This window comes from Betaproteobacteria bacterium, assembly GCA_016720925.1.
In the GTDB taxonomy this organism is placed as follows: domain Bacteria; phylum Pseudomonadota; class Gammaproteobacteria; order Burkholderiales; family Usitatibacteraceae; genus UKL13-2.
Genome location: JADKJR010000016.1, coordinates 1 through 57,671 on the forward strand (window position 1 = coordinate 1; position 57,671 = coordinate 57,671).

The window sequence follows — 57,671 nt, forward strand, 5'->3', positions numbered from 1 at the left end:
GTTCGAGACCTACGCCAACCAGCGCATTCGCGGCTCCATGCTCGATGTTGCGCAATAACGACTAGCTGCCACGCGGCGTTCGCAGAAACCAGCGCGCCATCGGGGACCGCCATGTCAAGCTCGAACACCGGCTGCGGGGCACGCGCGACGGAGGTGAAATCGCCCGCAGAAATAAATATCTCCAGAACGCTATCAGGAGCTGTTGCAGGACGCCAAGGGATCCCAGTTGTTCTATTTTGATGATTACAACTCCAGCGCGGACGGTGGAGATTACCTCGACCGCCACGTCACCGGGGACGACGCCGCCAGCGATCCGGTTGAGGTGCTGAACGACAAACGCTTCCGCCTCGAACTGGTGAAACACATCGACGAGCTGCCGCCGCGCGAAAAACAATTGATGGGTCTTTACTACGAGCAGGAACTGAATTTCCGCGAAATCGCCGCGATCATGGGTGTGACCGAATCGCGTATTTGCCAGTTGCACACGCAGGCGGTGACACGGCTGCGTTCCAAACTGAAAGGCTGGTGAGTGCGTGCATGTCGCACGCAACTCCCCTTCCCGAGTCGGCGGATCAGGCGGCCACCATGCACCGAATCTCCCTCCTGCGCGGAACAGATTGTCCCGGTTCCGCGATAGACCGTTTACGCACAGTCAGTCGCACCGCGCCTGACAAACTCAAGCACTGGCGCGCTTCGCCGGAAGAAATTGCCCGAAAACGCCCGCCAGCGCTTGAGTTTTCTGTCGTAAAAATAGCGAACCTGACTTCCGCGTTCGCTCACGCGGGCGGGCGATGTCGCAACGCATTTAATCACCCGGCAGGTGAACCAGCGCGAAGCCATCAACGCCAGTCAACCAACGTTCCTCGATCTGATCGTCGTCGATGACTGCATCGACGACATTGATCAGGAAATCGGCGCACTTAAACAAGCCGGCGTGGCCGCGGGCGCGCGCCAGGTAACGGACGAGGCCGCGTTCCGCGCCGCGCTGGGCGAACGGCTGCCGGACGCCATCCTCGCCGATTGGACGCTGCTGCATTTCACGGGCCGTGACGCGCTCGCCATCGCCCGCGAACGTTGTCCCGGGGTACCGTTTATTTTTGTTTCCGCGACCGCGTCGGACACTGTCGCGCTCGAGGCAATACGCCATGGGGCGATCGACTACATTCAGAAAAATCAACTGCGACTGCTCGCCGGAAACGTTGTTGCGCTGCACGTGACGCAGCGCACGAACGCAACGCGGTGGCACGGAAAAATACCGGCAATTGTTCGAGGGTTCGCGCGATGCCATGGTCGTGATAACGCCACCGAGCTGGAATTTCGTCGGCGCCAACATGGCGGCGCTGCAGATGTTCGGATTCGCCAGCAAGACGGACTTCGCGGCGCTGGGGCCATGGGACATTTCGCCCGAACGCCAGCCGGATGGGCGTCTCTCGGCTGACAAAGCGCAGGAAATGATCGCCACCGCGGTGCGCGAAGGCTCGCATTTTTTTGAATGGCAAAGCCGGAGAATGAATGGAGAGAGTTTCACGACCGATATTCTGCTGACACGGATGCTGGTGGACGGGCAAGTATTGCTTCAATGCACGGTGCGCGACATCTCCGAGCGCAAGAACAGCGAAGCCGCCATGGCCCTCGCCTCAAGGCGCACCGCGGCATTGCTGGATTTGCCCCTTGCGGTCGAGCGGATGAGTGAAGTGGAATTCATGCAGCATGGGCTGGAGCAGGCCGAGCAACTTACCGGTAGCCAGATCGCCTTCATCCATTTCGTCAACGACGACCAGCAAACAATCGAACTGGTGACATGGTCGCGTGCAACACTGGAACACTATTGCCATGCGGCCTTCGACAACCACTATCCCATCAGTCAGGCGGGAATCTGGGCGGACGCCTTGCGGCAGCGCATGCCAGTAGTGTTCAACGACTACGCCAACGCCGCTGGCAAGCATGGGCTGCCGGACGGGCATGCGCGCCTCGAACGCCTGATCAGCGTACCGGTGATCGACGGTGGCCTGGTGAGGATGATCGCAGGCGTAGGCAATAAACTCGAGACTTATTCCGATCATGACGTCGAGACGGTTCGGCTGGTCGCCAACACCGTCTGGCGGATTGTGCGGCAACGGCGCGCGGACGCCGCTCTGAAGGCGAGCGAGGCGCGCTATCGGGCGGTGGACCAGTCGGCCAACGACGCCATGGTCACGATCGACATCACCGGGAATATCGTCGGACATAACCCGGCCACGGCGCGGCTCTTCGGCTACGATGAAGCCGGCTTTCCGGACAGGCATTGACCATGCTGCTGCCGGAGCGCTTTCGGCAACATCACCTTGCGGGGGTACAAAGACGGCTGGCCGACGACAGCCCGCCACTCGGTGCAAAATCCGTCGAAGTCATCGGGCGCCGCAAAGACGGTGGCGAATTTCCGCTGGAACTTTCCGTTGCGCGCTAGACTTCAGGCAAGGACCGGTTTTTCACCGGCATCATGCGGGATATTAGCGAGCGCAAACAGGCGCACGAGGAGTTGCGACTGAGCGAACAACGTCTCACACTGGCACTGAAAGCCGCCGACCGGGGCCTCTACGATCTGAACGTGCAAACCGGTGAGGCGATCGTTAGCCCGGAATACGCCAGCATGCTTGGTTACGACCCCGTCAACTTTCATGAAACCAAAACCGCATGGTTTGAGCGCCTGCATCCTGACGATCGAGATCGTGTTATCCGGACTTATCTGGATTACATCGCCGGAAAAATCCCCCGTTTTCGCGTTGAATTTCGCCAACGAACACACTCAGGCGGCTGGAAGTGGATACTTTCCAAAGGCACGCTCGACGGACGCGACGCCACGGGCCAACCCTTGCGCCTGCTGGGGACGCATACTGACATTACCGCACGCAAACAGGCGGAAGAAACAATCCGGAAGTCGACGGGTTTGCTCCAGTCCGTTGTGGACCACGTGCCTGCCCGCATTTTTTGGAAGGATCTCGATTCGCGCTACCTCGGCTGCAATTGCCGCCTTTGCGAAGGATGCCGGACACTCGAAATCAGGCGATTTGATTGGCGAGACAGATTTTGACATGCAGTGGAAAGACCAGGCCGCGCTGTACCGCGCGGACGACAAAGCTGTATTGGAATCGGGCATCCCCAGGCTGGATTACGAAGAGCCGCAAACAACGCCGGATGGCAAGACGATCTGGCTGCGCACTTCCAAGTTACCGCTTCGCGATGAAAACAATCAGGTGGTCGGGCTACTAGGGGTCTATCAGGACATCACCGAAAGCAAACTGGCGGACGCACAGCTCCGCAAGCTCTCATTGGCGGTTGAACAAAGCCCGGATAGCATCGCCATTACCAACGTCAATGCCCAGATCGAATATGTCAACGATGCGTTCTTGCAAGCAACGGGTTACAGCCGCGCGGAAGTGATCGGCAAAAATCCGCGTGTGCTGCATTCTGGCAAGACCCCGCCCGAGACTTACGTTGCCATGTGGGAAGCGCTTTCAAACGGCCGACCATGGAAAGGGATGTTTTACAACCGCAAGAAAGACGGCACCGAATACATCGAGCTCGCCATCATCACGCCATTGCGTCAATCCGATGGATCGATAAGCCACTACGTCGCGGTGAAGGAAGACATCACTGAAAAGAAACGCGATGGCGAAGAACTCGATCGGCATCGTCACCATCTGGAAGACCTGGTCGCGCAGCGAACGACCGACCTGATCACCGCGCGGCAACAGGCCGAAGCGGCGAATCTGGCCAAGAGTGCCTTCCTCGCGAACATGAGCCACGAAATCCGCACGCCGATGAACGCAATCATCGGCTTGACCAATCTCATGCAGCATGAAGCGGCCACCACTGGACAAATAGAGCGGCTGCGCAAAATTGACGGCGCGGGGCGTCATCTGCTGTCGATCATCAACGATATCCTCGATCTGTCGAAAATCGAGGCCGACCGGCTGCAACTGGAAAATACCGATTTCAACCTCTCGACGATCCTCGACAGTGTCGCCTCGCTCATCGGCGAATCGGCACGGGACAAAGGGCTGCATATTGAAATCGACTTCGATGGCGATGCCATTCCACCGTGGCTGAGCGGAGACCCGACAAGGCTGCGACAGGCTCTGCTCAATTACGCCGCGAACGCGGTCAAGTTCACCGAAGCGGGTTCCATCGCTTTTCGCGCCCGGCTGCTGGAAGAACGCAACGAAGAACTGCTACTGCGATTCGAGGTGGCCGATACCGGCATCGGCATCGCGCCCGACAAGATTGGCCGCCTGTTCAACGCCTTTGAACAAGCGGACACCTCGACGACGCGCAAGTATGGCGGTACCGGGCTTGGGCTTGCGATCACGCGGCGCCTGGCAAATCTGATGGGCGGGGAAAGCGGTGCGGATAGCGTGCCCGGCGCGGGCAGCACCTTCTGGTTCACGGCGCGGCTGAAACGCGGCCTCGGCACCATGCCCGCCATAACGCGATCGACAGGCGCGGGCGATGCCGAAACGCAATTGCGCCGCCTGCACGCCGGCGCGAAAATCCTGCTGGCCGAGGACAACGCGATCAACCGCGAAGTCGCGTCGGCAATGCTGACGCGCGCAGGCTTGAACGTGGAGACGGCGAATGACGGACAGGAGGCGCTGACCAAGGCACGCGCCATGGAATTCGACCTGATATTGATGGACATGCAGATGCCCGGCATGGACGGGCTCGAGGCGACCCGCGCCATTCGCTCCCTCGCAGGCTGGAAGACAAAACCGATCCTGGCGATGACCGCCAACGTCTTCGAGGAGGATCACCTCGCCTGCGAAGAGGCGGGCATGAATGACTTTCTCACCAAGCCGGTCGAACCCGGCGTCCTGTACCAAACCATATTGTTATGGCTGTCGAGTGCGTCGGAGAATTCCGCTCAGGTTGGTGCTGGGCCCACTACATCCAATTCACCCAATACAACCAACGCACCCAATACCCGCGCAGCCGCGTCGTCGTCACTGCCGACGCCGCAAAGCCTGCCCGCGCCACTCGCCAATTTCGGCGGGCTAAATACCAGCCGGGTGCTCGCCGCCCTGGACGGGGATGTCGTTGCCTACGTGAGACTGTTACGGCAATTCGCGGCGAGCCATCGCGACGATGCGCAATTCCTGCGCGGCGAGCTGGCGGCGGGCCGGACCGATACGTCCTGGCAACGGCTGCACGCACTGAAAGGGGCCGCTGGAACATTGGGCGCGACTAGCATTCAGGCCACCGCGGCGGCACTTGAGCAGGCATTGCGCAAACATGATTTGCCGCCACCACGACGCGATGCTTTGCTGGCTACCTTGCAGGCAGAGCACGCCGCGCTGGACAAAGTCCTCGCATCTGTCGCCGCGCTTGCGCAACCGGCCACGGCAACGAATACCGGTAGCGAGTTAGCGGCCGACCCCGCTCGCACGCGAATTGTCCTTGAACAACTCGAACCGCTGCTGGCCACCGACGATACCTCGGCCGGCCCACTATTTGAATCGAATCGCGCACTTCTGCTGGCAACGCTGGGCGCGGAGGCCATGCAACTGGGGCGGCAACTGGCGGACTTCGACTATCCGCGTGCGCTCGCCACGCTGCGTGATCTGAAACCACGCACACTGGAAACTCACGAGGCATGAAAATGGACCAACAACCCGACGCGGATCCCACGAGCGCTGGTCGTGCCGACGCCACCATTCTTGTCGTCGACGACGAGCCGGCAAATCTCGGCGTGCTGAACGCGCTGCTTCAGCCCCACTTCCGTGTGCGCGTCGCACGCTCCGGTGCGGACGCACTGCGGGCAGTCGGCACTTCGCCCAAGCCCGACCTGGTCCTGCTGGATGTCATGATGCCGGAGATGGACGGCCACACCGTGCTGACCAAGCTACGCGAATCGCCCGCCACCCGCGAACTGCCGGTCATTTTTGTCACGGCGATGGATGCCCAGGAAGACGAGCGGCACGGTCTTGAACTCGGCGCGGTCGACTACATCACCAAGCCGATCAGTCCGGCCATCGTCCTCGCCCGCGTACGTACGCAGCTCGAACTGAAGGCGGCTCGCGACGGCCTCGCCGACCAGAATGCCGTACTCGAAGTGCTGGTGACGGAGCGAACCCAGGCACTCAATCACGCACTGGACGATGCCCATGAAAAACATGCCGCCCTGCAAAAATCATATTTCGGCACACTCAGGGCAATCAATGCCATCGCCGAGCTACGCGGCCGCACCATCGGCGAACATTCCCGCCGCGTCGCGGATGTATCGCGGCAGTTGGCACGCGACCTGGGCATGAGTGAAGCGGAAATCCAGGATGTCTTCGTCGCGGCGCTGCTGCACGATATTGGCAAGATTGGCTTTTCCGACGAGTTGCTGCGCAAGCCCGTCACTGCCATGAACGCGGAGGAATTGGCGCTTTACCGGAAGCATCCGGCAATGGGCGCGGGAGCGCTCGGCAAGATTGAAGCCCTAGCGGGAATCGCCGCCATCGTCCGTGATCACCACGAACACTTTGACGGCTCCGGCCATCCCGACGGACGCAGTGGCCTCAACATTCCGATGGGCGCGCGCATCGTCGCCGCCGTCAGCGACTATGACGACCTCCGCAGCGGCGCGCTGACCGCCTCGCCGCTATCGAAAAAGGAAAGCCGCCGCTATCTGCTCGAAGGCCGCGGCCATCGCTACGACCCAACCGTCATCGACCAGCTCGAACCACTGCTGGCGTTCGACGCGGAAGACGAAATCGATGAAATCAAAGTCGGCGCCAAACACCTTCAGGTCGGCATGATGCTGTCGCAGGACGTGATGCACCCCGACGGTTTCCTGCTGCTATCAAAGAGCACCGTCCTGGAACGGCTGCTGATCGACCAATTGACGACCGTGCAAAAGGGCTTGGGCGCCATCTTGGAGATCTACGTGCTTCGGAAGCGGGTCGGGCAATGAGCGTCCGCTGAATTTCATCCGGCCATGCCATCACTCCGCACCAATGAACGCAACGTACCTTGCACGCTCTGCCGGCGGCAGCAAGTCCGCCAGACCCGCGTCGAGCGTGGCGACTTTGCCCTTGCGGCGTTTCGCCAGTTCGATCAAATAGGCGTCGGTCACTTGCCGATGCCCCACCAGGGCGTTGCTGGTGAAGCTGGCCAAGTTATTGACTTGCAAATCGTCGGCCCAAAAAACGTGCCCGGCCAACGCGATCATTTCGCCCAAGGCTTTCACGGCGGCGCGCGGACTGACCGCGGTGGAAATGATTTTGGGATTCGATGAAATGCGCACAAACGCCAACTGCGTCAGCGGGCAGGTTGCCCAGGATTGATGTCCCGCCTTTTCAAACCATGCGTGCGCAACGACGTGATGTACGTGGTTCGGCCAGGCGAGCGCAATCAAAACGTTAGCGTCGAGCAAATGGGGCGCCGAAGAAGGCCGTGACGTGCCGGCAGCCGGTTTGGCCATCAGTCTTCATCCTGCTTCACGTCATTTAGCCCAATCATCGCGGCGCCCTTCGACGATTTGAATACCGGAAAACCGCTTTTACGATTCACTGAACGCTGGCTTTGTGCCTGACTTTGCGCTTCCAAGCCTTTATTCGCCAATTCGGAAATGATATCTCCCAGCGCGACCGAACGTGCCGCCGCCAAGCGCTTGGCCGTGCTGAGTAATTGTGGATCGAGATTCAATGTGGTTCGCATGGCATCCTCCTGGCTACGCATCAGCGCATCATAACATCATGGCATTGCAGATGGCAGGGGGCCACTGATTCATCTACGTCCCGAATGCTCTTTGATAAGCGCAGCGTACCCAGTCCTGAGCCCGTCGAAGGATCAGGGCGAACGGAAATGAGGCTAATATGAGCCTTCCCAAAGCAAAAACCCTAGCACTGGTGAGGCTTTCAAGGCGTTTATGCCTCGGAAACCGCACCAGTGCTAGGGTTTATGCGTTTGCCGCAACCCTCAGGCGCGACCGATGATCCCCGGCGACGGCATCTGCGCGGCGGCGAAACCTTCCGGAAAATAGACGGCATCGCGCCGTGCGTCCGGGCGGACGACATTGAGACGATCGTTGACGCTGCGCAGTTTGATCTGGACGAGACGGCTGGCAAGCTGGTTAAGCTGGCGGGCGTGTTCCGCGTGGTCTGTGAGCTGGTCAAAGGCCTTACTGATGCGAATCGACGACGTACGCGCGAGCCATGATTCGGCGGATTTCAGTTGCGGGTTTTTTGAGGTCTGGCGGGCAACGGCGTTGACGGCATCACGCGTGGCGAAGATGCGGCCCAGCAGGTGTTGTTTGCGGCTGGCGCAATCGCGCACCGTGTCGGCGCGGCCGATGGCGAGCGCATCCAGTTCTTCTTCGAGCAAGCCGATAAATTGTGCCAGCTCGCTGGTCTCGCGATGGAGCAGATCCTCGATCGCGTTTTCGATATCCGGTGGCAGTGTCGCGTTCATGGCGCGTGCTAACGCTTCCCGCGCAATAGCGCTTCGAGATTGCTGGAGATCACCTTGTTGGCGACGACCTCCGCGTCCACCTTGAACGATCCCTCCGCGATCAGCGCCTTGACTTCTTCAACGCGCTTGGCATCGAATGCCCCGTCGCTGGTTGTGTCAACGCCCAATGTGGAAAGGCCGCCCGACAACGTGACCGTGGCCGAGGTTTCACCCTTCAATGGCTGCGCTGGTGTCGCGATGGCTTTGGCCTTGTCGGCTTCAGTCGATGCGGCGCCGCCCGGGGGCGTCCCGCTACGGAAGAGTTCCAAAGGATTGCCGATTTTCACGATTTTTCTCCGCTCAGTTAAACCCTTGATTGCCTTGTCGTCGACTTTTGCTGGGCTGCCCGGCGAGGGAAACCTTAAGTCTTACCCTCATTTTCGACACTTCAAACCAGAACTTTAGGGTTTTCCACTAATAGCGCAATTCTACAACCCGGCCCATTCGGGCGGTACCCGAAACAATTCTGCCGGTTTCGGTCTTGACACGAATGCTTTGGCCATCCAGGGCATGCGCAAGCGCTTCGCCATCGGCGGAAATGGTGAAGCCATCGCCTCTTGCCAACAGCTTGACCTGATCCCCCTGTGAAATCGCCGATGCCGCGCGGAAATGCTCCAGGCGCAATATCTGGCCGGGAAACAATGCGCGCGCCAATACGCGGCCTTCGACTTGTTTTAAATCCGAAACAGGCGTGCCAGGCTCACGCGACAGCTCGCTTTCAAGCAATTCGACATCGTTATCGGCAGGCGTGGACCCAAACATGAGGGATTTCCTTGCCGTCAGGGCAGCGCCAAACACTTTTACCGTGACCGGCAGGAATACCGTCCACGTGGCGCCTTCCCGGCAACGCATGCCGACATTGATCCGGCCCCAGGCACGGGTGCCTGCCGGCAGGAACGGCTCGATCTTGTTGCAGGGTGCCAGTGCCAGGCGTGGGTCTAGCTGGCCAACGGTGATTTCCGCGCGGCCGTGAATACCGGCTGTCTCGCGTTCCAGCAGCATTTGTACGCTGCTTTCCGGCGGCATTTGCGCAACGACCGCCGTTGACGCGTTTGCCGCCGTTGCCCCCGTTGCAAAGACGGCAAAGATGAACAGCCCGCCCGACAGCAAGGCCATCGCAACCATCCGCGCCTGTATTCGTCGTGCGGTAAAGGTTAAGGCCGTTGATATGGATGTGTTCATTGCATTCATTGTGGATTGCTCCGGCCGCGTCGCATTGTTGATGTGGGCAAATGTTACGCGCGCACGCAAGCGGCAAACAGCCGGAATAGGCCGGACATTACCGGTCTTTTCGGCCGTTCGATTTGCCATGCGGTTCGGATAATGAATCCCATACATAGGGTATTTCCGGCTTGCATCACAGGTAATCAGGTCATTGGCATGCGAGCGGGAATGCCGAATACACGTGCAGGCAACGTACCGAACAGGAGATGGCCATGCTGAATCAGTTGGGCGACACCTTGACCTACCACGGCGATGCGCTGAAACTGCGCGCCGAACGCCAGCGGGTACTTGCCGCCAACATCGCCAACGCCGATACACCCAACTACAAGGCAATGGACTTCGATTTCAAGTCCGCCTTGCAGAATGCCACCACCGGGTTCGGCAGTCCCACAAGCGCCGCCGCCGGCGTGTTCAAGACTGACGCGCGCCATCTTTCCACGTCCACCTTGTCACTTCCCGGCGTCAACATGCAGTACCGCACACCCAACCAACTGTCGATCGACGGCAACAGCGTCGAGATGGATACCGAGCGCGCCAGCTTCGCCGACAACGCCGTGCGCTACGAAGCCTCGTTGCGATTCCTGAACGGGCAAATCAAAACGCTGTCGCTGGCCATCCAGGGTCAATAGGCAATCCGTCACGCGTAACAACAAGGAGACCGCCACATGTCGCTATTCAAGGTTTTCAATATCGCCGGCTCTGGCGTTCAGGCCCAGAGTCAGCGGCTCAACGTGGTGGCCTCGAACCTCGCCAACGCTGAAAGCGTGGCCGGACCCGATGGCCAGCCGTACAAGGCACGTCATGTGGTGTTTCAGGCGCAAGCCGTCGGCACGCAGCCGGCCGACAAGCAAACGCCCGGCGTGCGCGTGAGCCAGATCATCGAAGACGATGCCCCGCTGCGCAAGATTTACGACCCGAAGCACCCGCTCGCCGATGAGCAAGGCTACATCTCGATGCCGAATGTGAATCCGGTCGACGAGATGGTCAACATGATGTCCGCGGCACGTTCATATCAAAGCAACATTGAAGTCATGAATACGGCAAAAACGTTGCTGCAGAAAACCCTGCAGCTCGGCAACTAGGGAGCCATCGAATGACCATCGCCATCAACCCAGCCATCAACGCCGCGACAACATCCACCTCCACGTTTGGTGCCGCCACCAGCAATACCATCGGCAAGGACGAGACCGAGGACCGGTTCCTGAAACTGCTCATTGCCCAGATGAAAAATCAGGACCCGCTCAATCCGCTCGACAATGCGCAGGTCACCAGTCAGATGGCGCAGATCAATACCGTGCAGGGCATCTCGCAGCTCAACGCATCGATGCTGTCCATGCTGACTCAATTCCAGGACGCACAGGCAATCACCCTGCCCGGCCGCCAGGTGCTGGTGGAAGGCAACTCGCTGGCACTTGCCAAGTCCGGCGACTTACTATCGGCGAAAGGCGGATTCGATCTGTCGCAGGATGCCGAGCGCGTGACCGTTGACATCAAGGACGACAAAGGCGCCGTGATCACGCAACTCAATCTGGGTCCGCAGACCGCGGGCGCGGGAACATTCAACTGGAGCGGCGCGCTCGAAAAGAGCATGGCCGCCGCGGGCAAGTACACCTTCGACGTCAAAGCTTACAACGGCACGGCGGCGATCCCCGTCACCACATTGATGGCGGCACGCGTCGAAGGCACCGCCAATACACCGCAAGGCGTACGTCTCACACTTGAAGGCCTCGGAAGCCGCTACTACAGCGACATTCGCATGGTTATCTAATTTCAATCACCGGACAAGAAAAGGAAACATCATGGGTTTTCAACAAGGTTTGAGCGGATTGAGCGGCGCCGCACGCAATCTCGAAGTAATCGGCAACAATGTCGCCAACGCCAGCACGGTGGGCTTCAAATCGTCGCGCGCCCAGTTTGCCGACGTCTATGCCAATACTCTCGCGGGAAGCACGATCGGCTCGATCGGCATCGGCACAAGGGTGTCGGGCGTTGCGCAGATGTTCACGCAGGGCAACGTCACCACCACCAACAATCCGCTGGATGTTGCAATAAATGGCGAAGGCTTCTATCGCCTTTCCACCAACGGCACCATTTCCTATTCGCGCAATGGCCAGTTCCAACTCGACAACAACGGCTACATTGTCAGCAATGGCGGCGCGCGACTTACCGGCTTTGCGGCGGACGCCGCCGGCAACATCACCACCGGCACGCCGGTTGACCTGCGCATTTCCAGGACAGACTTGCCGCCGCTCCCCACCAGCACGGCGACGGCCGGCCTGAACCTCGATTCGCGCAAGACCGCGCTAACGGCCGCTGGTTTCAACCTGGCGAACGCTGCAACCTATCACGGCGCCACCTCGCTCTCGACCTACGACAGTCTCGGCAACGCGCATACGCTGTCGCTGTACTTCGTGAAGACGGCCGCCAACACCTACAGCGTATTTGCTGCCAATGACGGCGTGCAGGTCGGTGCGGCGGCGGTGGGCTCGCTCGTATTCCAATCGGATGGCTCGCTCGATACCACCGCTACCACGCTACCGTTCAACCTCAGCGTGCCACTGCCGGCCACCAGCGGCGCCACCACCACGATGACGATCGCGCTGGATTTCACCGGCACCACCCAGTTCGGTACGGCGGTTGGCGTGAATGAGCTGAACCAAAACGGCTATACCGCCGGCAAGCTGGGCGGATTCGGCATCGGTGCCGACGGGGTCATCGTCGGACGCTACTCCAACGGCCAGACGCTTGCCCAGGGACAGATTGCACTTACTTCTTTCAGCAATTCACAGGGACTTGCTCCGCTGGGCAACAACCAGTGGGCCGAGACATCGGCCAGCGGCCTGCCGCTGGTCGGCGCACCGGGCGCGGGCGTGCTTGGCGCACTGCAGGCCGGCGCGGTGGAAGAAGCCAACGTCGACTTGACGCAGGAGCTGGTCAACATGATCACCGCGCAACGCATCTACCAGGCCAATGCGCAGACGATCAAGACCGAGGATTCCCTGATGCAGACGATCGTCAATCTGCGTTGATGAATCTCTGCTTGAATCTCTCCCTGAAAACTTTCCTGCCAACCTGATCGCTCAAAATGGACCGTCTTGCCTACCTCGCTTCCGCCGGCGCCAAGCAGTTGCTGCACCGGCAGGAAACCATCGCCCACAATCTGGCCAACGCCAACACGCCCGGATTCCGCGCCGATCTGGATGCATTTCGCGCGGTGCCGGTGCAAGGCCAGGGGCCGGGTACACGCGTCTTCGTCGCCGAGTCAACGCCCGGCTTTGACAGCACGCCCGGCACACTGCAGGCGACCGGTCGCAATCTGGATGTCGCCATCGAAGGTGAAGGCTTTCTGGTGGTGGAAGCGCGCGATGGCGGCGAGGCGTATACGCGCGCCGGCTCGCTCGACGTCGGCGCCGACAGCACGCTGCGCACCCGTTCCGGCCTGGTGGTGCAAGGTGATGGCGGGCCGATCACCATTCCCGAAAATTCCCGCGTCACAATTGGCCGCGATGGAACCGTCAGCGCGACAGCCGGCGGCGATAACAAAAGTGTCAACGTCGTGGGCCGCATCAAGCTGGTCAATCCGCCCGCGGCAAGTCTGGTCAAGGGTGGTGACGGATTGCTGCGCGCCATCGATGGCAACCCGGCGGCGACGGATAACAACGTCAAGCTGGTCGATAGCACGCTAGAAGGCAGCAACGTCAATCCCATTGACGCACTGGTCGGCATGATCGCCGTCGCCCGCCAGTTCGAAACGCAGATGCGCCTGATGAGCACCGCCGAACAAAATGGGCGCGACGCCAACAAGTTGCTCTCGGCCAACGGCTGATACAAAACATGGCACCGATGAAAGGGCAAACATGATTCGCTCACTGTGGATTTCCAAAACCGGGATGGACGCGCAGCAAACATCGATGGACGTCATCTCGAACAACCTCGCCAACGTCTCGACCAGTGGCTTCAAACGTTCGCGCGCGGTATTCGAGGACCTGCTGTATCAGACCATTCGCCAGCCGGGCGCGGCAACCTCGCAACAAACCCAATTGCCGACCGGCTTGCAGATCGGGACCGGCGTCCGGCCGGTCGCGACCGCGCGTGTTTTTACCCAGGGCAACCTGCAACAGACCGGTAACAATCTCGACGTCGCCATCAACGGCCAGGGTTTTCTGCAAGTACAAATGCCTGACGGCACCACCGGCTACACGCGCGATGGCAGTTTGCGCATGGATCAGCAAGGCCAGGTAGTCACGTCTAACGGCTTTCCGGTGTTGCCCGCCATCACCATTCCACCCGGCACACAAACCGTCACCATCGGTCAGGATGGCACGATTTCCGTCTCGGTCGCGGGCACGGCGGCGCCGACCCAGGTCGGCTCGCTGCAACTGGTGAACTTCGTCAACCCCGCGGGCATGCAAGCCATCGGCCAGAACCTCTACACCGAAACCGCCGCGTCCGGCACGCCGAGTGCCGGCACGCCGGGTACCAATGGCCTTGGATTGCTGAACCAGGGCTATGTCGAGACCTCGAACGTGAACGTCGTCGAAGAACTGGTGTCGATGATTCAAACGCAACGCGCCTACGAAATCAATTCGAAAGCAATCCAGACGTCGGACCAGATGTTGCAGAAACTTTCCCAACTCTAACCGGCAGACGGTGATGCAAATGGATATCGTTGAATCGCTGGCCCGCTCACATGAGCACCTGTCGCGCGCGCATCGTCATGATGTCTTGCGCGAACTTGCACGCATCGCCGGCTTCGTTCTTGTTCTGCTGTTGATGGCCGTATTTGCCGGGTGCTCGCACATCGAACCGCGCGTCAAAATCGTCGAGCCGACATCGGCAAGGCCGGCGCCCGCGGTCTCCACGCCGGCCAACAACGGCGCCATCTTCCAGGCGGCCGGACATCGCCCGCTGTTCGAGGATCCGCGGGCACGGCTCCGTGGCGACATCATCACCATTGCCATCAATGAAAAGAACAGCGCGTCACGCACATCCTCGTCGAACGCCTCGAAGACCAACGATGTCAAAGCCTCCGTGCCCGCCGTGGCGGGACTGCCGGGAAAATTCCTGCAAGGCGCCAACCTGCAAGCGAGTTCCTCGAACGAATTTGCCGGCAAGGGTGACACCGCCAACGGCAACTCATTTGCCGGCACCATTACCGTCACTGTGGTCGATGTGCTGCCCAACGGCAACCTGCAGGTAGCCGGCGAAAAGCAGATCGGCATCAACCACAATCTCGAGTTCATCCGCTTCTCCGGCGTGATCAACCCGGTCACGCTGCAGGCCGGCAATATGGTCGAGTCCACCAAGGTGGCCGACGCGCGACTGGAATACACCGGCAAAGGCTATATCGACGAAGCACAGCGCATGGGCTGGCTGTCGCGCTTCTTCCTCACATTCTTGCCGTTCTGACGGGGTCCCCCATGAAAGAACTTACCTTGCAACGCCTGTTCTTCTTCACCCTGCTGATCGCCTCATTCTGGTGTGGCTCTCTTCAGTCCGCGCGCGCCGAACGCATCAAGGATCTGGCGAACATACAAGGCGTGCGCACCAACCAGTTGATGGGTTATGGACTGGTCGTCGGCCTCGATGGCAGCGGCGATCAAACCACACAGACGCCGTTTACCGTACAAAGCCTGACCAACATGCTTTCGCAACTTGGCGTGCAACTGCCGCCGGGTACCAACCTGCAACTGAAAAATGTCGCGGCCGTGATGGTCACCGCCTCCCTGCCCGCCTTCGCCAAGCCGGGCCAGTCGCTTGATGTGACGGTTTCCTCGCTGGGCAATGCCAAGAGCCTGCGCGGCGGGACACTGCTCTTCACGCCCCTCAAGGGCGCGGACGGGCAGATTTACGCGATGGCGCAGGGCAATGTGATCGTCGGCGGCGCCGGCGCATCGGCCGGAAAAAGCAGCGTGCAGGTCAATCATTTGAGTGCCGGCCGCGTGCCGGCCGGCGCCACGGTTGAGCGCGCGGTAAATTCCCCGTTCGCGCAAAGCGAGCTCATTACACTTGAATTGCAGACCACCGACTTCTCCACTGCCCAGCGGGTGACGGACGCCATCAATGCGGCATTGGGATCAGTGGTCGCGCATGCGATCGATGGCCGCGTGGTGCAAGTAACCGCACCGGCTGCATCGCAGGATCGCGTCGCGTTCATGGCACGACTCGAGAGCATCGATGTGGAACGGGTGATTCCGTCGGCCAAGGTCATCATCAATGCCCGCACCGGCTCGGTGGTGATGAACCAGATGGTGATGCTGGAACGCTGTGCCGTGGCGCACGGCAACCTGTCGATTTCCATTAACTCCACGCCGGTGATCAGCCAGCCCGCGCCGCTCAGCCAGGGGCAAACCGTGGTGTCGGAAAAAGTCGATATCCAGATGAAGCAGGAAGGCAGCAACCTGATGATGATGGAGGGCGGCGCCAAACTGTCCGATGTCGTCAAGGCGCTGAACGCACTCGGCGCGAATCCGCAAGACCTGGTGGCGATTTTGCAGGCAATGAAGGCGTCGGGTTCGTTACGCGCCGAGCTCGAGGTAATCTGATGAGCCTGCCGATCAATCAGATGGCGCTCGATTCCCGCGGGCTCGACAGCCTCAAGCGCACCGCACACGAATCGCCAGACAAGGCGCTGAAAACCGCTGCCACGCAATTCGAAGCGCTGTTCATGAACATGCTTCTGAAGAACATGCGCGACTCGCTTCCCAAGGATGGGCTGATGTCGTCGAGCGCGGGCGACACCTACACCACCATGCTCGATCAGCAACTGTCGCAAAACCTCGCCAGCAAAGGCACCGGACTCGCGGACATGCTGGTGAAGCAACTCAGCCGGAATGTGAAGCCGGCGGCGGGCGCCCATGCGAGTACCGTTTCCGCTTCCGCCCTGGCTTCGCGATCCTCCGCGGCGCGGGTCACCCCCAAAACGACATCGGCATCGGCATCCGCCCCCGCGATTCGACCAAATTCACCACAGGCAATTCAGGTCATGCGCCAGGCTACGGCGGCCACACCCGCGACAGCCACCGCCGCCGCGATGGAAACTGTAAAACCCGCCACGGTCAATTCAACCGAACGCAAACGCGATTTTGTCGTACGCATGTCACAGCATGCGAAAGAAGCGGAACTGAAGACGGGCGTCCCGGCCAAATTCATGATCGGCCAGGCAGCGCTGGAATCCGGCTGGGGCAAGCGCGAAATCAAGGATGGCAGCGGACAATCCGCGTTCAATGTATTTGGCATCAAGGCGACCGGCAACTGGAGCGGGCCGACAGTCGATGTATCCACGACCGAATTCGTCAACGGCGTAGGCAGGAAGGTCGTCGAAAAATTCCGCGCCTACGCCTCCTACGCCGAGGGTTTTGCCGACTACGCAAAGCTCATCGCCGACAATCCGCGCTATGCCAACGTGGTCAGGACCGCGCGCCAGGGTATCGAATTTTTCGCACAAGGTCTGCAACGCGCCGGCTATGCGACCGACCCGGCCTACGCCACCAAGCTGACAAGGGTCATCAATGACGCGGTGCAAATCGACCGGCAAGCCTAAAGTATTCGCCGTTTCTGCCGATTAACTGCCGAATACGACAAAAAGTTATAGCGAACCCGACAGGAACCCGACATGGCAAGTGGAATCTTGAATATTGGCGCCAGCGGCCTGACCGCGGCCTACGCAGCGTTGCAGACCACCGGCCACAATATTGCCAATGTATCCACGCCCGGCTACAAACGCCAGCAAACCAATCAGACATCGACTTTCGGCGCGGGATACATTGGCAACGGTGTCAGCGTCACGAACGTATCGAGGGTCTACAGCGAACTCGCCAGCAGCGAAGCCAATCGCGCCGAGGCGCGTGCCAGCGAGGCTGGCGCACAGGCCGCCTACATTGGCCGGCTCGACAGGCTGCTGGGCGATTCCACGAGCGGTGTCGGTGCGGCGGTCGACAGCTTCTTCAACAGCTTGCAGGCCCTTTCCGCCCAACCGTCGTCCACGGCGCAGCGCACGGCCTTCCTCGACGAGACACGCAATCTGGCGGCAAGATTTTCGGAGGCCATCGACGGGATCAATATTCTCAAGGATACCGCGGCCCGGGACCTGTCGCTGTCACTGAACAATATCAACGAAATGGGCCGCCAGGTGGCCTCGCTGAACTCGGCGATCTCGCTGGCCCTCGCATCCGGCATGTCGCCAAACGATCTGATGGATCAGCGCGATAACCTGATCCGCAATATCGCCGGCGAAATTGGCGTGACCACCATTGAACAAAGCGACGGTTCGGTCAACCTGCTGGTGGGCAACGGACAGCCGCTGGTGGTGGGAGATCGCGTGAGTAAATTGGTGATTGGCGCGGACCCCGCCGATCCGGACAAAGTCGCGCTGATCCTTCAGGGTCCTGCCGGCAACGTAATGGTGGGTAGCGACGGCAGCGCGATGGGCGGCAAGGTCGCGGCCATGATGAACATACACAATCGGGACCTGGCGGGCGCCGAAGCCGAACTGGGCCGCCTGGCGATCGCCATTGCCACGCCCCTGAATCAGCAGCATCAGCGCGGTCTCGACCTGAATGGCAATAGTGGCGGTGACCTGTTCACGCTTCCGGCCGCGGTCAGTTACCCGCTGTCCACCAATACGGGCAACGCGGCGGTGAATATTTCCATCGCTGACGCCTCGCAACTCAAGGCGAGCGACTACCGTCTCGATTTTGACGGCGCCAACTATCAACTCACGCGATTAAGCGACAGCACGCAACAATCCTTTGCCGCCATGCCCGCGACCGTGGACGGGTTCGGCATCAGCATCGCTTCCGGCGCGATGGCGGCCGGCGACAGCTTCACGTTAAAGCCGGTCTCGACACGCGCAGGCGGCATCGCCGCCGCCTTCATGGATCCGCAGCGGGTAGCACTGGCGCTGCCGGTTGCCGCCAATGCCACGCTTGGCAATGCCGGCAACATCGCCGTACAGGGCCTCAGCCTCGATGCAACGCCGAACGCCAATCTCACACAACCCGTCACGCTGACGTTTACCGGGCCGAATACCTTTGATGTCGCCGGCGTTGGCACCGGCAACCAGACCGCGCAAACCTACACGGCCGGGACGCCAATCAGCTTCAACGGCTGGACACTTGACTTTTCCGGCACACCGCGTGCCGGCGACACGGTGACCATCCGTCCCAATACCAATCCGGCGGGTGACAACCGCAATGGCCTGAACCTGGCCGCGTTTGAATCCGGCGGCATCGTCGATGGACGAACTCCGGCGCAGAGCTTCGCCGCCACACTGGCCAACGTAGGCAGCCAGGCGCGTGCAGCCAATCTCGATGCACGCATCCAGGGTGCGGTACGCGATGACGCGGTGGCAGCCGAGCAAAGTTTCTCCGGCGTAAATCTCGACGAAGAAGCCGCCCGGCTGATGCAGTACCAGCAGGCGTATCAGGCAGCCGCCAAGGTGATTGCCACCGCGCAAACGGTATTCGATGCCCTGCTCAGCCTCGGGCGATAGAAAGGTCTCACATGCGCATCTCCACGTCACAGATGTATCAGAACGCTGCATCGACCATCACCACCAAACAGTCGGACCTTGCGCGTATCCAGAATCAGCTCTCCTCCGGCAAACGCATCGCCAGCCTGGCGGACGATCCGGCAGGCGCCGCGAGCGCGGCGGTCCTGCGTTCGGAGCTTGCGGCCAACGGACAGTTCGATCAGAACCGGCAGATCGCGCAGCAGCGTCTGTCCTATGCGGAGAATACGCTCGGCGCCATCGGCGAAAATTTGCAGTCCGCGCGTGAATTGCTGGTCAGCGCCGGCAACGGAGCCTATTCCGACAGCGACCGGAAAATCATTGCCGGCCAATTGCGGGAAGGCCTGGCGACGCTCATCGGACTTGCCAATTCAGCCGATGGACAGGGCAGCTATCTGTTTGGCGGATTCCGGGAAGACACGCCACCGTTTGTCGAGACCGCCGCCACGGTCAGCTACGTCGCTGACGACGGCACACGAATGATCAATGTCTCGCGCAACCGCTCCATTGGGACCGGGTTCAATGGCGCGGACATATTCATGCGCATTCCGAACGGCAATGGTGTGTTTGTCAATTCCGCCAATGCCGGCAACAGCGGTACCGGGACCATCGACGGCGGTCGTGTCACCAATGCGGCGTCGCTGACCGGGAACGACTATGAAATCCGCTTCCAGTCCGGCGCCAGTGGCACCACCTACGATATCTGGGACACGACGAACAACGCTGCCGTCAGCGTCGGCACGCCCTACACCGCACCAGCCTCGATTGCCTTGCCCGGCATGAGCGTCAATATCAATGGCACCCCGGCAAACGGCGACAAGTTCGCCGTGGTGCCAAGCGGCAACCAGGATATTTTCACCACCCTTCGCAATGCGATAACTCTGCTTGATATACCCGCCAACGGCAACAGCACCAAGATCAGCAATGGCCTGAGCACGGCGCTGACCAATATGGATCAGGCGCTCGCGCATATGTCGGATGCGCGCGGCGGTGCCGGCGCGCGCCTCAATGAACTGGATCAGCTCGGCAATATGGGCGCGGTGCGCGACGTCGACCTGAAAAGTACGCTGTCGTCCGTTGAAGACATCGACTACGCCAAGACAATCAGCGACCTCACGGTGGCGCAATCCGGATTGGATGCCGCGTTGGCAAGCTATGCTCGCATCATGAAGTCCTCGCTGTTCGACTATTTGCGCTGATCCCGAATACGGCTCCGAACCTAAAGGCGAGCGGGCATGAGGTCGCCAATAAATTTACCAAACACAAGTACTGGTGCGGCGTTTCGGCCACAAATGGCTGAAACGCCGCACCAGTACTTGTGTTTTCTGTATTGGCGATCGCTACTGGCCCCGGTGTGTACAGAACACACTATGGGACCCGCCAAAGCACACACCGAGGGACACACCAAGCCATCGCACAACCCGGCAAATCCAATCACACGGCGTATTCAAGATGTCGCCCTTTCTGCCGATATTAGAACGTGCGGCAGTGACATATGCGCGCATCGGAATCGGCGGGGCAACCCGCTTGCGATTGCTGACTATTGAACCCGGATGGAAAAATGAATCAAGTTGAAATCCGCCCGAAGGTACTGACCATCGACGACGACGATGGTGGCCGTCTGATGACGGTGCTGAATCTCGAGGAGCGCGGCTTTGCCGTGACCGAAGCAGATTGTGGCGAGCAAGGCATCGCCGCCGTGCAGACCGAACGGCCCGACGTGATCCTGCTCGATGCGATGATGCCGGGAATGGATGGCTTCGAGGTCTGCCGGAGAATTCGCGCGCTGCCCGGCGCCGAACATTTGCCGATCCTGATGCTGACCGGCCTTGACGATGACAATTCCATCTCGCGCGCCTATGACGCCGGCGCGACGGATTTTTTTGTCAAATCCGATCACTGGACGCTGCTGGTGCAACGCATCCGCTATTTGCACCGCGCCAGCCGCATGCGCGACGAACTCGCCGAAAGCCGCAACAAGGAAGCGTGGACACAACGCATCGCGCGCCTCGGTTACTGGGAGTGGGATGTGGCGCGTCGCAGCTTCCTCGCCTCCGAGGAATGCTTTCGCCTGATGGGCAGCCCGAACGCACTTTCATCCCATCCGATCTCGATGTCGGTGTGCGACATTGCAAAACTGTTCCAGTACGTGCAGGCCGATGAACGGCTGCGCGTGGAGGGGATCGTTGCGCGCATCCTGGGTGAAAGTGGATCCACCCAATTTGAATGCCACCTCGTGGGGATGGACGACGCCATTCGCGCCGTGCGCCTCGAAATCGAAGTCGAACGCAGCAACGATGGCGCCATGTCGCGCGTCTACGGCGTGATTCAGGACATTTCCGAACGCAAGCGCAACGAAGACCAGATCCGCGTGCTCGCCAATTACGACAGTCTTACCGGCCTGTCGAATCGCCGCCAGTTCCACGAACAACTGGTGTCAACGATCGAACGTGCGCGGCCGGATCGTTCGCCAGTGGTGCTGCTGTTCCTGGACCTTAACCGCCTGAAACATATCAATGACACGCTCGGTTACGCCGCCGGCGATCATCTGCTGACCGAGATCGCATTGCGCCTCAACCAATCCGTCCGCGATCGCGGCCTGAAAGGCTCCTCCACGGATCTGGTGGCGCGTCTCGCCGGTGACCAGTTCGCGATCATGCTGACCGGGCTCTCCGGCGCCGGCGAAGCAGAAGCTGTCGCCCGCCATGTTCAGAGTGCCCTCTGCAAACCCATTCCCGTCGGCGACCACGAGTGCGTGACCAGCGCCTCAATCGGCATCGCCGCGTACCCGCGTGACGGCGATGATGCCGATACCTTGATGCGCTACGCTGATATTGCCATGAACACGGCCAAGACAAATGGCGTCAATACGCTGCAGGTTTACCGGCCGGGATTAAATGCAACATCCAAGGAAAGGCTATTGCTCGAACAAGCCCTGCACAAGGCGCTCGACCGCAATGAACTCGTCATGTACTACCAGCCCCAAATCGATACCCGTCTGGGCAAGATCATCGGCGCGGAAGCACTGATGCGCTGGCAATGCGACGGCCGCCTCGTACCGCCCGGTGAATTCATCAGCATCGCCGAGGAGATCGGGCTGATCGTTTCATTTGGAGAATGGGCGCTCAATAATGTCATGGGCCGCAATCGTGCCTGGATCGATTCCGGCTTCGAGCCGATGCCGATTGCGGTAAACATCCCGGGCGGCCAATTCGAATGCGCCAATTTTGTCGATCTGGTTCAGGAAATTCTCACGCGTCAGCGAATTGCGCCGGAATACCTGGAACTGGAAATCACCGAGACCTCGGTGATGCGCAATCTGGCCACGACGCTGCCCGTACTGGATGCATTGACCGCCTTGGGCATACGCCTGTCGGTGGACGATTTCGGGACCGGCTATTCCTCGCTTTCCTACCTGCGCCGCCTGCCGATCGATACCCTGAAGATCGACGCCTCCTTTGTCCGTGATTTGCAAAAAGGCTCTGACAGCGAAGCCATCGTGGCGGCCATCATCGCCATGGCGAAGAGCCTTGACCTTCGCGTCATCGCCGAAGGTGTCGAGACCCACGAACAGATGTGCCTGTTGCACGCCTACGGCTGCCACATCATGCAGGGCTATTATTTTTCAAGGCCGGTTCCTGCCGCCGATTTCGCGCGATTCCGCCTGGAGTATGGCGACCAGAAAGTGCTGCCGAAAGCGAACACACCCGGCAGCAGAAAAAATATCAGCCCGCTGCATGCTGCCTTTGGCGGCACGCACTGAAACGCGCCATCATGCGCAGCTTGCCCGCACGACTTGCCGGATGGTGTTTCGGCATGCATCCCTGTACCCACCAATGAAACACTAGCCGGCACGACCGCAAAAATCATGGACACGCTTACCCGCAATACCAGTCCCGCCAACATTGCCCGTGAGGCGATACGTCAGCTGGCGGCTTCGCGGGTCGCACCGACGCCGGAGAATTTTTCGCGGGCATACCGCGAAGCCATGGGTGGCTCGGGCGATACAGGCGGCGACACCGGTGACAGCGCAAGCCACGCGGCAGGTGGCGTCGAACCGGAACAGGTATTGACCCAGTTGGTCGAAGGCATCACCACGCGCCTTCCGGAACTCGGCAGCGCATTGCGGTTGCAGGAACACGTCAAGGGCCGCGCGTGGAAGAATGCCCTGAAGGCCGTCAATGAAACGCTGAGCGAAGCGCTGGCCGAGCCCTCGCGCGAATGGCCACGCATGCTGCAGCACCTGCTCACGCAGCTCGATACCACGCACGCGGACTGGACCCGCGCGCGCAAACTCGGCGCCGTACGGCATGTCCTCACAGCGCCCTCGGCCGATGATCACACCCGCGAAAAACTCGAACGCCTGATGGCCGGGTGGGCGCTAAAACCGGGAGAGCATACCGAACTTGCGGCGTCGTCGGCGTCGCCGTCCACGGCGGCCACCCCGCTTGCCGACAACTCAAATCGTCATATCGAGGCGCACACCGACACTGGCGTATCGGCCGCCGTTGTATCCACCACGGTCACGTCACAACCGTCTTCCGATCAACGCGCCGAAGTAAAAGCATGGCGACTGCTGGCTCAAACGGCATTGGATCTTTATCAACCACCGGATTGCCGCGAAACTAAAGCGATGTCCACCAAAGGTAGCGAATCCTTGGGAACCTCAGGCTCCCTGGGAGCGCGCCTGGCGAAATTCTCCGGCGTGCCAGGTGCCGATTGGCTTCAGGAAATTCAGTCCGCTTCGGTCAGCACCCAGGCGGAAGTGCAGCGCCAGGCTGCCCTGCGCGAGAGACTGGTCAAGCTCCTGCGATTGCTTTGTGAAAACCTTGCCTTGTTTGCCGATGAAGACGCGTGGGTTAGCGGTCAGGTTGAGCGCATCACGCAATTGCTCGCCGCGCCGCTCGACGAACGTTCGCTGTCCGAAACAGAAGACAGCGTGCGACTGGCAGTGCAACGCCAGGCCGAGCTGCAAGCCGATCTCAAGGTCGCCAAGGCGGCCCTGAAGGAAATGCTGGCGTCCCTCATTGATCACTTGGCGAAGGCGGAAACCACGACCGGCGAATTCCATCGCCGCATCGGCGATCGCGCGGAAGCCATCAAGCAAGCCAACGACCTGCCGTCGCTGTCGCGAGTGGTCGCCAGCCTGCTGGACGATGCGGTTGAAATGCGCGAAGGTATTCAGCGCACCCATGGCGAACTGAGCGCCGCGCGCGAAAGCACCCAGAAATACGAAGCGCGCGTGCACGCGCTGGAGAAGGAGCTTGTCGATGTCAGCAGCCTGGTGCGGATCGATCCGTTGACACAGGTCCTGAACCGCCGCGGCCTGGAAGAAGCGTTCGTCGTCGAGCAATCGCGCACCGAGCGCGAGGGTGTTCCATTGGCTGTCGCATTGCTGGATATCGATGATTTCAAGCGGCTGAACGATTCGCTCGGCCATCAGGCAGGCGACATGGCGTTGCAACACGTCGCGAATCTGGTACGCGGCGCGCTGCGGCCCGGCGACACGGTGTCACGCTATGGTGGCGAGGAATTCGTGCTCCTGTTACCAGCCACGTCCGCCGCCGAAGCGGTCACCATCCTGACGCGCACACAGCGCCAATTGACGCGCACTTTTTTCCTCCACAACGACGAAAAAATTCTCATCACGTTCAGCGCAGGTGTCACCGACTATCGCCCCGGCGACAGCCATGAATCCGCCATCCAGCGCGCGGACGCCGCTACCTACGTCGCCAAGAAAGCCGGCAAGAATCGGGTGCATCTTGGGTGAGTGTGTTACTCAATTGGAGCGTTGCGGCACGGGCTGACCAGATGCCAGGTTGAACTCAAGCACTGGCGGGGCTTTTCAGTCATTTTGTGCCAAAAGGTGCGCCAGTGCTTGCGTTTGCCGCCGTGGCGCAGGCCGTTAGCGAAAAAACACCGCGCGAGACCACGGGCTCCAATGCGGGAAATGGAAGATGAACCATTTTTCCCTCTCTGTTCCGCAACTGGCGAAGGCAAACGAAAGGATACTCTGGATAAAACATCGCCCGGCCCGTTGGGCGGGGTACCTAACCAATAAGGTACGCGTCGGTGATGCTCAAGTTTAGATGTGGAATGCCGTTACAAGGGAACGATTGCTTTGTGTCCTTGACTCGGGTCAGAAAGCGGTCACCCGACGGTCGAATTCTCATGTCCGATCGCCCTTTTCACCCTGCCATGCGCTTGATGAACGAGGCCGACCGCAAGCTGCGAATTCAGAATTTCTGGATTGCGGGTGCAAACGTGCCGGGAATGACTGCTTGCCACGTGATGACATGTCGGGAGTTTTCTCAGCGTGGGGGCGCCAGTTCATTTCGCGGCGTATGCGCTATTGCCGGAAATGTAGTCGGCCGCCGGTATTCGCATGACGAACAGCGATATTGCAAAAAAACCGGAGAACCGAGGAGAACAGATGGAAACAAACATTGCGCAAAATCAAAAGCTGTGGCGGGTGATCCTCGCGGCTGGCTCCGGCTGTTGTCGTGCCGCCGACCCTGGCCGCCCAGGGTAGAACCGTCATTTTCTCTTGGTCTCGACGAGATTCTCAATATGGAGATCACCTCGGTCTCGAAGAAACCGCAAACGGTTTTCCCAAGCAGCAGCACAGCTGTGTTCGTCATCACTGCGGATGACATTCGACGTTCAGGGCAACCACCATCGCGGATGCCTTGCGGATGGCGCCCGGCTTGAATGTCGGCCAGATCAGCTCGAATTCCTGGGCGGTTAGTTCGCGCGGGGTAAACGGTCGCTTCACCAACAAACTGCTTGTCCTGATGGATGGGCGCAGCGTGTATGCGCCGACTTTTCCGGTGTGTATTGGGATGTTCAGGATACGATGCTCGCGGACATCGAGCGCACGAAGTTGTTCTGCGGTCCCGGGCCACGCGCTGGGGGCCAACGCGGGCAACGGCGTCATCAACATCATCACCAAGTCTGCCGCGGCAACCGTTGGCGGAAAAATGACGGTCGGCGCGGGCAGTGAAGCGCGTGGATCAGCCTCGATACGTTACGGCGGCGAATTGGGTGACATGGGGCACTGGCGGGCCTATGCCAAGGGCTTCGACCGCGATGGCTCGGTTGTCGAGGCAACCGGTGCTGCCGGTCAAGACACCTGGCGTCAGCAGCGCGCGGGATTCAGGACGGACCTGGCCGCCGGAAATATCGACAAGGTCACACTGCAGGGCGATTACTACACCGGGCGCTCCGGGGACACGTCAATGCTCAATTTCCTGACCCCGCCCTTTAACGTCCTTGCTCAGACATCACAAAAGGTTTCGGGCGGGAATTTGCTCGGGCGCTGGCAACGAGATATTTCGGCCACTGACACCTTCACCGTGCAAACCTATATTGACCATATCGAGCGTGATTGGCCGGCGCACGTGAAAGAGAAGCGCGATACCTTCGATCTTGATTTTCAATATCGGACACGTCGATTTGCGGCCACGATCTGGTTGCCGGCACAGGGTATCGGCTGAACCGCGACACCATCAGAGGCATCATTCACCGGCATCCCGGCAAACACATTGCAACCACGCAGTATTTTCACCACAGTCGTCGAACCCGGTTTTGCTCAGCGCCTTCATGCAGGATGACATCACGCTCTCACCGGAGAAACTGATCCTCACACTGGGCGTGAAGCTGGAGAACAATGACTATACCGGCGTTGAGGTTCCAGCCCAATACCGGCTATTGTGGACGCCAACAGAGGCAAGTACGTTTTGGGGCGCAATATCCAAGGCGTCTCGTACGCCCAGTCGCATCGACCGGGGTGGAGTCGTGAATCAGACGGTGCTTGCGCCGATGTCCGCGCAGAACCCGCTGCCTTTCCCCATACTGTTGCAGGGCACGGGCGTGGTTGACAGCGAATCCCTGGTAGCCTACGAAGCGGGCTGGAAGCATCGCCTGTCGAGGACCTTCAATTTTGATCTGGCCACGTACTACAACGATTACGACAAACTCAGGTCAATCCGTTTCGATGCACCACTTTGCCAGCCTGCCGGGATACCGGTTTCGCCTGCGTGCTTCTTCCCTGTAAGTCAGGCGCTACGTGGTGCAGCCCCTGTCAGTCGCCAACTTGAACAAGGCCCGGAGCCACGGTGTAGAGATCTCGGTTGACTGGCGTCCCCAGCCGAGTATCCGACTTCAGGCCGCATTGTCGCAGTTCGCCATGAAGACCAAGGATAGGACGATGTTTCGAGGGTCGACCTCCCGGGGAACGTGCCCCAACGGCAGGGCTACTTGCATGTCGCGTGGAATCCGCGCCCGGATACCGATATCGATGCCGAGGTACGGCGTCGGACGATTGAGCGAGGTTACATTCGGCCTAGAAATTCCGCGCTACACCGAGCTTGACCTGCGCCTTGCCCTGGCGTCCAGCCAGAATGTTGAAGTGGCCGTGAGTGGCCGCAATTTGCTGAACAAACGACATCCTGAGTTTGCATCGGAACTCCTGGATGTTCCGCGATGCAGATCCAGCGCTCGGTATTCGGACAGATTTACCTGAAATTTTGAACACAATCTAGCTTGCGGGGACCACTGCCGTGGCAATTCGACTTGCGCAGCTGCGCCGGTTCGCCGTGTTCGGCCTGGCCGGTGGTTTGTCGTTGCTGATGTCGCTCACCCTTGCGGATGCAGGGATATCGCGAGAGGACCGGATCAAGGCGGTCCTGGTCTTCAAACTGGTCAAGTTTGTTGAATGGCCGGCGTCGGTCATGCCTGAAAACGCGTCTATTGCCATCTGTGCCTTCGGTGAATCGCCTGTCGGCGCTGCACTGGCTTTGACGGAAGGCCAGACACTGGGGACGCGGCAGGTGAAGTTCCGCAGGATCAATGGTCTGTCATCGACCGATGTCGCAAATTGCCGTGCTTTATCTCCCCGCGGGCGCACGCGAAGTCAGCGGCAATCTGCCGAGCACACTGCGCGGACGTCCGCTGTTAACGGTTAGCGAGGCGACGGATTTTGCAAGGCACGGCGGAGTGATCGGGTTGTTCCGCAACGAGAATAAGTTGTCCTTTGAAATCAACCTGCGCAACGCCAAGGAAGGCAGCCTGAATATCGGCGCCCCTTTGCCGGAGTTGGCGACGATCGTCGGAGTAGCGCGCGTGGAACGCCAATCAATGGTCACCGGACAGCGGATTTCGATCCGGGACAAACTGCGTCGCCTCGTTTGGCGAACGGTGGCAACCGCCCTGTCCGTAGTCGCCTCTGCCATGCTTACATTTCAGACGTGGACTTTCAGCACGACGATGATCAATCGTCTGGCGATGGTCGCCCAGATGACAGGAGCCAACATGACGGCCTCTCTCGAGTTTGGCGATGCGCGGCAGGCCAACAAGCTTCTGGGCGCGCTTCATGAGGAAAAGGATATTTCCACGGTTGCCATCTATTCAGCCGAGCGGAGTTTCTTCGCGGGTTACGGCCAAATTGCCAAGGAAAACGGGCTCGGTTCCGCCGTTGATTCATGGGCGGAGCAAAGAATGGATGAAAATGCGCCTGCCTACCGCTTCAGAATTGATGCCATTGAATATCTGGCGCCGATTCGATTGCATCAGGAAACGGTTGGCTACGTGCATCTTTTCGCCAGCCCGGATCGTTTTTACGTACTGCTTTTCGGCAGTGTGGTCTTGATACTCGTGGTAACCCTGGTGTCCGGATTTCTGGCGCTGTTCTGGGCAGCGCGTCTGCAACGACGCATTGTCGAACCGATCTCGCTGCTGGCGCATTCGATGCAACAAGTGAAGGCAAGTCACGATTTCAGCATTCGTGTGCAGAGCAGGGAGCAGGACGAAATCGGAGAACTGACCACAGGCTTTAACGACATGCTGATTCAACTCGAGGAGCGGGATCACGCTTTGGAGGAACGCAGTCGGCAATTGGCCAGCAGCAACCATGATCTGGAAATGGCGGCGGTGGAGGCAAACGGGCTAAGAGCCACAGCCGAAGCGGCGAACCGCGCCAAATCCCAATTCCTCGCCAACATGAGCCACGAGATCCGCACGCCGATGAACGGGGTGCTGGGCATGACCGAGCTGCTGCTCGGCACCGAACTGAGCGAACGCCAGCGGCGCTCGCCGACACCGCGCGCCAGTCCGGCACCGCCCTGCTCAAGATCATCAACGACATCCTCGACTTCTCCAAGATCGAAGCCGGCAAGCTCGAACTGGAGCATGTCGACTTCGACCTGCGCCGCACCCTCGACGAACTGGTCGGCCTGTTCGCCGAACCGGCCCCAGGCCAAGGGGATCGAACTGATCCTGCACGTGGACGAAACCGTGCCGCCGGCGCTGCGGGGCGATTGCGGGCGGCTGCGGCAGATCCTCACCAACCTCATCACCAACGCCATCAAGTTCACCGAGCAGGGAGAAGTCGTGGTGCGCATCGGCATGGCGCCGCACGAGGGCGAGCGCGTGGTGCTGCGCTTCCAGGTCAGCGACACCGGCATCGGCATCGATGCCGACACCCAGACACGGCTGTTCAGCGCCTTTTCCCAGGCCGACAACAGCACCACGCGCAAATACGGCGGCACCGGCCTGGGGCTCGCCATCAGCAAGGAGCTGGTCGGATTGTTCGGCGGCGAAATCGGCGTGGCCAGCGAACTCGGTCACGGCGCCACGTTCTGGTTCACCGTGCCGTTTGCCACGCAACAGGACGCCACCCCGTACGCCCCGCCGCGGCCGGCCTCGCTGCATCACCTGCGGGTGCTGGTGGTCGACGACAATGCCACCAACCGGGAAATCCTCTGCAGCCAGCTCGCCGGACTGGGCCTGCGCGCCGACAGCGTCGCCGGCGGGCAGGAAGCGCTGCGCGCCCTCCTCGGGGCTGCCGGCCGCGACCCCTATCGCATTGCCATCCTCGACATGCACATGCCGGGCATGGACGGACTGGAACTGGCGCGACTCATCCGTCGCGACCCCGCGATCAAGGATGTCGAGCTGCTGATGCTGAGCTCGGTCGGCCTCGATGTGCCCACGCCGACCCTGCATGCATTGCGCGTGCGCACCTGGCTGACCAAGCCGGTCAGCCGTTCGCAGTTGAGCGACTGCCTGATCGCCTGCACGGCCATTGACGCATCCGTATCCGGCCCGGTTGCCGCCATCTCCCATGCGGGGGCATCGGTGCCCGGCCCGCGTGCCCTGCACGTACTGGTCGCCGAAGACAACCTGGTCAATCAGGCGGTGGCCATCGAGATGCTGGCGGCGCTGGGCTGCACCTGCCGGATCGCCGCGAACGGGCGCGAGGCGCTCGACGCGATGGCGCAGGATGCCTATGACGTGGTGCTGATGGACTGCCAGATGCCGGAGATGGATGGCTTCGAAGCCACCCGGGCGCTGCGCGCGCGGGAGGCCGCCAGCGGCGCGCCGCGCTTGCGGGTGATCGCCTTGACCGCGCACGCCATGGAGGGCGACGAGGCGCAATGTATTGCCGCCGGCATGGATGGCTACCTCGCCAAGCCTTATGGTCAGCAGCAGCTGGGCGGCGATCCGAAGCCATCTCGCGCCGCAATCGGCGAATGCGGCGTCAGCTGCGACCGGCACAGCAGGCGCCGCAACGAACACGACGGCGGCAGCCAATATGGGCGACGAGAACGTCGTCGAGGGGCTGGACCGCCGGGTGCTTGACAGTATTCGCGCGCTGGACAAGTCGGGCGGCAACGCGGTGCTGGCGCGTCTGATCGGGATTTACCAGAAGAGCGCACCACCGCTGGTGCAGGCGATACGGGCGGCGGCGGATGCGGGCGACGTGGCGGCGGTCAGCCGGGCGGCGCATACGCTGCGGCCGAGCAGCCTTTACGTGGGCGCAACCCGGCTGGGAAGCCTGTGCCGGGAGATCGAGGTCGCGGGCAAGGCCACGCCCCCGGCGATGTCGCTCGCCCAGGTCGCCGCGCTGGAGGCTGAGTTTCTCCAGGTTGAGCAGTGGTTGCGGGTGGAATTGGTGGGCGAGAAAGCGTAGCAAAGCCCGCGTACGTCGCGTCGCTGCTTCGTCACCGTTTTCCCTTTATCTGCGAGGACGTCAGTATCCTGACCGGCCCATTCTTACCCGCAGGTGTGTTACGGTGAATTCGTCGCGCTTACGCGTTTTACGTCGCCCGGTTCAGATAAGTGGCGCCCAGTGTTACGCGACGAGCGACCCAGGCGCGGCAGAGTCCGCGGTGGATCGATTTGCACCGCGCCTTCATTGACGTCCGCGGTAGCCACGCAATTGCGCCCATTTCGCTTGGCGGCATAAAGGCCCAGGTCCGCGGCTTTTAGCAGTTCATCCAGTCCTTTCATGGCGGCGGTCCGGGCGGCGACACCAACGCTGATGCTGCCTCGCCATTCACCCATCCCGGCCTGAACGCGAAGTGCCGCGACCTCGCGCCGGATGGATTCCGCCAGTTTCATCGCGCCTTCCAATGGTGTGCCCGCGCAGATGATCAGGAATTCATCGCCCCCCAGACGGCAGACGATATCGTCGGTGCGTACCGCGTGCTGCAATTGCGCGGATAGCGCCCGCAACACCGTATCGCCGGCATCGTGTCCGTGGGTATCGTTTATCACCTTGAAACCATCAGCGTCAATCACCATGCAAGAAAGTGGCGTTCCATTGCGCACACCCGCATCCCATTCGCGCGCAAAGCTGCGCATGGCGTAACGGCGGTTCGGCAGACCGGTGAGCGTGTCGGTATTGGCGAGTTCTTCCAGTTGCTGATTGGCGATTGTCAGCGCCTGTGTACGCTCATCGACCCGCGCTTCCAGCGTCTTGTTCAATTGCACCAAATCGTGATTGCGCTCGGAGACCTGTTGAAACAGGCCATTGAGTGCGTTCAGCAAGGTATCGGTCGCGGCATCCTTGCTTTGCGAGCCGGGCACCTGCGTATCGTCCGGACGGTTACCCGCCTGAATCGATGCGATCTGACGCGCCATGCCCTGGTCCGTTCCCAGGATGTGATAGGCCAACCAGTGTGTGAGAAATTTCAGCAGCGATTTTGCCGCGGTACGATTGCTGGTGCCAGCACCACCATGCAACTGTGTCACTTCATCCAGAAAGCCGCGATGGCTCTGCTTGTGCTGCTCGATATAACACTTATCGAGACCCGACGCCTTCATCAAGGCCTCTTCTTCTGCAAAGTGATATTCAGCGTAGTCAGCCAGTTCCGCAAATATGGCTTCAAGCTCAGCAGGGGAGGCATTTTCCTGCCGCATGACCAGGCTACCGAATCGATTGATGATATCGACCAGGCGATGATGCTGCTCATCGACTTCGGTGAGTCCGGTAACGAAACACGGGTTCCAGACAAACGCTTCCATGAATTTCCGCCTATGAACAGGCTGCGGTGATGGATGAACGACGCGTCCGGAACCCGCTATCCGCGTTCATTGGAATGGTGAAACCGGCGCAACCAACATCGTTATCGACGGGTAGGCAGAAATACTGAGCCCAATGGGGCCGGTGAAGCGAGAGCATGAAAAAAAATAGGCAAACACAAGCACTGGCGGGGATTTCGAGGCATTTTGCCGCCGAAAGGCGCGCCAGTGCTTGTGTTTCGCTACTGGCTACTTCTGTTAACCTCCTCCCCGTTCGCCCTGAGGTATCGAAGGGCTTTCCAGACATAGAGGAATCAATGGCTTGCGTTGAGTGTGCCGATACCTCAGCACGATCGCGCGAGCAATTGGAAGTTTCTTATCGGCGCCGCAGTCTGTAGATACAAGGGTGGGCAAAGCGTAGCGTGCCCGCCCTACACGCGACAAGAAGGTGCAGCGGCCAGACCCTGCCTATTCCACCAGGCCGTGCTTCAGCGCGTAATGCGTCAATTCCGCATTGTTGGTCAGGCCCATTTTTTCGAGGATGCGGGCGCGATAGACGCTCACGGTCTTTGGTGACAATGCCAGCGTCACGGCGATATCGGCAAGCCGTTGTCCGGAGGCCATCAGGCACAGGGTCTGGAATTCGCGGTCCGACAGTTTTGTGTGAGGCAGTTCCTCAGTATCGCGGGCGAGGTTGTCCGCCAGTGACTGGGCGATTTCCGGCGTGATGAATTTTCGACCCGCCATGATCTGCGCGACGGCATCCAGCAACTGCTCGGGCGCGCTGGCCTTGTTCAGGTAACCATAGGCGCCGGCCTTGAGGGCGCGTACCGCATATTGATCTTCCGGATACATCGACAACATCAGCACCTTGAGGCGCGGATTTTCCTCGCGCAACGCCTTCAGGATATCGATGCCGTTCTTGCCGGGCAGGTTGACGTCGAGCAGCAGCACGTCGATTGCCACGGTGCGCATCTTGCCGCGCAACTCGTTGTAATCCTGCGCCTCGCCGACCACCTCGATGCCGTCGCCGTCGGTGAGGATGTCGCGTATGCCGCGCCGCAGAATGGCGTGATCATCGACAATAAATACGCGGATCATGCCTTGCTCCCGGCAAACGTTTCGCGGAACCGCGGCAGCGACAGCAGCAACGTGGTCCCCTGCCCCGGCGCGCTGGAAATATCCAGTGAACCTTGCAGGTTGCGCGCGCGCTCATGCATTCTGGTCAGGCCAAACGCCGGTTTGGCCTCTTCCGACAGGATCAAGCCACTGCCGTTATCGGTGACCTCAAGGTGAATATGATCATTGTCGGCAAACAAATGCACGTCAACCCGCGTCGCACCGGAATGCCGGACGACATTGCTGAGGGCTTCCTGACATATGCGGTAGATGCCGATACTGGCGTTGGAATCGGGCATTTCTTCACGATTGGCATCGAAACGCGTTTCAATCCCGGTGCGTTGCGCAAACTGGGCGCAAAGCCATTCGACGGCGGGAACGATGCCTTGATCGAGAACCGCGGGCCGCAAGTCATCCACCATGCGTTGCGTCGTCATTGTCGCGTTTTCAACAAGCTTGATCGCGCCCGCCAATCGATCCCTGGCCTCGGGCGCCAAAGGTACACGTCGCTGCAGCCACGCAAGTTCAAACTTGAGGGCCGTCATTGAGCTGCCGATTTCTTCGCCAATTTCCGCCGCAACCGCGGCGCGCTCGGTGTCCTTGACGGCTTCAAGGTAGCCGGCCAATTCTCGCAGCCGCGCTTCAGATGATCGCAATGCCGCTTCGGCGGCCGCCCGTTCGCGGCGAACAGCCGCCGCCTCGAGGCTGCGCCGCAACGCCGGTGCGAGCCGCTTGAGGCGGTGCTTGATGACGTAATCGTCGGCGCCGGCGAGCAACGCCTCGACCGCCATCTCCTCGCCGGCATCCCCCGATACCACCAGGAACGGCAGGTCCAGCCCGGTCTCGCGCAGCACCTGCAAGGCGCCAGCGGACGAGAAACGCGGAAGGTTGCGATCGGCGATGACCGCATCCCAAACCCCATCGGAGAGCGCGGCGCGCATTGGCCCGGCCTCCTCGACGCGCAATCCCGACAACACAACGCCGTCGCGGGCAAGGGTCATCAACATCAGTTCGTAATCGGCTTCCGAATCCTCAACAAACAGTACGCGAATTGGCGTTGGCGCGGGAGAAGACGGGGATGCAGTTGAGGATACAGCCATCAATTGACCAAGCACCAAGGATGAGGGAAATGGGGAGTTTTCGTGCCGCTTTTCCCATTATCGCCCAAACACCCGCTACGGATAATGAGGAATCGAGAATAAGCCACGGTTTGCGCCGTCTCCAGGGACGGCCCACCACAGGGACCAACGATCGCCATGACCCCGCACGGCCTGCCCGTCGCATGTACTTCGCCACCATTGATGGTCAGCGAAAGAATTGACCGCGCAAACAACATCTCACGAACGCGACGTTCGCCCGCCCCAACGATCTGCAAACCCCTGAAACGCCTGAAACGCCTTGTCCCGGCGCGGGTTTCGCTAAAGATTCGCCTCCATCTGCCGCAAACACCTTTGACGTACAGGACTTTGGCGATCCCGGTTCTGGCGGCACGCGTGCTGGTGTGCGCGGCCATCACCGGATCGGCACAGGCGGCAACAGACATCCGGACCATCGAACGCTTCATCAGAGCGGGCAGCACTCTCACAAGGACTTCAGCGATGTATTCAATACTTACCGTGGACGATTCCGCATCGATGCGGCAGATGGTCGCCTTTACGTTAAAGAGCGCCGGCTTCAATGTGCTGGAAGCCGCCGACGGCCAGGAGGGCCTGGAGCAGGCCCGCAAGACCAGCGTCAACCTGCTGCTGGTCGACCAGAACATGCCGCGCATGGATGGCATCTCGCTGGTCCGGGCATTGCGCAGCCTGCCGCAGTACAAGACCACGCCCATCCTGATGCTGACCACCGAATCCTCCGACGCTATGAAGGCGGCCGGCCGGGCGGCCGGGGCAACGGGCTGGCTGGTCAAGCCCTTCGATCCCGCGCGCCTGATCGAAGTCGTCAAGAAGGTCATCCGCTAAAACACACGCGCCCGATTCATGCCGCGCGACTAATTCACCAATCAGAAATGGCCCAATCATGAGCAAATCCGGTACTCCCGCCAGTCAGTCATCAGCAGGTGACTTCGACCTGACGCAGTTCTACCAGGTGTTCTTCGAAGAGGCCGCTGAAAACCTCGCATCGATGGAAAACATGCTGCTCGCGATCGATGTCGACGATCCGGTGGAGGAAGACCTGCACGCCATTTTCCGCGCGGCGCACTCCATCAAAGGCGGCGCGGCGACTTTCGGCTTTCAGGATGTCGCGGAACTCACGCACGAACTTGAAACGATGCTCGACCGCGTCCGCAAACACGAAATTCCATTGACCACCGAAATTGTCGACACCCTGCTCGAAGCGGGTGACGTCCTCAAGGCCCAACTCGCCCGGCATCAGGCAGGCGACACCGGCGAGGTGGGCGATATATCAGAACCTGCTGGCGACCGTGCGCAGACTTGCCGTCGGCGCCACCGAAACCGCGAGCTCCGTCGAAGTTGTCATGGCAACCGTTTCGGCAAAGCCTGCCAATGCCTCCAGCATCGCAGCGCCTGGCAACACGGCAAAACCCACTGACGGCACCTACCTCTACGACATGGAGATCGGCCCGCTGGACGATGAGAGCATCTTCGACAGCATCGTCGAATTGTTTTCCGAGATCCCCAATCTCGGCAACATTACGCCACACGAAACGCCGATCACCGCCGCCGACACGCTGGAAGTTACGGCACCCACCAAGTCTGGCAAAGGTACGAAAGGCGCAAAAGCCACCAAGGGAGCCAAGGCGGCCAAGGACACCAAGGCCGCCAAAGTTGAGCCCCTCACCTACTCGCGCCGCTACCGGGTCGTCACCACGACACCGGAAAACGAGTTGTGTGATCTTTTCAGTTTCCATGTGAGCCGCGACCAAGTGCGGTTCACCGTTGTAGTAACGTCCGAAGCGTACGGGGCCCACGCGCAAGATATGCGCGGGGACCGTCCGCCGATGGACACCCCATCCAGCGATCCCGGCTACGGCATTTTTGACGAAGCGGATATACAAGCGGTAACCATTGATACCGCCACGACCACAACCACCGCCACCACACCAATCGAAATCGCCAAACCCGCGCCAAAAGTGCGCGCGGAGCACGCGCCCGCCGCCGGCGCGGATGCCTCGACGTTGCGCGTCTCGGTCGAAAAAGTCGACCAACTCATCAATCTGGTCGGTGAACTCGTGATTACGCAAGCGATGCTATCCAACCGCGGACGCACCATCGACCCGATCATCCACGAAGGCATCCTCTCCGGCTTTGCCGACCTGGAACGCAACACCCGCTCCCTGCAGGACGCCGTGATGTCGATCCGCATGATCCCCATGGCCGTTGTATTCAATCGCTTCCCGCGCATGCTGCGCGACCTGGCCGCCAAACTGGGCAAGGAAATAGACCTGAAGACGACCGGTGAAGCCACCGAACTCGACAAGGGCCTCATCGAAAAAATCACCGACCCGCTCAATCACCTGATCCGCAACTCGGTCGATCACGGCATTGAATCGCCCGAGAAACGCATTGCCGCCGGCAAATCACCACGCGGCACCATTTTCCTGTCCGCGTCGCATCAGGGCGGCAGCATCGTAATTGAAGTTCGCGACGACGGCGCCGGCCTCAATCGCGAAAAAATTCTCGCCAAGGCGAAAAAACAGGGCCTCGCCGTCACCGATGACATGCCCGACAAGGACGTCTGGCAGCTCATCTGGGCACCGGGATTTTCCACCGCCGAACAAGTCACCGACGTTTCCGGCCGTGGCGTTGGCATGGATGTGGTGACCAAAAGCATCAACGCACTCGGCGGCACCGCCGAAGTCGATTCCGCCGAAGGATATGGCACGCGCGTATCGATCCGCCTGCCGCTCACGCTCGCCATCATGGATGGCATGTCGGTTGCCGTGAATGGCGACACTACATCATTCCACTCGCCAACGTCGTCGAGTCACTTCAGGTGGCCGACGGCATGCTGCGCACCGTGGTCGGCCAAGGCCGCGTGGTGGAAGTGCGCACCGATTACTTGCCGGTGGTGGCCCTGCATGAAGTCTTCCGTGCGCCGCCGCCCAAGAAGGACTCGGCCAGCAAGATCCTCGTCATCATCGAATTCGAAGGCGCAAAGACCGCGCTGATGGTCGATCAACTGATTGGCCAGTATCAGGTGGTGGTGAAAAACCTCGAAGCCAATTACCGCAAGGTACCCGGCGTATCCGGCGCCACCATCATGGGGGACGGGCGGGTCGCCCTGATCCTCGATGTCGCCCATGTCGTCATCGCTGGTAGCAGCGCCGGTCCGAACCCAGCGCGCTCCAAACAACTTAGCCACTGATCCGAAGGAGAAACTTGAATGCAACCGCAAACGCAAACACAGCACCAGGCGCAGGTGAGCGCCGCACCTGCCCCGCAGAACAACGAATTCCTGACCTTCAAACTCGGCGCCGAGGAATAGGAACAAATCCGGCCCGCACCCGAATTCGGCGCGGCACTCGATACCGAATACATCACCGGCCTGGGCACGGTGGACAAACGCATGCTGATCCTGATGGACATCGAGAAACTGATGACGGGGCAGGACATGGCGCTGGTGGACGCGTCAATTCATTGACGACTGATGGACTTGCTACAAAATTTTCGAACTTAACTGTGGAGTAAATCATGAACGTGTCAGATATGAAGATTGGTGTGCGGCTCTCAATTGGCTTTGCCGTGACCCTCCTTTTGCTCATCGCGGTCGCTGGCATCAGCTACCAGCGCATCGGGACGCTTGACAGCGAGATAGACCAATTGACTCACGTCCAGTTTCCCAAAACTGTTCAGGCCAATAATGTTATCGACGCGATCAACGCGATCGCGCGCCAGATGCGCAATGCCTACATCTACAGCGGCGCCGAGCAACAAAAATCGCTCGATTCCCTGGGTCCACAGCGGAAAATCATCGACGAAAACCTGGACAAGCTCGACAAGTCCATCACGTCCGACAAGGGCAAGGAAATCCTGAAGAAGGTCAAGGACGCCCGCATCGCCTACCGGGCAGACCAGGACAAGTTCATCGAGTTGCTCAAGGCTGACAAAAAGGCGGAGGTCGTCGCACTGATGCAAGGTAGCCTTCGAAAGAATCAAACTGACTATCTCGGCGCGGTGAACGAGATCATCGATTTTCAGAGCGCGTTGATGGAGACAGAGGGCAAGGACGCCGGCGCCAGTGCCGAATCCGCCCAGCGCTTGATGCTGATTCTAGGCTTGGTTGCAACTATTCTTACTGCCCTGTTCGGCTGGTTCATCACCCGCAGCATTACCGGCCCGATTTCGGATGCAATGGCCGTGGCGGACGCTATCGCCGCAGGTGATTTGAACAAGCGAATCGATATCAAGAGCAGCGATGAGACGGGCAAGCTCCTGCTCTCCATGCAGAAAATGGTCGAGACGCTGAAGGGTTTCTACGCCGCACAGAACGAAATGAAGAAGCAGCATGACGCCGGCACGATCAGCTACCGTATCCCGGCCGATAGCTTTGCCGGCAGTTATCGCGAAATGGCGGTGATGACCAATGAACTGGTCGCGGCGCATATCGCAGTCAAGATGAAAATTGTCGACGTAGTTTCGCGCTATGCGCTGGGCGACCTGTCGCTGGACATGGACAAGCTGCCAGGCGAAAAAGCCAAGATCACGGTTGCGATTGACGGCGTCAAATCGAGCCTGCAATCGGTCAACGGGGAAATCGCAAAACTGGTTGAAGCGGCGGTCCGCGGTGACTTTACCGTGCGCGGTGAAGCCGACAAGTATCAGTACGATTTCCGCAAGATGGTCGATGGGTTGAACCGCCTGATGCAGGTCAGCGACACCGGCCTGAACGAGGTGGTGCGCGTACTCGGTGCATTGGCCAAGGGCGACTTGACTGAAAAAATCACCAACGACTACCAGGGCACGTTCGGGCGCCTGAAGGACGACTCGAACACGACCGTTGATCGGCTCGCCGAGATCGTCAGCCAGATCAAGGAGTCAACCGAATCGATCAATGTCGCCTCGAAGGAAATCGCCTCCGGCAACACCGACCTGTCTTCGCGCACCGAAGAGCAAGCCAGTTCGCTCGAGGAAACCGCGTCGTCCATGGAAGAGTTGACCTCGACGGTGAAACAGAACGCCGAGAACGCCCGGCAAGCCAATCAACTGGCGACTGGTGCCTCGGATGTCGCCGTGCGCGGCGGCGACGTGGTCGGCCAGGTAGTGACCACCATGAGTTCGATCAACGAGAGCTCGAAGAAGATCGTCGACATCATCAGCGTCATCGACGGCATCGCCTTCCAGACCAACATCCTGGCCCTGAACGCGGCGGTCGAAGCCGCCCGGGCCGGCGAGCAGGGCCGCGGCTTTGCGGTGGTCGCCACCGAAGTGCGCAATCTGGCCCAGCGCAGTGCGGCGGCGGCCAAGGAGATCAAGGAGCTCATTGGGGACTCCGTCGAGAAGGTCGGCGCGGGCACCAAGCTGGTCGATGAAGCCGGCAAGACGATGGAAGAGATCGTGAGCTCGGTCAAGCGGGTGACGGACATCATGGCCGAGATCACGGCGGCGAGCCAGGAGCAGAGCTCGGGGATCGAGCAGGTGAACCAGGCGATCACGCAGATGGATGAGGTGACGCAGCAGAACGCGGCGCTGGTGGAACAGGCGGCGGCGGCAGCCGAGAGCATGGAAGAGCAGGCGGGGAATCTGTCGCAGGCGGTGTCGATCTTCAAGCTGACCCAGCAGGCGGGGCGTCCGGCGATGGCAAAAGTATCCGCACCGGCCAAGGTGGCGAATCTGTCGAACCATCGCAAGCCGGCGCAGCTCGCGCATCACGCACCAGCCAAGCCCAAGGCGGCAAAGGCGGCGGGCGGCGGGGACTCGGAATGGAATGAGTTTTAAGGCAGCCAATACATAAACGTACGTCATTCCCGCGTGGGCGGGAATCCAAGTTCGATCAATCCTTGGATTCCCGTCTGCGCGGGAATGACGAACATTCGAGGATAGGGAAATGATCAAGAACTTGGGAAAGAAAGAAAAAACGAATTGCGGCAAAAGCGCAATCGGCGCGCTGGTACTTTCCTCGTTCTTCGTTTGTCCCGCCTGGGCGGGCCGTCCACTCGCAACCGAAGATGCGGGCGTGCTGGGCGACCGCGAATGCGAAATCGAAAGCTACGCCGGTCAGGCCCGGGAGAGCAGCAGCCCCAACGTCAATGCGCTTTGGGTGCAGTACGGCTGCGGTATCGGTCGAAATACCCAATTAGCCTTCGGCGCCGGCACCGAACGATCGGCCGGCGACCTCACCAAAGCCGCGGCGCTGACGGGAAAGACCTTCCTGCGTGAACTCACCGAGGAACAAACCGGTTTTACATTGGCGTACGCACTCTTCGGCGCACAAGAGCCGGGCAACAGCTTCAAGCACGAGGCCACCGAACTTAAGGGTGGCCGTTACCGCCCCTCATTGGATGGCTGTTTCACGCCAATCTGGGCGCGCACTACGCGCATAACTCTGGTCAACACAGCAGCGTTTGGGCATTAGCCGTTGAACGCCCCGGTGCATTCGGGCCGGTGGACCTAATGGCCGAGGTATTCGGCGACGACCGCAGCGCGGCATGGGTGCAGGTCGCCACGCGCTGGACGATTGTCCCCAAGCGCTTTTACGTGGATACCTCGTGGGGGGTGCAGACGGATAGTGCCCGCGCCAAACAAATTACCGTCGGACTCAAGATCGCTATGTGAGCACGGCCCACTTTTTCAATTTCCATTTCCATTATCCGTTTTCTACAAGCCACATCACCTGAACAGCAGCGTGTCAGGACACAAACAAAGTCAGAAAGGTTATAGATCATGACGCAGGCAATGCAGACCCCGGTAGCAGATGTCGCCGCACTACAGTTGGCCGCTGGCCAAATGCAGGCCAATGAGTTCCTCACCTTTACCCTCGGCCACGAAGAGTACGGCGTCGAGATTCTGAAGGTACAGGAAATCCGCAGTCACGAAGCGGTGACGACCATCGCCAACGCGCCGGAGTTCATCAAGGGCGTGGTCAATCTGCGCGGCGTGATCGTGCCGATCGTCGACATGCGCATCAAGTTCCAACTGGAAAGTGTCGAATACAACCAGTTCACGGTGGTGATCATCCTCAATGTCGCCGGGCGCGTGGTGGGAATGGTGGTGGACAGTGTGTCCGACGTGATTACGCTTAGCCCGGAACAGATCCGTCCAGCACCGGCATTCGGTGCGGCGCTTGACACGAATTACATCATCGGACTCGGGACAGTCGACCAACGCATGCTGATCCTGATGGATATCGAGAAACTTATGACCGGGCAGGATATGGCGCTGACCGATCAGGCCTTGCATTGATCAATAACCCAATCAGATAAAAGTACTTAGGTACGGAGGCAAAAATGGAAAAGTTATCACTGCAAATGAAGCTGAATTTGCTCGTCGGGCTGGCATTGATCGCATTGTTGATCGTTGCGGGCGTTGGCCTGGTAGGCATGCGCACCGGCACCAGCGCAATACACGAAATTGGCGAAAACCGCTTACCCAGCGTGGAGAACCTGCAAGAGCTAATGGAATTCGAGCAGACGATTCATGCCACCAATCTGATCACGGCACTTTACGAAAATGATCCTCAGCCGCAGGAGAAGCTAAAACTATCCTGAAACGCGACGAGACTCTGGACGCGCATGGACAAGAGCTGGAAAGCCTATGAAGCAATGCCGATGGCCAGCGAAGAAGAGCATCTGGAAGGTCTTCGTCAAAGACTGGACGAATGAAAGTGGGCGATGCCAAGATAGGACGCAACCATCGCGACTATTGCCAAGAGCCAAGCTGAACTCACCAGACTATTACAGTACATTTTCCCGCCAGCTCGAGGAAAATATGCCACGCTTTCAAGAAAGCCAACGAAAGCCTGGACAAGGTGGTTGATTACAACTTCAATGGGCCGACAAAGGAAGTCAAGTCGTCCGAACAACATGGCAATCGCGCAACGTCACATGGGGTATTTCGATCGCGGCAATCCTGATCCTGATTGCGGTCAGCCGCTCGATAACCGCCAGCATTTGCAGGCAACTCCGGGGCGATCCTCGCATTGGACATGACGTGGCGAAAAAGATGGCCGCTGGAGATCTGTCGGCAAAAATTGACTTCGCGCCGGGTGACAGGACCAGCCTGCTTGCCAGCATGAAGGTAATGCAAGCCAGCGTCCAGGCGCTGGTCACGCGACGCGGCGATGCTTTCAGAAGCGGCCGTCGCCGGCAAAGCTCGCCACACGCGCCGACGCCAGCAAACATCAGGGCGACTTCCAGCGCGTGGTCGCCGGCGTGAACCAACGCTGGATGCCGTGATTGGCCCGCTGAACGTGGCCGCGAGCTACGTCGACCAGATCTCCAAAGGCGCGATCCCGGCCAAGATCACCGACAGCTACAACGGCGACTTCAACGCGCTCAAGAACAACCTCAACGTCTGCATCGACGCCGTCAACGCGCTGGTCGCCGACGCCAACATGCTCGCCAAGGCCGCCGTCGACGGCAAACTCGAAACCCGCGCCGACGCCACCAAACATCAAGGCGACTTCAGGAAGATCGTCGAAGGCGTCAACGGCACGCTGGACGCCGTGATCGGACCGCTCAACGAAGGCATGCGCGTGCTCGGCGCCCTCTCCCGTGGCGACCTGACCGAGAAGATCACCGACAACTATCACGGCACCTTCCAGAAGCTCAAGGAAGACGCCAACCAAACCGTTGACCGCCTGACCGAGATCGTCAGCCAGATCAAGGAGTCGACCGAATCGATCAACGTCGCCTCGAAGGAAATCGCCTCAGGCAACACCGACCTGTCTTCGCGCACCGAAGAACAGGCCTCCAGCCTGGAAGAAACCGCCTCGAGCATGGAAGAATTGACCTCCACCGTGAAGCAGAACGCCGAGAACGCCCGCCAAGCCAATCAACTGGCCGCCGGTGCGTCGGATGTCGCCGTCCGCGGCGGCGATGTGGTCGGCCAGGTGGTGACCACCATGAGCTCGATCAACGAGAGCTCGAAGAAGATCGTCGACATCATCAGCGTCATCGACGGCATCGCCTTCCAGACCAACATCCTGGCGCTGAACGCGGCGGTCGAAGCCGCGCGTGCCGGGGAACAGGGCCGCGGGTTTGCGGTGGTCGCCACCGAAGTGCGCAATCTGGCCCAGCGCAGCGCGGCGGCCAAGGAGATCAAGGAGCTCATTGGGGACTCCGTCGAGAAGGTCGGTGCCGGTACCAAGCTGGTCGATGAGGCCGGCAAGACCATGGAGGAGATCGTCTCTTCGGTCAAGCGGGTGACGGACATCATGGCCGAGATCACGGCCGCTTCCCAGGAGCAGAGCACCGGCATCGAGCAGGTGAACCAGGCGATCACGCAGATGGACGAGGTCACGCAGCAGAACGCGGCGCTGGTGGAGCAGGCGGCGGCGGCGGCGGAGAGCATGGAAGAGCAGGCGGGGAATCTGTCGCAGGCGGTGTCGATCTTCAAGCTGACCCAGCAGGCGGGGCGTCCGGCGATGGCAAAAGTATCCGCACCGGCGAAGGTGGCGAATCTGTCGAACCACCGCAAGCCGGCACAGCTTGCGCATCACGCGGCGGCAAAACCCAAGGCGGCGAAGGCAGCGGGCGGTGGCGATTCGGAATGGAATGAGTTTTAGGCCAGCGCCCGAGAGGCGCGGCATTCAGGCTTTGCTGTATTGATCGGGGGTCAAAACATCATGAAACTAAAACATCAATTTCTCGCACTCATCGCCGTCATTTTCATGGGTTTCACAATCGTCGGCGGATTTTCCTACTGGGGTTTATCCAAGATGAAGGTCAACGGTCCGATCTATATGCAGATCGTGCAAGGCAAGGACTTGGTGGCCGACATCCTCCCCCCGCCGGAATACATTCTCGAAACTCATCTTGTCGTTCACCAATTGCGATTCGCAACAACTGCATTCGAAAGGGATGCGCTGATCAAGCGAATTGATGCGTTAAGAAAGGATTTTGATGAACGCAATGTCTACTGGAAACAAGCCAATCTTGACCAAGCGCTAAACAAACCGTTCTTCGAAGAAGCTACGGCGCCGGCCAACGCTACTTCAAGAAACTCGGCGCGGATTTTGTACCCGCCGCGCAGGCGGGCGACATCAAACGGATGGATAGTCTGCTGGTTGAACTGAGTCGCGAATATGACGTACATCGCAAAGGTATTGATGAGTCAGTCGCGATCGCCAACAAAAACAATACGCAACTTGAACAGAATGCAGCGGAATTGGATAAGTACGTAATAGCCGTCTGCCTGATTGCCTTCGCCCTCGCACTGGCCTGTCTGCTTTTGGCAACACTTCGGATTAGCAGGAGGCTGATATCCGCACTTGGCGGCGAGCCCGCAACGGCAGTTGCATTGGCCAACCAAATCGCGGCTGGCGAACTATCACCAAAGTTCGAACTGACGCCAGGCGATACCACCAGCATTCTTGCCAGCATGAAATCCATGCAGGAAAGCGTGCAAGCCCAGGGGCCGATGCGGCGATGCTGTCCGAGGCGGCCATTGCAGGCAAACTTTCCACGCGCGCCGACGCCAGCAAACACAAAGGCGAATTCAACCGCGTCGTTTCCGGCGTGAACCAAACCCTGGACGCCGTGATCGGCCCGCTGAACGTGGCCGCAAGCTACGTCGACCAGATCTCCAAAGGCGCGATACCGGCCAAGATCACCGACAGCTACAACGGCGACTTCAACGCGCTCAAGAACAACCTCAACGTCTGTATCGACGCCATCAACGCCCTGGTCGCCGACGCCAACATGCTCGCCAAGGCCGCCGTCGACGGCAAACTTGAAACCCGTGCCGACATAACCAAGCATCAAGGCGACTTCAGGAAAGTCGTCGAAGGCGTGAACGCAACGCTGGATGCGGTAATTGCGCCGCTCAATGAAAGCATGCGAGTACTGGAATCGATGGCACGCGGCGATCTCACCGTAAGCATCACTCGTGACATGAACGGAACATTCCGCCAACTGCGAGACGATACCAATACGGTCGTGGAAAAGGTAAGTGACATCATCAGGCAAATCAAAGACTCGACTGAGTCTATCAATGTGGCATCAAAGGAAATTGCCCAGGGCAACACCGACTTGTCTTCGCGCACCGAAGAACAGGCCTCCAGCCTCGAAGAAACCGCGTCGTCCATGGAAGAACTCACCTCGACCGTGAAGCAGAACGCCGAGAACGCGAGACAGGCCAATCAACTCGCCGCCGGCGCCTCGGATGTCGCCGTGCGCGGCGGCGACGTGGTCGGTCAGGTCGTGACCACCATGAGCTCGATCAACGAGAGCTCGAAGAAGATCGTCGACATCATCAGCGTCATCGACGGCATCGCCTTCCAGACCAACATCCTGGCACTCAACGCAGCGGTCGAAGCCGCCCGGGCCGGCGAGCAGGGTCGCGGCTTTGCGGTGGTCGCCACCGAAGTACGCAATCTGGCCCAGCGCAGTGCGGCGGCGGCCAAGGAGATCCAGGAGCTCATTGGCGACTCGGTCGAGAAGGTTGGCGCGGGCACCAAGCTGGTGGACGAAGCCGGCAAGACGATGGAAGAGATCGTGAGCTCGGTGAAGCGGGTGACGGACATCATGGCCGAGATCACCGCGGCCAGCCAGGAGCAGAGCACCGGCATCGAGCAGGTAAACCAGGCGATCACGCAGATGGATGAAGTCACACAGCAGAATGCGGCGCTGGTGGAACAGGCGGCGGCGGCAGCCGAGAGCATGGAAGAGCAGGCGGGGAATCTGTCGCAGGCGGTGTCGATCTTCAAGCTGACCCAGCAGGCGGGGCGTCCGGCGATGGAGAAGCCGGCACCGGCGAAGGTGGCGAATCTGTCGAACCACCGCAAGCCGGCACAGCTTGCGCATCACGCGGCGGCAAAACCCCAGGCGGCAAAGGCGGCGGGCGGGGATTCGGAATGGAATGAGTTTTAGGGAAGACAACACATAGGCATCCGTCATTCCCGCCGCGACCAACGGGAAGTCCTGAGGTGCCGCAGGAATGACGGAATGTGAAGCAACTGTAGGGTGGGCAAAGCGCAGCGTGCCCACCCAAGATCGGGTGCGCCGATTTATTCAGCGGTTGGAATGATGGATTTTGGGCGCGAACAGTGACCGGAAGAACGGATACATGCCGATGACACAAACAATTCACACCCCCTATTGCAACAATGTCGCGGTAGCCACGCCACGCAAAGGCTTTGGCGCAATGCCATTGCGGGCAGCGCCTGCTGGCATCGATCGCACTGATACTGGTCGTCGCTGCGGGTCCGGCATGATCTATCGGCACCACACCGCCCGGCGCGACAGCTCCATTGCGCAGGCAAAGAACTTTGCCGAAAGTGTGAATCAGATGACGCTTTCAACGGTCACCGCGATGATGCTCACTGGTGTCGTCCAGCAACGGAGCGTATTCCTGGACCAGATACGCAATTCAAATGACGTGAACGACATACGCGTATTCCGCCATACACCTCCGATCGTCGCCCAATTCGGTCCCGGCACAGCGGACAGCGTGCCCACCCCGGAAGAAAAGGCCGCCATGGAAAAAGGGCAACCAGTGTTCAAGGTTGCGGAGGATCAAAGTCACCTGAACGCTATCTTTCCCGTGCGCGCGTCGCGCAACTACTTGGGAAAGGACTGCTTGCTGTGCCATCAGGTCAAGGACGGCGAAGTCATTGGCGGGGTCAGCATGCGAGTCAGCCTGAAAAAGACGCAGGCTGAACTACAGAATTTCACCTGGCAGATTTCCCTCTTGGCCTTTGGCCTGAGCCTGCCCCTGCTCGGCGCGATATTTCTGCTCATACGCCGCAATGTCGCCAAACCACTGGGCGGCGAGCCAGCTGAGGCAACGGAAATGGCAAACCGGATTGCGGAAGGCGATCTCTCAACAAAAATTGCCGTCAAGCGCGGTGATACCACAAGTTTGATGGCATCCATGGCAAAGATGCAATCCCACCTGATCGAGCGAAACGACACGGACGCCAAGGCCGCCAGCCGAGATGCTACGCGTCAAGAATGCTCTCGATCGCGTCACCTCCTGCGTGATGATCGCCGACGTAGACGGCAAGATTATCTACATGAACGAAGCCGTGAGGCAGATGTTTCGCGACGACGAAGCCGACATTCGCAAGGATCTTCCGAATTTCAGCGTTGATACTGTGCTCGGGTTTAGCGTCGATCAATTCCACAAGCAACCGGGAATGCACAAAATGCTGGCGCGGCTGACGCAGCCGCACCGATCGTCGATGATCCTCGGCAATCACAGCTTCAACCTGACTACGGTGCCGGTGATCGACATGAACAATCAGCGTCAGGGTACGGCCGTGGAATGGACTGAGCGCACCGCGGATGTCGCGGCGCAGGCCGAAGTTGAAGGGCTGGTGCAAGCAGCAAACGAAGGTGATTTCAGCAAACGAGTCAAGGTCGACGGCAAGGACGGCTTTCTCAAAGTACTTGCCGAAGGCATCAACGCTTTGATGCAAACCAGCACCGTTGGCTTGGCCGACGTGGTAAGGGTATTGGGTGCGTTGGCCAAGGGCGATCTGACCGAGAAGATCGACGGCGACTACAAAGGCACCTGGGGCCGGATGAAGGACGACGCCAATACCACGGTCGATAAGCTGACCGAAATCATCACCTTGATCAATGAATCCACCGAATCGATCAGCGTGGCCTCCAAGGAAATCGCTTCCGGCAACAATGACTTGTCCAGCCGCACGGAAGAGCAAGCCTCCAGTCTCGAAGAAACCGCGTCGTCAATGGAAGAACTCACCAGCACGGTGAAGCAGAACGCGGAGAGCGCAAAACAGGCCAATCAGCTCGCCGCCGGTGCATCCGATGTCGCGGTGCGCGGTGGCAAAGTGGTTGGCGAAGTCGTGACCACCATGAGCTCGATCAACGAGAGCTCGAAGAAGATCGTCGACATCATCAGCGTCATCGATGGCATCGCCTTCCAGACCAACATCCTGGCCCTCAATGCCGCGGTCGAAGCCGCCCGTGCCGGCGAGCAGGGACGTGGGTTTGCAGTGGTTGCTTCGGAAGTACGCAACCTCGCGCAACGCAGTGCGGCAGCCGCCAAAGAGATAAAGGAACTGATCGGTGATTCAGTCGAAAAGGTTGGCGCGGGCACCAAACTGGTCGACGAAGCAGGCAAGACCATGCAGGAAATCGTTGCGGCGGTGAAGCGCGTGACCGACATCATGACCGAGATCACGGCGGCCTCCCAGGAGCAGAGCACCGGTATCGAGCAGGTGAACCAGGCGATCACGCAGATGGATGAAGTCACACAACAGAATGCGGCGTTGGTCGAGCAGGCGGCGGCAGCAGCGGAGAGCATGGAAGAGCAGGCGGGGAATCTTACCGTTGCGGTACGTGTATTCCGGCTGGATCGCACGTCGACGGTGCTAGGTGCTGATTTCGACTTCGACAAAGCGGCGCGCGCGCACATTGAATGGAAGCACCGGTTGCATGACTGCATCGACGGCAAGGGCGAGCAACTCGACGCTGCTGCCGTTTCCAGCGACAACCGCTGCGCCTTGGGTACGTGGATGTATGGCCCTGGCAAAATATTCGCCAGGCATTCGGAATACGAAACGCTGCGCTCCACTCACGCCGGATTTCATCGTTGCGCGGGAGAGGTGACAAGGCTGACGCAGGCCGGTGAGCCGGACGCCGCGCAGCAAATGCTTGATACGGCATTCGAGGCCGAATCGAGGAAAACGATCGAGAAGCTCCACGCGATGCAAGGCGTGGTGGCAAAGTCGGCTGCGAATCGCACGCAGGAGAAAGCGGCATCACCGCGCGGAACTCAACCCGCGTCAAGCGTCGCGCGGCTGCGGCAACAGCAGGTCAAAACGACTGCGAAAGCACCACCAAGAACAATTGCAAAATCGCGCGCGGCAAGCGGCGGCGCGGAATGGACCGAATTTTGACAATGCAACACTTAGTGAACAGCGCACATTTACCCGAGGCAATCGCATCATGAGAAAAAATCTTCCCGTCACACAGACAGAAATTCAGTTGGGCGACGATACGCTAATTGTCTCGATCACTGACCTCAAGGGGAGGATCACGTATGTCAACAAGGATTTCCTTGAGATCAGCGGCTTCACTGAGTCGGAACTTATGGGCTCCGCGCACAACATTGTGCGCCATCCCGACATGCCGCCGGAAGCATTCCAGGATCTCTGGGACACCCTGAAAGCCGGGCGCCCATGGAAGGGTTATGTCAAGAACCGATGCAAGAACGGCGACTACTACTGGGTCGAAGCGCACGCAACGCCGATGTGGGACGACAACAAAGTGACCGGCTATTTGTCCGCGCGACGCAAGGCGCCAGGGAAAAGGTGACGCTTGCCGAAGAAGCCTATCGGCAGTTTAGGGAAAACCAGGCGAAGGGTCTCGCCATCAAGGATGGATGGGTAGTGTCGACCGGCTTGTATGCGCGCCTGAAGAGGAAATTCGCCGACGTGTCGGTGGCGACGAAATTGGGCCTGGCATGCACGGTTAGCGCGGCGTTGATCATGGGCGCGACCGCCATCGCCCTGGGACATCACATGTCTGGCGTGCTCGCCGCGCAGGGTTTGACAGAATTGCAGCAAAACCTGAAACTGATTCGTAACATGGTTGAAGTACGCGCGGGCGCACTGGATAAGGAAGTGGGCCGACTCAACGATATATTCGCGGCCAATTACCCCGAACCGCTTTCATTGGACGGCACCGCCGAACTGCCTTTGCTCAAGCACGGCGGCACACCGGTCAATCAACGTTACGACGATGTCGATCGATTCACGCGCGTCACGGGTGCCGTGGCCACGCTCTTCGCGCGCACGGGCGATCAATTCGTCAGGGTAACCACATCCGTCAAGAAGGAAGATGGCTCACGCGCCATCGGCACATTCCTGACCGCGGATCATCCCGGATACAAGCGATTGATGGCAGGCGAGCGCTTCATCGGCAAAGCCGTGCTGTTTGGCAAGGACTACTACACCAGCTACACCGCAATCAAGGACACGGAGGGCAAGGTCATCGGTGCAAGCTTCGTTGGCCTCGACGTTTCCGCCGAAATCGTCTCACTGCGGGAAAAGATCAAGCAGGTCAAGGCCGGTACGACCGGCTACTTCTATATCCTCGACAGCAAGCCCGGCAAGGACTTCGGAAATCTGGTCGTTCACCCGGCCAAGCAGGGCCAGAATATCCTGACGGCAAAGGATGCAGGCGGTCGCGAATTCATTCGCGAAATGCTGGAGAAGAAGCAAGGCACGATCCGCTACCCGTGGGCCAACACCGAGCTGGGTGATACCGCCGCAAGAACCAAAGTTGTCGTCTTCGATACCTTTACTGACTGGCAATGGCTGATAGGCGGCGGGACATATATTGACGAATTTGAAGCTGCCGCGCGCCTGATGCTGCAGTTCCTCTGGGCCGCGGCAGCCTTTGTGGTGGCCGCACTCGTTGGCCTGGTCTATTGGTTGGTGCGGGTCCTGATCCGCAATCCTCTTCGATTGCAGGTACAGCCGGCTGTCCGCCATCTTTCTGAAGGCCGATACGACAATCAACTCGATCTCAGCCGCAACGACGAGATAGGCAAGGTACTGCAGGGCTTGGAGACGATACAGGACCGCCTCGGCTACGAGGTTTCCGAAATCAGGCGGAACGCGGACGAAATGGCCCGCGTCCGTTATGCGCTCGGACAGGTCACAGTGCCATTGACGGTCGCCAATGAACACAACCGCCTAATCTATATGAACGCCGCGGCTGAAGCGCTGTGGCAGGCGATGGCCCCGGAGATCCGCCGCAGCAATCCGGAATTCGCCGTGGAGAAAATGCTCGGCACACGCCTGTCACCGCATTTCGGCAGCGATGCCGCGACGCTTCTGGCGACTGAAGAGGTGAAGGAAACGAAGGTATTGAATGTGTCAGTTGCCGGTCACGACCTCCGCATTACCGTCAGCCCCGTGAAAAATGAGAGAGGGCAAGATCTCGGCTGTGTGACCCAGTGGCTGGATCGTACCGCTGAAATCGTCGTGGAAAAGGAAGTAGGCGGAATCGTGAAGGCGGCCAGCGAAGGCGATTTCACCAAACGCATCGCGCTTGATGGTAAGGACGGATTCTTCCGGCAACTGGCCGAGGGGATCAATACCGTGACGCAAACGAGCGAAGTCGGCCTGAACGAAGTCGCGCGCTTGCTGGAAGCGCTGGCGAAAGGCGACTTGACGGAGAAGATCACCAATGAATATCAGGGAGCGTTCGCGCGGCTGAAGGAAGATGCCAATTCGGTTGTGGATAAATTGACGGAGATTGTGGGCAGCATCAAGGAATCGACCGAATCGATCAGTGTCGCATCAAAGGAAATCGCATCGGGCAATACCGATCTCTCCAGCCGCACGGAAAGCCAGGCCGCAAGTCTGGAGAAAACTGCCTCCAGCATGTCGGAGCTGACGTCCACCGTAAAACAAAATGCCGAGAACGCAAAACAGGCAAATCAACTCGCGGCCGGCGCATCCGGCGTGGCGGTCAAAGGCGGCGTCGTCGTCGGCAGGTCGTGACCACGATGAGTTCGATCAATGAGAGCTCGAAGAAGATCGTCGACATCATCAGCGTCATCGACGGTATCGCGTTCCAGACCAACATCCTTGCGCTGAACGCAGCCGTGGAAGCGGCCCGCGCAGGCGAACAGGGCCGCGGCTTTGCGGTGGTCGCCACCGAAGTCAGAACGCTTGCGCAAAGGAGTGCAACCGCGGCGAAAGAAATCAAGGAGCTAATTGGGGACTCCGTCGAGAAAGTCAGCGCGGGCACCAAACTTGTGGGCGAAGCGGGCAAGACGATGGAAGAAATTGTCGCCTCGGTAAAACGCGTGACGGACATCATGGCCGAGATCACGGCAGCGTCCCGTGAGCAGAGCGCCGGTATCGAGCAGGTCAACCAGGCGATCACGCAAATGGACGAAGCCACGCAGCAGAATGCCGCGTTGGTCGAACAAGCCGCCGCCGCAGCCGAAAGCATGGAAGAGCAGGCAGGAAATCTCGCGCAGGCGGTAGGCGTATTCAAGCTTTCGCAAAGTGAGCGCCGAGGACCCGACCGCGCGAATAACGTGGCCCGATTGCCAGTGGCGGCGAGACGATGAAACCGTAACCTTCGGCGTTGTTATTGAGGTTTCCATAAATCAATACACCGTTCGGGCTGAGGTATCGAAGCCCTTTCACCCTTCGATACCTCAGGGCGAACGGGAATACTGTTTGTCACTAATAGTGGAAAGCGCAATAGCACCGCAAAACTGTCTCGAATATCGACGCAAAACAATTAAGCATTGCGGCCTTCATGCCGAAATAGCATCACAGCCGCCATTTTCGCTTCTATTGATGTTTCACAATTTAGGAGAATACCCATGAAACGTAACCCAACAATCCCGTACTTTCTTGCTGCCATGCTTGGCCTCGCAAGCATGCATAGCGCAATTGCCGCCAGTGGCGCCACGGCCAAAGAAGCCGAGGCAATGGTAAAAAAGGGCACGGCCTACATCAAGGCCAACGGCAAGGACAAAGGCTATGCCGAAATCGTCAACAAGAAAGGCCAATTCACGGATCGCGATCTTTATCTGGTCGTTTATGGTCTGGACGGCAAGGTCTGGGCGCACGGCGCGAACGAAAAGATGGTCGGAAAAGTGTTGATCGACCTTAAGGATATCGACGGCAAGGAGTTCGTGCGCGAACGGGTCGAGTTGGCCAAAGCGAAGGGGAGTTTCTGGCAAGACTATAAATTTACCAATCCCACCACCAAGGCAGTCGAAAAGAAGGCCATGTACTGCGAGCGCCTTGAGGAGACGGTTGTGTGCGGTGGCATTTACAAGTAAGCACGACTGATTGGAACTCGCCACTTCAAGTGGGTTTCGACTGCTTCACGCAATTCCACTTTGAGGAGGGCACATGAAGATATGGCAGAAGATCGTGATGGCCCCTGGCGTCGCCATTCTGTTTTTGGCGCTGGTCGGGACCATCGCGTACGGCGTGATCGCCAGTCAGCAAGCCGCGTTGGGCGACATGTATCACCAGCGATTTGCGAACTACCGGTTTGCAGCGGCATCCGCCCAGTCCCTGTCCGAGGTGCATACCAACACCTATCGTCTCTTCACCTGGATTGCCAATCTCAAGGAAGACAAAATAAAGCAGATTGTCGACGAGCAGGCAAGCCGTCTCAATTCGGTCGTATTGAAGGTCTCCGAGGCCGGCAAGCGACCTGAAATCAGCGATGGCGAGCGCAAGCTGATCGATGGAGTATTGAAAAAACTGCTGAAGTACAAGCAGCAGATCGACATGGCGATCGACCTTAGTACGGTTGACATCAACACCGGCATGAGCGCCATGCAGACCGCGGACAGCACTTTTGTCGAGCTTCACAAAGAGTTCACACAGCTGATCGAGTTACAAACGAAGCTTGCCGAGGCGAGCTATGGCGACGCCGCAAGCGCATCCAGCAGGGCGATCGCAAGCATATTGGCACTCGTGTTGTTAGCGTTAGTTGTTTCAGCAGGACTGACGTACTTCATGAACCGCCTGATCACGCGACCGCTGGCGCAGGCTGTCGGCGTGGCGGATGCAATTGCCGAAGGCAAGCTGAATAGTCAGATTACGGTCACTTCCCGCGACGAAACAGGCAAGTTGCTGTTGTCGCTAAAGACGATGCAGACCCAGTTGCTTGAACGTACCGAGGCAGACGCCAGGATCGCCGCCGAGATGGTGCGCATCAAGAACGCGCTGGACCGCGTCACCTCCTGCGTGATGATCGCCGACGTAAGCGGCAAGATCATCTACATGAATGATGCGATCAAGAAGATGTTTCGCGAGGATGAGGCAGACATACGCATGGAGCTGCCCGGCTTCAGCGTCACAACCGTAATTGGCACTAGCGTCGACCAGTTTCACAAAAAGCCCGGGATGCACAAGATGCTGGCCGGGCTGACGCAGGCGCATACGTCACCGATGAGTATCGGCAAACACAGCTTTACGCTGACCACGGTACCCGTGATTGACGAGAACAGCCAGCGTCAGGGAACGGCCGTTGAATGGACCGAGCGCACGGCGGACATGGCTGCACAGTCTGAAGTCGAGGAACTGGTGCGGGCCGCCAATGACGGCGACTTCAGCAAACGCATCGCCGTCGAGAGCAAAGAAGGTTTTCTCAAGGCATTGGCCGTGGGCATCAATGGGCTGATGGATACCAGCCAAGTGGGCCTGAAAGACGTGGTTCGCGTGCTGGGGGCGTTGGCCAAAGGCGACCTTACCGAGAAGATAACCGGGGAACACAAAGGTACTTGGGGACAGATGAAAGACGACGCCAACGCCACCGTTGACCGCCTGACCGAGATCGTCAGCCAGATCAAGGAGTCGACCGAATCGATCAACGTCGCCTCGAAGGAAATCGCCTCAGGCAACACCGACCTGTCTTCGCGCACCGAAGAACAGGCCTCCAGCCTCGAGGAAACCGCGTCGTCCATGGAAGAGCTGACCTCGACCGTGAAACAGAACGCCGAGAACGCGAGACAGGCCAATCAGCTGGCGGCTGGGGCCTCGGATGTCGCCGTGCGCGGCGGTGACGTGGTCGGTCAGGTCGTGACCACCATGAGCTCGATCAACGAGAGCTCGAAGAAGATCGTCGACATCATCAGCGTCATCGATGGCATCGCCTTCCAGACCAATATCCTGGCACTGAATGCGGCGGTCGAAGCCGCCCGGGCCGGGGAACAGGGTCGCGGTTTTGCGGTGGTGGCCACCGAAGTCAGAAACCTCGCCCAGCGCAGTGCGGCGGCGGCCAAGGAGATCAAGGAGCTCATTGGGGACTCCGTCGAGAAGGTCGGCGCCGGCACCAAGCTGGTCGACGAAGCCGGCAAGACGATGGAAGAGATTGTGAGCTCGGTGAAGCGGGTGACGGACATCATGGCCGAGATCACGGCGGCCAGCCAGGAGCAGAGCACCGGGATTGAGCAGGTGAACCAGGCGATCACGCAGATGGATGAGGTGACGCAGCAGAATGCGGCGCTGGTGGAACAGGCAGCGGCGGCGGCCGAGAGCATGGAAGAGCAGGCGGGGAATCTGTCGCAGGCGGTGTCGATCTTCAAGCTGACCCAGCAGGCGGGGCGTCCGGCGATGGTGAAGCCGGCTGCGGCGAAGGTGGCGAATCTGTCGAACCACCGCAAGCCGGCACAGCTTGCGCATCACGCACCGGCCAAGCCAAAGAGTGTAAAAGCGGCAGGCGGCGGGGATACGGAATGGAATGAGTTTTAGCGCAAGCAGCAAAACAACGATCCGTCATTCCCGCGTCCCTCGGGACTTCCTTTGGTCGTAGCGGGAATGACGGGAAATAGGGCAAATGTAGGACGCGCAAAGCGCAGCGCGCCCACCCTACATCGGACGGCCGACTTTTTCAGCGGTTGGAATGTCGGAATTGAGGCGCGAACAGAGACCGGAAAAACGGATACATGTCATGACACAAACAATTCACACCCCAAAGACCAATATCGCGGGCGCCTTGCCACGCAGACGTTTCAATGCAATGCCACTGTGGGCGCGCCTGTTGGCATCTATTGCGCTGATACTGGCCGTGGTGTGGTCGGTCATGATCTATCTTACCTATACCGCGAGGCGCGATAGTTCCATTGCGCAAGCACAGAATTTTGCCGAAAGCGTCAATCAGATGACGCTTTCGACCGTTACCGCAATGATGATTACCGGTGTTGTACAGCAACGAGGCGTATTCCTGGACCAGATACGCAATTCAAATGATGTCAACGACATTCGCGTATTCCGCCACGCTCCCATCGTCGCCCAATTCGGCCCCGGCACGGCGGACAGCGCACCCACGCCGGAAGAAAAAAACGCCATGGAAAGTGGGCGGACGGTTTTCAAGGTCGCGGAAGATCAAAGTCACCTGAACGCCATTTTCCCCGTGCGTGCATCGCGCAATTTTCTGGGCAAGGATTGCCTACTATGCCACCAGGTCAAGGACGGCGAAGTCATTGGCGGGGTCAGCATGCGCGTCAGCCTGAAAAAGACACAGGCCGAACTGCAGAGTTTCACCTGGCAGATTTCCATTCTGGCCTTTAGCCTGAGCCTGCCCTTGCTCGGCGCAATATTTCTGCTCATACGCCGCAATGTTGCCAAGCCACTGGGAGGAGAACCAGCCGAGGCAACGGAAATGGCCAACCGCATTGCGGCGGGTGATCTAACCACAACAATTTCTGTAAAACGAGGTGACACCTCGAGCCTGATGGCGTCCATGGCAAAGATGCAATCCCACCTGATTGAGCGCAATGACACGGATGCCAAGACTGCCAGCGAGATGCTACGCGTCAAGAACGCCCTGGATCGCGTCACTTCCTGCGTGATGATCGCCGACGTAGACGGCAAGATCATCTACATGAACGAAGCCGTGAAGCAGATGTTTCGCGACGACGAAGCCGACATCCGCAAGGACTTGCCGAATTTCAGCGTCAACACGGTGCTCGGATTCAGTGTGGATCAATTCCACAAGCAACCGGGAATGCACAAATTGCTCGCCCGGCTGACGCAGACGCACAAGTCGTCGATGATTCTCGGTAACCACAGCTTCAACTTGACCACCGTGCCGGTAATTGACGAGAACAACCAGCGCCAGGGCACGGCTGTGGAGTGGACCGAACGCACCGCCGATATCGCCGCACAAGGTGAAGTCCAGGGTCTGGTGCGGGCCGCCAACGACGGCGACTTCAGCAAACGCATTGTCGTTGAAGGCAAGGAAGGCTACTTAAAGGGGCTGGCAGAAGGCATTAACGCATTGATGGATACCAGCGAGGTCGGCCTGAATGACGTAGTACGTGTGCTCGCCGCACTGGCCAAGGGTGACCTGACCGAAAAGATCAGCGGCGAATACAAAGGCACCTGGGGCGTTATGAAAAGTGATGCGAATACGACCGTCGACCGCCTCGCCGAAATCGTCTCCAGCATCAAG

General features: G+C 59.5%; 50 protein-coding genes and 6 pseudogenes (1 of these 56 running past the window's edge). 48 read left to right on the top strand and 8 right to left on the bottom strand.

Annotated elements, in window-relative coordinates; genetic code table 11:
- Positions 1-226 precede the first annotated feature (226 nt).
- The 7 genes from IPP88_18325 (at position 227) to IPP88_18355 (ending at position 6,934) form a co-directional block, all read left to right on the top strand.
- Entirely contained in the window at positions 227-529 is a 303-nt protein-coding gene (locus IPP88_18325) for a sigma-70 family RNA polymerase sigma factor (GenBank protein MBL0124594.1), read from the top strand.
- Positions 530-820: 291 nt separating this feature from the next.
- On the top strand, positions 821-1,438 hold the full coding sequence (locus IPP88_18330; GenBank protein MBL0124595.1) for a response regulator: 618 nt from the start codon (positions 821-823) through the stop codon (positions 1,436-1,438).
- Positions 1,332-2,288 carry a GAF domain-containing protein gene (locus IPP88_18335; GenBank protein ID MBL0124596.1) on the top strand — a complete coding sequence of 319 codons (957 nt, stop codon included), beginning with the start codon at positions 1,332-1,334 and terminating at the stop codon, positions 2,286-2,288. The genes IPP88_18330 and IPP88_18335 overlap by 107 nt, the downstream gene beginning before the upstream one ends.
- A 2-nt stretch (positions 2,289-2,290) precedes the next feature.
- The gene (locus tag IPP88_18340) at positions 2,291-2,446 is read left to right on the top strand and encodes a hypothetical protein (GenBank protein ID MBL0124597.1); all 156 of its coding nucleotides are present in this window, start codon (positions 2,291-2,293) and stop codon (positions 2,444-2,446) included.
- A 33-nt stretch (positions 2,447-2,479) separates the two neighbouring features.
- On the top strand, positions 2,480-3,070 hold the full coding sequence (locus IPP88_18345) for a PAS domain-containing protein (GenBank protein ID MBL0124598.1): 591 nt from the start codon (positions 2,480-2,482) through the stop codon (positions 3,068-3,070).
- A 1-nt stretch (position 3,071) separates the two neighbouring features.
- Complete coding sequence (locus IPP88_18350; GenBank protein ID MBL0124599.1) at positions 3,072-5,633, top strand: PAS domain S-box protein; 2,562 nt, start codon at positions 3,072-3,074, stop codon at positions 5,631-5,633.
- Positions 5,630-6,934, top strand: coding sequence for a response regulator (locus IPP88_18355; GenBank protein ID MBL0124600.1), 1,305 nt, complete (start codon positions 5,630-5,632; stop codon positions 6,932-6,934). Before IPP88_18350 ends, IPP88_18355 begins: the two co-directional genes overlap by 4 nt.
- A gap of 30 nt (positions 6,935-6,964) precedes the next feature.
- Here IPP88_18355 and IPP88_18360 read toward each other — a convergent pair whose 3' ends face one another.
- The 5 genes from IPP88_18360 to flgA form a co-directional block, all read right to left on the bottom strand.
- Positions 6,965-7,444 (bottom strand): VapC toxin family PIN domain ribonuclease, encoded by a 480-nt coding sequence (locus tag IPP88_18360; protein ID MBL0124601.1) that lies wholly within the window; start codon positions 7,442-7,444, stop codon positions 6,965-6,967.
- On the bottom strand, positions 7,444-7,680 hold the full coding sequence (locus IPP88_18365; protein ID MBL0124602.1) for a hypothetical protein: 237 nt from the start codon (positions 7,678-7,680) through the stop codon (positions 7,444-7,446). The genes IPP88_18360 and IPP88_18365 overlap by 1 nt, the downstream gene beginning before the upstream one ends.
- Positions 7,681-7,941: 261 nt before the next feature.
- Positions 7,942-8,433, bottom strand: coding sequence for a flagellar protein FlgN (locus tag IPP88_18370; protein MBL0124603.1), 492 nt, complete (start codon positions 8,431-8,433; stop codon positions 7,942-7,944).
- An 8-nt stretch (positions 8,434-8,441) separates the two neighbouring features.
- Positions 8,442-8,759, bottom strand: coding sequence for a flagellar biosynthesis anti-sigma factor FlgM (gene flgM, locus IPP88_18375; protein MBL0124604.1), 318 nt, complete (start codon positions 8,757-8,759; stop codon positions 8,442-8,444).
- Positions 8,760-8,886: 127 nt separating this feature from the next.
- Entirely contained in the window at positions 8,887-9,654 is a 768-nt protein-coding gene (flgA, locus tag IPP88_18380; protein ID MBL0124605.1) for a flagellar basal body P-ring formation protein FlgA, read from the bottom strand.
- Between the two features lie 254 nt (positions 9,655-9,908).
- Here flgA and flgB point away from each other — a divergent pair, with 254 nt between their 5' ends.
- The 20 genes from flgB (at position 9,909) to IPP88_18480 (ending at position 31,178) form a co-directional block, all read left to right on the top strand.
- Entirely contained in the window at positions 9,909-10,325 is a 417-nt protein-coding gene (flgB, locus tag IPP88_18385; protein ID MBL0124606.1) for a flagellar basal body rod protein FlgB, read from the top strand.
- A 36-nt stretch (positions 10,326-10,361) separates the two neighbouring features.
- Complete coding sequence (gene flgC, locus IPP88_18390) at positions 10,362-10,778, top strand: flagellar basal body rod protein FlgC (GenBank protein MBL0124607.1); 417 nt, start codon at positions 10,362-10,364, stop codon at positions 10,776-10,778.
- An 11-nt stretch (positions 10,779-10,789) separates the two neighbouring features.
- Positions 10,790-11,464: a hypothetical protein gene (locus IPP88_18395; GenBank protein ID MBL0124608.1), complete on the top strand. Its 675-nt coding sequence runs from the start codon at positions 10,790-10,792 to the stop codon at positions 11,462-11,464.
- Between the two features lie 31 nt (positions 11,465-11,495).
- A complete protein-coding gene (flgE, locus tag IPP88_18400) occupies positions 11,496-12,725 on the top strand; it encodes a flagellar hook protein FlgE (GenBank protein ID MBL0124609.1) in 1,230 nt (409 codons plus the stop codon).
- Between the two features lie 56 nt (positions 12,726-12,781).
- Positions 12,782-13,522: a flagellar basal-body rod protein FlgF gene (gene flgF, locus IPP88_18405; protein ID MBL0124610.1), complete on the top strand. Its 741-nt coding sequence runs from the start codon at positions 12,782-12,784 to the stop codon at positions 13,520-13,522.
- Between the two features lie 31 nt (positions 13,523-13,553).
- Positions 13,554-14,336: a flagellar basal-body rod protein FlgG gene (gene flgG / locus IPP88_18410; protein MBL0124611.1), complete on the top strand. Its 783-nt coding sequence runs from the start codon at positions 13,554-13,556 to the stop codon at positions 14,334-14,336.
- A gap of 19 nt (positions 14,337-14,355) precedes the next feature.
- Positions 14,356-15,105, top strand: a complete 750-nt coding sequence (locus tag IPP88_18415; protein MBL0124612.1) for a flagellar basal body L-ring protein FlgH — start codon at positions 14,356-14,358, stop codon at positions 15,103-15,105.
- A gap of 11 nt (positions 15,106-15,116) precedes the next feature.
- Positions 15,117-16,241 (top strand): flagellar basal body P-ring protein FlgI, encoded by a 1,125-nt coding sequence (locus IPP88_18420; GenBank protein MBL0124613.1) that lies wholly within the window; start codon positions 15,117-15,119, stop codon positions 16,239-16,241.
- Positions 16,241-17,239, top strand: a complete 999-nt coding sequence (flgJ, locus tag IPP88_18425) for a flagellar assembly peptidoglycan hydrolase FlgJ (protein ID MBL0124614.1) — start codon at positions 16,241-16,243, stop codon at positions 17,237-17,239. Before IPP88_18420 ends, flgJ begins: the two co-directional genes overlap by 1 nt.
- 72 nt (positions 17,240-17,311) lie before the next feature.
- The gene (flgK, locus tag IPP88_18430; protein MBL0124615.1) at positions 17,312-19,189 is read left to right on the top strand and encodes a flagellar hook-associated protein FlgK; all 1,878 of its coding nucleotides are present in this window, start codon (positions 17,312-17,314) and stop codon (positions 19,187-19,189) included.
- Between the two features lie 11 nt (positions 19,190-19,200).
- On the top strand, positions 19,201-20,406 hold the full coding sequence (flgL, locus tag IPP88_18435; protein MBL0124616.1) for a flagellar hook-associated protein FlgL: 1,206 nt from the start codon (positions 19,201-19,203) through the stop codon (positions 20,404-20,406).
- A 362-nt stretch (positions 20,407-20,768) separates the two neighbouring features.
- A complete protein-coding gene (locus tag IPP88_18440; GenBank protein MBL0124617.1) occupies positions 20,769-22,970 on the top strand; it encodes an EAL domain-containing protein in 2,202 nt (733 codons plus the stop codon).
- Between the two features lie 105 nt (positions 22,971-23,075).
- Entirely contained in the window at positions 23,076-24,977 is a 1,902-nt protein-coding gene (locus IPP88_18445; GenBank protein MBL0124618.1) for a diguanylate cyclase, read from the top strand.
- A gap of 401 nt (positions 24,978-25,378) precedes the next feature.
- Positions 25,379-25,918, top strand: coding sequence for a hypothetical protein (locus IPP88_18450; GenBank protein MBL0124619.1), 540 nt, complete (start codon positions 25,379-25,381; stop codon positions 25,916-25,918).
- Positions 25,903-26,703 (top strand): hypothetical protein, encoded by an 801-nt coding sequence (locus tag IPP88_18455; protein MBL0124620.1) that lies wholly within the window; start codon positions 25,903-25,905, stop codon positions 26,701-26,703. The genes IPP88_18450 and IPP88_18455 overlap by 16 nt, the downstream gene beginning before the upstream one ends.
- Positions 26,704-26,809: 106 nt before the next feature.
- Complete coding sequence (locus tag IPP88_18460) at positions 26,810-27,343, top strand: TonB-dependent receptor (GenBank protein ID MBL0124621.1); 534 nt, start codon at positions 26,810-26,812, stop codon at positions 27,341-27,343.
- Positions 27,303-27,731 (top strand): TonB-dependent receptor, encoded by a 429-nt coding sequence (locus tag IPP88_18465; protein ID MBL0124622.1) that lies wholly within the window; start codon positions 27,303-27,305, stop codon positions 27,729-27,731. The genes IPP88_18460 and IPP88_18465 overlap by 41 nt, the downstream gene beginning before the upstream one ends.
- Before the next feature lie 73 nt (positions 27,732-27,804).
- Entirely contained in the window at positions 27,805-28,173 is a 369-nt protein-coding gene (locus tag IPP88_18470) for a YfiR family protein (GenBank protein ID MBL0124623.1), read from the top strand.
- Positions 28,076-30,847 carry a DUF4154 domain-containing protein gene (locus tag IPP88_18475; protein ID MBL0124624.1) on the top strand — a complete coding sequence of 924 codons (2,772 nt, stop codon included), beginning with the start codon at positions 28,076-28,078 and terminating at the stop codon, positions 30,845-30,847. The genes IPP88_18470 and IPP88_18475 overlap by 98 nt, the downstream gene beginning before the upstream one ends.
- On the top strand, positions 30,801-31,178 hold the full coding sequence (locus tag IPP88_18480; GenBank protein ID MBL0124625.1) for an Hpt domain-containing protein: 378 nt from the start codon (positions 30,801-30,803) through the stop codon (positions 31,176-31,178). Before IPP88_18475 ends, IPP88_18480 begins: the two co-directional genes overlap by 47 nt.
- Before the next feature lie 98 nt (positions 31,179-31,276).
- Here IPP88_18480 and IPP88_18485 read toward each other — a convergent pair whose 3' ends face one another.
- The 3 genes from IPP88_18485 to IPP88_18495 form a co-directional block, all read right to left on the bottom strand.
- A complete protein-coding gene (locus IPP88_18485) occupies positions 31,277-32,515 on the bottom strand; it encodes a bacteriohemerythrin (GenBank protein ID MBL0124626.1) in 1,239 nt (412 codons plus the stop codon).
- A gap of 465 nt (positions 32,516-32,980) precedes the next feature.
- Positions 32,981-33,613, bottom strand: coding sequence for a response regulator transcription factor (locus IPP88_18490; protein MBL0124627.1), 633 nt, complete (start codon positions 33,611-33,613; stop codon positions 32,981-32,983).
- Positions 33,610-34,731: a response regulator gene (locus tag IPP88_18495; protein MBL0124628.1), complete on the bottom strand. Its 1,122-nt coding sequence runs from the start codon at positions 34,729-34,731 to the stop codon at positions 33,610-33,612. Before IPP88_18495 ends, IPP88_18490 begins: the two co-directional genes overlap by 4 nt.
- Before the next feature lie 498 nt (positions 34,732-35,229).
- Between IPP88_18495 and IPP88_18500 the strand changes: the two genes are divergently transcribed.
- The 21 genes and pseudogenes from IPP88_18500 to IPP88_18600 all read left to right on the top strand — a co-directional run.
- A complete protein-coding gene (locus IPP88_18500; GenBank protein ID MBL0124629.1) occupies positions 35,230-35,592 on the top strand; it encodes a response regulator in 363 nt (120 codons plus the stop codon).
- 58 nt (positions 35,593-35,650) lie between these two features.
- Positions 35,651-36,184: an Hpt domain-containing protein gene (locus tag IPP88_18505; protein ID MBL0124630.1), complete on the top strand. Its 534-nt coding sequence runs from the start codon at positions 35,651-35,653 to the stop codon at positions 36,182-36,184.
- Positions 36,111-37,960 (top strand): annotated as a pseudogene (locus tag IPP88_18510) (chemotaxis protein CheW). Before IPP88_18505 ends, IPP88_18510 begins: the two are co-directional and overlap by 74 nt.
- A 123-nt stretch (positions 37,961-38,083) precedes the next feature.
- Positions 38,084-38,236 (top strand): annotated as a pseudogene (locus IPP88_18515) (chemotaxis protein CheW).
- A 50-nt stretch (positions 38,237-38,286) separates the two neighbouring features.
- Entirely contained in the window at positions 38,287-40,530 is a 2,244-nt protein-coding gene (locus IPP88_18520; GenBank protein ID MBL0124631.1) for an MCP four helix bundle domain-containing protein, read from the top strand.
- A 109-nt stretch (positions 40,531-40,639) separates the two neighbouring features.
- A complete protein-coding gene (locus tag IPP88_18525; protein ID MBL0124632.1) occupies positions 40,640-41,167 on the top strand; it encodes a hypothetical protein in 528 nt (175 codons plus the stop codon).
- A gap of 38 nt (positions 41,168-41,205) precedes the next feature.
- On the top strand, positions 41,206-41,367 hold the full coding sequence (locus IPP88_18530) for a hypothetical protein (GenBank protein ID MBL0124633.1): 162 nt from the start codon (positions 41,206-41,208) through the stop codon (positions 41,365-41,367).
- A 120-nt stretch (positions 41,368-41,487) separates the two neighbouring features.
- On the top strand, positions 41,488-41,994 hold the full coding sequence (locus IPP88_18535; protein MBL0124634.1) for a chemotaxis protein CheW: 507 nt from the start codon (positions 41,488-41,490) through the stop codon (positions 41,992-41,994).
- Positions 41,995-42,038: 44 nt separating this feature from the next.
- On the top strand, positions 42,039-42,299 hold the full coding sequence (locus IPP88_18540) for an MCP four helix bundle domain-containing protein (protein MBL0124635.1): 261 nt from the start codon (positions 42,039-42,041) through the stop codon (positions 42,297-42,299).
- A gap of 442 nt (positions 42,300-42,741) precedes the next feature.
- Positions 42,742-42,966, top strand: a complete 225-nt coding sequence (locus IPP88_18545; protein MBL0124636.1) for a hypothetical protein — start codon at positions 42,742-42,744, stop codon at positions 42,964-42,966.
- Entirely contained in the window at positions 42,872-44,317 is a 1,446-nt protein-coding gene (locus IPP88_18550) for a hypothetical protein (GenBank protein MBL0124637.1), read from the top strand. The genes IPP88_18545 and IPP88_18550 overlap by 95 nt, the downstream gene beginning before the upstream one ends.
- 60 nt (positions 44,318-44,377) lie before the next feature.
- Positions 44,378-44,827, top strand: coding sequence for a hypothetical protein (locus tag IPP88_18555; protein MBL0124638.1), 450 nt, complete (start codon positions 44,378-44,380; stop codon positions 44,825-44,827).
- A gap of 352 nt (positions 44,828-45,179) precedes the next feature.
- Positions 45,180-46,622, top strand: coding sequence for a hypothetical protein (locus tag IPP88_18560; GenBank protein ID MBL0124639.1), 1,443 nt, complete (start codon positions 45,180-45,182; stop codon positions 46,620-46,622).
- Between the two features lie 1,067 nt (positions 46,623-47,689).
- Entirely contained in the window at positions 47,690-49,621 is a 1,932-nt protein-coding gene (locus IPP88_18565) for a CZB domain-containing protein (protein ID MBL0124640.1), read from the top strand.
- A 49-nt stretch (positions 49,622-49,670) separates the two neighbouring features.
- On the top strand, positions 49,671-50,039 hold the full coding sequence (locus tag IPP88_18570) for a PAS domain-containing protein (GenBank protein ID MBL0124641.1): 369 nt from the start codon (positions 49,671-49,673) through the stop codon (positions 50,037-50,039).
- A gap of 173 nt (positions 50,040-50,212) precedes the next feature.
- A pseudogene (locus tag IPP88_18575) lies at positions 50,213-51,094 on the top strand (Cache 3/Cache 2 fusion domain-containing protein).
- Positions 51,095-51,316: pseudogene (locus IPP88_18580) on the top strand (hypothetical protein).
- A 672-nt stretch (positions 51,317-51,988) separates the two neighbouring features.
- A pseudogene (locus tag IPP88_18585) lies at positions 51,989-52,815 on the top strand (hypothetical protein).
- Between the two features lie 261 nt (positions 52,816-53,076).
- Entirely contained in the window at positions 53,077-53,541 is a 465-nt protein-coding gene (locus IPP88_18590; protein MBL0124642.1) for a cache domain-containing protein, read from the top strand.
- 73 nt (positions 53,542-53,614) lie between these two features.
- A complete protein-coding gene (locus tag IPP88_18595) occupies positions 53,615-55,969 on the top strand; it encodes a HAMP domain-containing protein (GenBank protein MBL0124643.1) in 2,355 nt (784 codons plus the stop codon).
- 1,651 nt (positions 55,970-57,620) lie between these two features.
- A pseudogene (locus IPP88_18600) lies at positions 57,621-57,671 on the top strand (methyl-accepting chemotaxis protein); it runs 819 nt beyond the window's last position.

Excerpts from the sequence above, each read along its gene's own strand:
- IPP88_18335 (MBL0124596.1), top strand. The coding sequence starts at position 1,332 with ATGGCGGCGCTGCAGATGTTCGGATTCGCCAGCAAGACGGACTTCGCG.
- IPP88_18340 (MBL0124597.1), top strand. The coding sequence starts at position 2,291 with ATGCTGCTGCCGGAGCGCTTTCGGCAACATCACCTTGCGGGGGTACAA.
- IPP88_18345 (MBL0124598.1), top strand. The coding sequence starts at position 2,480 with ATGCGGGATATTAGCGAGCGCAAACAGGCGCACGAGGAGTTGCGACTG.
- IPP88_18350 (MBL0124599.1), top strand. The coding sequence starts at position 3,072 with ATGCAGTGGAAAGACCAGGCCGCGCTGTACCGCGCGGACGACAAAGCT.
- IPP88_18355 (MBL0124600.1), top strand. The coding sequence starts at position 5,630 with ATGAAAATGGACCAACAACCCGACGCGGATCCCACGAGCGCTGGTCGT.
- IPP88_18360 (MBL0124601.1), bottom strand. The coding sequence starts at position 7,444 with ATGGCCAAACCGGCTGCCGGCACGTCACGGCCTTCTTCGGCGCCCCAT.
- IPP88_18365 (MBL0124602.1), bottom strand. The coding sequence starts at position 7,680 with ATGCGAACCACATTGAATCTCGATCCACAATTACTCAGCACGGCCAAG.
- IPP88_18370 (MBL0124603.1), bottom strand. The coding sequence starts at position 8,433 with ATGAACGCGACACTGCCACCGGATATCGAAAACGCGATCGAGGATCTG.
- flgA (MBL0124605.1), bottom strand. The coding sequence starts at position 9,654 with ATGAACACATCCATATCAACGGCCTTAACCTTTACCGCACGACGAATA.
- flgB (MBL0124606.1), top strand. The coding sequence starts at position 9,909 with ATGCTGAATCAGTTGGGCGACACCTTGACCTACCACGGCGATGCGCTG.
- flgC (MBL0124607.1), top strand. The coding sequence starts at position 10,362 with ATGTCGCTATTCAAGGTTTTCAATATCGCCGGCTCTGGCGTTCAGGCC.
- IPP88_18395 (MBL0124608.1), top strand. The coding sequence starts at position 10,790 with ATGACCATCGCCATCAACCCAGCCATCAACGCCGCGACAACATCCACC.
- flgE (MBL0124609.1), top strand. The coding sequence starts at position 11,496 with ATGGGTTTTCAACAAGGTTTGAGCGGATTGAGCGGCGCCGCACGCAAT.
- flgF (MBL0124610.1), top strand. The coding sequence starts at position 12,782 with ATGGACCGTCTTGCCTACCTCGCTTCCGCCGGCGCCAAGCAGTTGCTG.
- flgG (MBL0124611.1), top strand. The coding sequence starts at position 13,554 with ATGATTCGCTCACTGTGGATTTCCAAAACCGGGATGGACGCGCAGCAA.
- IPP88_18415 (MBL0124612.1), top strand. The coding sequence starts at position 14,356 with ATGGATATCGTTGAATCGCTGGCCCGCTCACATGAGCACCTGTCGCGC.
- IPP88_18420 (MBL0124613.1), top strand. The coding sequence starts at position 15,117 with ATGAAAGAACTTACCTTGCAACGCCTGTTCTTCTTCACCCTGCTGATC.
- flgJ (MBL0124614.1), top strand. The coding sequence starts at position 16,241 with ATGAGCCTGCCGATCAATCAGATGGCGCTCGATTCCCGCGGGCTCGAC.
- flgK (MBL0124615.1), top strand. The coding sequence starts at position 17,312 with ATGGCAAGTGGAATCTTGAATATTGGCGCCAGCGGCCTGACCGCGGCC.
- flgL (MBL0124616.1), top strand. The coding sequence starts at position 19,201 with ATGCGCATCTCCACGTCACAGATGTATCAGAACGCTGCATCGACCATC.
- IPP88_18440 (MBL0124617.1), top strand. The coding sequence starts at position 20,769 with ATGAATCAAGTTGAAATCCGCCCGAAGGTACTGACCATCGACGACGAC.
- IPP88_18445 (MBL0124618.1), top strand. The coding sequence starts at position 23,076 with ATGGACACGCTTACCCGCAATACCAGTCCCGCCAACATTGCCCGTGAG.
- IPP88_18450 (MBL0124619.1), top strand. The coding sequence starts at position 25,379 with ATGTCCGATCGCCCTTTTCACCCTGCCATGCGCTTGATGAACGAGGCC.
- IPP88_18455 (MBL0124620.1), top strand. The coding sequence starts at position 25,903 with ATGGCGCCCGGCTTGAATGTCGGCCAGATCAGCTCGAATTCCTGGGCG.
- IPP88_18460 (MBL0124621.1), top strand. The coding sequence starts at position 26,810 with ATGCAGGATGACATCACGCTCTCACCGGAGAAACTGATCCTCACACTG.
- IPP88_18475 (MBL0124624.1), top strand. The coding sequence starts at position 28,076 with ATGTCGCAAATTGCCGTGCTTTATCTCCCCGCGGGCGCACGCGAAGTC.
- IPP88_18480 (MBL0124625.1), top strand. The coding sequence starts at position 30,801 with ATGGGCGACGAGAACGTCGTCGAGGGGCTGGACCGCCGGGTGCTTGAC.
- IPP88_18485 (MBL0124626.1), bottom strand. The coding sequence starts at position 32,515 with ATGGAAGCGTTTGTCTGGAACCCGTGTTTCGTTACCGGACTCACCGAA.
- IPP88_18490 (MBL0124627.1), bottom strand. The coding sequence starts at position 33,613 with ATGATCCGCGTATTTATTGTCGATGATCACGCCATTCTGCGGCGCGGC.
- IPP88_18495 (MBL0124628.1), bottom strand. The coding sequence starts at position 34,731 with ATGGCTGTATCCTCAACTGCATCCCCGTCTTCTCCCGCGCCAACGCCA.
- IPP88_18500 (MBL0124629.1), top strand. The coding sequence starts at position 35,230 with ATGTATTCAATACTTACCGTGGACGATTCCGCATCGATGCGGCAGATG.
- IPP88_18505 (MBL0124630.1), top strand. The coding sequence starts at position 35,651 with ATGAGCAAATCCGGTACTCCCGCCAGTCAGTCATCAGCAGGTGACTTC.
- IPP88_18520 (MBL0124631.1), top strand. The coding sequence starts at position 38,287 with ATGAACGTGTCAGATATGAAGATTGGTGTGCGGCTCTCAATTGGCTTT.
- IPP88_18525 (MBL0124632.1), top strand. The coding sequence starts at position 40,640 with ATGATCAAGAACTTGGGAAAGAAAGAAAAAACGAATTGCGGCAAAAGC.
- IPP88_18530 (MBL0124633.1), top strand. The coding sequence starts at position 41,206 with ATGGCCGAGGTATTCGGCGACGACCGCAGCGCGGCATGGGTGCAGGTC.
- IPP88_18535 (MBL0124634.1), top strand. The coding sequence starts at position 41,488 with ATGCAGACCCCGGTAGCAGATGTCGCCGCACTACAGTTGGCCGCTGGC.
- IPP88_18540 (MBL0124635.1), top strand. The coding sequence starts at position 42,039 with ATGGAAAAGTTATCACTGCAAATGAAGCTGAATTTGCTCGTCGGGCTG.
- IPP88_18550 (MBL0124637.1), top strand. The coding sequence starts at position 42,872 with ATGCTTTCAGAAGCGGCCGTCGCCGGCAAAGCTCGCCACACGCGCCGA.
- IPP88_18555 (MBL0124638.1), top strand. The coding sequence starts at position 44,378 with ATGAAACTAAAACATCAATTTCTCGCACTCATCGCCGTCATTTTCATG.
- IPP88_18560 (MBL0124639.1), top strand. The coding sequence starts at position 45,180 with ATGCTGTCCGAGGCGGCCATTGCAGGCAAACTTTCCACGCGCGCCGAC.
- IPP88_18565 (MBL0124640.1), top strand. The coding sequence starts at position 47,690 with ATGCTACGCGTCAAGAATGCTCTCGATCGCGTCACCTCCTGCGTGATG.
- IPP88_18570 (MBL0124641.1), top strand. The coding sequence starts at position 49,671 with ATGAGAAAAAATCTTCCCGTCACACAGACAGAAATTCAGTTGGGCGAC.
- IPP88_18590 (MBL0124642.1), top strand. The coding sequence starts at position 53,077 with ATGAAACGTAACCCAACAATCCCGTACTTTCTTGCTGCCATGCTTGGC.
- IPP88_18595 (MBL0124643.1), top strand. The coding sequence starts at position 53,615 with ATGAAGATATGGCAGAAGATCGTGATGGCCCCTGGCGTCGCCATTCTG.